This is a genomic window from Streptomyces triticisoli, from assembly GCF_003270085.1.
GTDB classification, from domain to species: domain Bacteria; phylum Actinomycetota; class Actinomycetes; order Streptomycetales; family Streptomycetaceae; genus Streptomyces; species Streptomyces triticisoli.
Map to the genome: position 1 here is coordinate 1 of NZ_QFDQ01000162.1, position 44,152 is coordinate 44,152.

The window sequence follows — 44,152 nt, forward strand, 5'->3', positions numbered from 1 at the left end:
GGACCCGGTGGCAGAACCACCGGGTCCGCGCGCCGCTGGAGTCCGGGCCGGCGGCTTCGCCACCCGGGGCGGAGTCAGACGAGGTTGTCCTCGACGGTCAGCCCGAACACACCTCGGCCGTACATGACCAGCGCCCGTTCGACGTCGTTCGCCACGTGCACGCTCCCGGCGTGGGCGTCCCGCCACGCGCGTTCGATGGGGTTGCCGCGCCGCAGCGAGTTGCCGCCCGCCGTCTTGAACAGCAGGTCGATCGCGGCGACGGCCCGCTCGGTGCCGCGCACCTGGTCCCGGCGGGTCCGCAGCCGCAGCTCCATCGGGATCTCCCGCCGCCCGGCCGCGAGGGCCGACAGCTCGCGCAGGTTGTGGTCCATCTGCAGGATCGTCGCGTCGATCTCGGAGGAGGCCCGGGCGATGGCGGCCTGGGCGAAGGGGTCCTCCGCGAACCTGCCGCCGCCCAGGCTCAGCCGGACGCGCTCCTGCATCGCGGAGGTGTAGGAGTCGTAGCCGCCCGCGACGGCGCCGACGACCGGGGCGGTGACCGCGCTGGTGAAGACCGCCGCGAACGGCAACCGGTACAGCGGCCCGGGGTTGACCTTCTGGCCCGGCCCCTTCAGCTGTGCCTGCTCGTAGTTCCGGATCACCCGGTGGGCGGGGACGTACGCCGACTCGACGAGGATGTCGTTGCTGGCGGTGCCGCGCAGTCCGACCACGTCCCAGACGTCCTCGATCCGGTAGTCGGACCGGGGCACCAGCACCGTCAGGAAGTCCACGGGACGGCCCTGCGAGCCGACGACGAGGGCCCCGAGCAGCGCCCATCGGGCGTGCTCGCAGCCGGAGGAGAAGCCCCACCGGCCGGAGAGCCGGTAGCCGCCGTCGACGGGCGTGAGCCTGCCCACCGGCGCGTAGGCCGAGGAGACCAGGGTGCCCCGGTCCTCCCCCCACACCTCGTCCTGCGCCTGCTCGGTGAAGAGCGCCAGCTGCCAGGGGTGCACCCCCAGCACCGAGGCCACCCATCCCGTGGAGCCGCAGACGGCGGAGATCGCCCGCACCACCTCGTAGAACTCCACCGCGTCGCTCTCCAGCCCGCCGTACCGCCGGGGTTGGAGCATACGGAAGACACCGGCCTCGACGAGCTCGCGGATGGTCCTCTCGGGGATCCGCCGGGACTCGTCGGTCTCGTGCGCCCGCTCGGCGATGGCCGGCAGCAGCGGGCGCACCGACTCCAGGACCTCGTTGCCCATCGTGCGGTCCTCCGTGTGCGTGAGGGTTCAGGGTGCGGGGAGCAGGCGCTGTGACGCCTCGTGGGCGCCGAGGACGAGTTCGGCGCGGGGGAAGCCGGCGCGCTTCTCGGCCGTGGCCAGGTTTCCGCCGGCGACCCACACCGGGCCGTCGGCGAGGTGCGCCAGGCCCTCCCGTGCGACGTCGTCCGGTTCGGCGACCCGGAGCCCGGGAAGGTCCATACGCAGGCCGGCCCGCTCCATCGCCGGGGTACGGGTCACGCCGAGAACGAGTTCGAGGACGTGCACGTCGTAGGGCCTGAGCTCCAGCCAGAGTCCCTCGGCGAAGATCCGGCCGAAGGCCTTGACCGCGGAGTAGACGCTGATCTGCGCCTGGCCCATGTAGCCGGCGAGCGAGCCGACCAGCATGATGCCGCCCCGGCGGCGTTCCTTCATCCGCGCGCCGAAGTGGTGGGACAGCGCGAGCTGGGCCGTGATGTTGAGGTCGATCACACCCTGGAAGCCGTCGAGGTCGCCACTGACGAACTCGTGTCCATAGCTGTTGGCGCCCGCGTTGAAGATCAGCAGCCCGACCTCCAGGCCGTCGGTCACCTCACGGATCGACGCCAGCGCGTCGGGGGCGAGCAGATCGAGCTCGATGGTGCGCACCTCGACGCCCTTGGCGCGCACCTCGTCGGCGGTCTGCCGCAGCGGACCCGGCTTGCGCGCGATGAGCACCAGGTTCAGGCCGGCGTCGGCGAGCTGATGGGCGAAGGAGGCGCCCACGCCCTCGGAGCCTCCGGCGATGACCGCCCACGGCCCGTACACGCTCTTGTCGATCATCGGATTCCTTCCTGTCCCGCCTGTCCGGTGCGCCGGATGTCACCCGAGGGCCCCCCGGGGGCAATGTGCGGCGACCATAGGTCGGCAGTCGGTGGTGCGGAGGGGGGATCCCACTGGCCGGGATGCCCGTGAACCGGGGCGGCAGAGCCTTACCCATGTCGCACTTCCCTGCGTCGGCCGCACACGGCCCGCTGCCCGCAGCAGCCGCCGCCGTACCGCCCTTCGAGCCATTCCCGGGCGGTGTCCCGTGGGAAGACGACATCCAGGCGGTTCTTCGGCCGATTTCCTCCGGTTGGGAGCAGCGGGCCGTCATCGGGTTCGGCCATCTCCGGGTGGAGTGCCTCGGAGACCTGGCGGGCGGCTGCCGCGACGAGGGGTGCCAGTCGTTCGAGATGCATCTGGGCGAGATCGCCGCAGAGGGAGATCGCGCCGGCCGGTCCGTCGGGGCCGCGGATGACGCAGGCCACCGCTCCCACGCCGGGCATTCCCTCACCACGTTCGAAGGCCAGGCCGCGCATCCGGCGAATGGCGTCGAGCTCGCAGTGGATGGAGGTGAAGCTTTCGTCCGCGGTGCTGAACAGCTCCGGGCAGTCGCGCAGCAGGCCCTGGACCTGCTCCGGGGGAAGGTACGCCAGCATCGCCTTGCCGACGCAGTTGTTCGTCACCCACCAGCGGGTCCCCACGTCCGAGGGCAGGGTCGCCGCGTAGGCACCGCCGATCTTGTCGAGGAAGACGACCTCCGGACCGTCGAGGACGCCCAGGTGGGCGACGAGCCCGGTGCGGACCTGGAGGCCGTGGAGGACGGGAGCGGCGGCCTTGCGCAGATCCTCCCAGCTGCCGGCGGAGCCGCCCACTCGCAGGGCCCGGCTGCCGAGCGTGTATCCGTAGTCGCCGCGTGCGATCCAGCCGAGTTCGATCAGCTGGTTGAGGATCCTGTGCGCGGTGGACCGCGGCAGGTGCGTGCGCCGCTCCACCTCTTCCAGGGTGAGCCTGACTCCCCGCTTGCCGAACGCATCGAGGATGAGTGTCATCCGTCCGACCATGGACGAGGTCAGAACTGGTTCCTGATCGGCTTCCGCGACGGTGACGAGAGTCATGACGTCCTCCGCTGCTTCGGTGCTGCCCTCGGGCATGCCGGCGAATCAACACAGAAATCCTCGACCAAGTGTTTGCTTGGTGGAGTGGGGCAACTGTAGACGGACCCCTGCGCCGCGTCCATAGTCGCGGCCCTCCCGCTGACCGGGAGTGCGGGGCTGAGTCCCGGTCGTCCGGGGCCGTACCCTCCCCGCACCGTCACACCACCGGAGGCCACATGACGCAGTCACCCGCAACGCAGGACAGCTCGTCGGTTCCTGACGTACTGGCTCCTGCCCGGCTCGGTCCGGTCAGCCTGCGCAACCGCACCATCAAGGCGGCGACCTCGGAAGGGCTGGCACCTCAGGGGCTGGTCACCGACGAGCTCATCGCGTTTCACCGTGCCATGGCGGCCGGCGGCGTCGGGATGTCGACGCTCGCGTACTGCGCGGTGAGCCCCGACGGCCGCAGTGCCCCCGGGCAGATCGTCATGAGGCGGGAGGCACTGGACGGTCTGCGCCGGCTCACGGACGCGGTGCACGCCGAGGGAGCGGCCGTCTCCGCCCAACTGGGACATGCGGGGCCGGTCGGCGACGTCAAGAGCAACAAGAGCCCCGCGCTCGCCCCGGGGAAGACGTTCAGCCTCATCAACCTGCGCAACAGCAGGCCGGCCACCCGGGAGGACATCGAGCGCATCACCCAGGCCCATGTGGACGCCGCGCTGCTGGCGCAGGAGGCCGGCTTCGACGCCGTGGAGCTGCACATGGGGCACAACTACTTCATCAGCTCTTTCCTGAGCCCGAAGTTCAACAAGCGGACCGACGAGTACGGAGGACCGCTGGCCCAACGCGCTCGCCTCGCACGTGATGTGGCACGCCGGGTGAGCGACGCGGTCGGCGGCCGACTGGCCGTCATCGCCAAGCTGAACATGGACGACGGGATCCCGGGCGGGATCTGGGTCGACGAGGCGCTCGAAACGGTCCGGATGCTCGATGAGGACGGGCACCTCGACGCGATCGAGCTGACGATGGGCAGCTCGGTGTACAACCAGATGTACCTGTTCCGGGGGGACGCGCCGATCCGTGAGTTCGCCGCCCTGATGCCCCAGCCGCTGAAGCTGGGCATACGGCTGTTCGGCAAGTCGGCCTTCCGCGAGTACCCGTACCGCGATCTGTTCATGCTCGAGCAGGCGCGGCAGTTCACCGGGGTGGTCAAGACGCCCCTCATTCTTCTCGGCGGGGTGACCGACCGGGCCGGAATGGACCGCGCGATGGCCGAGGGGTTCAGCTTCGTCGCGCTGGGCCGGGCACTCCTGCGGGAACCGGACCTGATCAACCAGATCGCCGAGGACGCCTCGAAGAAGTCCCTGTGCATCCACTGCAACAAGTGCATGCCCACCGTCTACACCGGGACCCGGTGCGTCCTCACCGAAGCGCCGGGAGCGTCAGGAGCACCACTGTGAAGACAGGACTCTTCTTCGACCTGCGCAACCCGCCCCGCTGGCAGCGCCCCTGGGCCGACCACTACCGCGACACCCTGGACCTCATTTGTGCGGCCGAGGAGATGGGCGCGGACGCGGTGTGGTTCACCGAGCACCACTTCCAGGAGGACGGATACCTCCCGCAGCCGCTCACGTTCGCGGCGGCCGTGGCCGCGCGGACCTCCACGGTACGGATCGGCACCGCGATCCTGCTGGCCGCACTGCGGCACCCCCGGCACACCGCCGAGGAGGCCGCCGTCGTCGACCTCGTCTCGGGCGGCCGGCTCGAACTGGGCATAGGTGCCGGATTCGTTCAGCGGGAGTACGACGCCTTCGGCGCGGACCTGCGGCGGCGGTACTCGCTGACGGACACGGCGACGGCCGAGATCCGCCGCCTCCTTGCCGAGGAGGTCACTCCGCCGCCCATTCAGAATCCCGTGCCGCTCTGGATGGGATACCAGGGGCCGCAGGGAGCCCGGCGGGCCGGACGCCTGGGCACCGGACTGCTGTCCCTGGACCCGCGTCTGCTGGAGCCCTACACCGAGGGTCTCGTGGAGGGCGGGCACGACCCGTCGGCGGCCCGTATGGGCGGCATGCTCGACATCATCGTGGCCGACGACCCGGAGGAGGCGTTCGCGCGCATCCTTCCGCACTACGTCCACCAATTGAACTCCTACCGGCGGATGCACGCCGGCGGATCGCCGTCCCCGCAGCCCTACCGCGACCTGACCGCCGAGGACGTCCTCGCGGGTGCCGCTGAGGGAAGCAGGGTTCCCGGCCTGACGGTGCTGACCGCGCAGGACGCCGTCCGGACCATCCGGGAGCGGACGGAAGGCCTTCCCGTCGAGCACGTCTATCTGTGGGCCAGTGTCGCCGGGATGCCCGAGGACCTCGTCCAGCGCCATGTCGAGCTGCTGTTCGGCAAGGTGGCGCCGGCGCTTCGCGGCCCCGAAGTCACCTGAGCTACCCTCAGGACCCTGTAGCCCAGCGGGAGTTCGACGACAGGTTCTCAAGTCCGGACGGACGGAGACGGCCCGCCAGGTCTTGTGCCTGGCGGGCCGCCTCCGTCTGCTCAGTCCTCCTGCCGCTGTGCGATGTCCTTCGCCGCCACGTAGGCGAAGACCATCGCCGATCCGATGGGCACGCCCGGGCCGGGGTAGACCAGGCCGCTCACGGACGCCATGGTGTTGCCCGCGGCGTACAGGCCCGGGACGACCTCGCCGTCGGGTGTCGTCACCCGGGCCTGGTCGTCGGTCGTCAGGCCGCCCTTGGTGCCGAGATCGCCGAGCACGAGGGGAACGGCGTGGAACGGCCCCTTCTCCAGCGGCACCAGATTGGGGTTGGGGCCCTCACCGGTCGCGAAAAAGCGGTCGTAGGGGTCCTCCCCGCGGTGGAAGTCCTCGTCCACGCCGGCCTCCGCGAACGTGTTGAACCGCTCGACCGTCGCCGTCAGTTCGTCCGCCGGGACGCCGATCTTCTCCGCGAGACCGGCCAGGGTGTCTGCCTTCTTCCACACCCCGCTGTCGAGGTACGGCTGGGCGTCGGTGGGGTTGGCGCTGACGAAGCCGGGCGGCACCCCGTCGGTCGTACCGTCGTAGATCCAGTAGCAGGGCAGGGGGACGCCGTCGGCCTCCTGGGCGAGCAGGGCGCGGCCCATCCGGTCGTACGGAAGGGACTCGTTGGCGAACCGGCGTCCTCGGGCGTTGACGAAGATGCCGCTCCTGGCGCCGAGTGTGAAGGCCGCCGTGGAGTCGTCCAGCTTGACGCTGGGGCACCACCAGGATTCGCCGAGCAGGTCGGTGCCCGCGCCGGCGGCGAGGCCCGCCCGCAGTGCGTCGCCGGTGTTGGCTCCCATCGGTCCCATGGTCCACCGGGAGTCCCGGGGAGCCTGGTACGTGCGGCGCAGCGCGTCGCTGCCCTCGAAGCCGCCGGCGGCGAGGATGACGCCCCCGCGGGCCCGGATACGCAGCGGGCGGCCGTCCCGCAGTGCCTGGACGCCCACGACGCGGCCGTTCTCCAGGACCAGCCGGTCCAGGGCGGTGCTGTGGCTCAGCCGCACCCGGGAGGTCTCCCGCAGGGCCAGCAGGAAGCGCCCGATCAGGGCCTGTCCGCCCCACAGGCGGGTCCGGGGCACGTCCGCGCCCAGGCGGTCGGCGGCCCACGAGGGGCGCAGGACCTCCAGCAGGTCGCCGAGCTCCTCGGCGTCGATCTCCTCCGGCACGACGGAACGTCCGCGGTCGAACCTGCCCGGGGCGTCGTAGTAGTCCGGGAACGCCTCGTAGCGGAAGCGCAGGCGGGGGTTCTCCTCCAGGAACGCGATCAGGCCCGCGCTGTGGTGGACGTAGGACTCCTGCAGGGACGCCCTGGTGCGCTCACCGACCGTGGCCCGCAGATAGGTGAGAGCCCGCTGCGCGCTGTCGTCGAGTCCGGACCGCTGCTGTGCCTGGTTGCCCGGCAGCCACAGCGAGGCGCCGGAGTAGGCGGTGGTGCCGCCGAACAGCGGTGTCTTCTCGATGAGCAGCGTGTCCAGTCCCAGGGCCGCGGCCGTGTAGGCCCCCGTACAGCCACCGCCCCCCGAACCGACCACGAGGACGTCGCACTCGGTGTCCCACCCCTCGGCCGGGGACGTGCTACCTGCGGCAATGGACATGGGTCTCCTCCTGGCCGGTCGTCAGCGTGCGGGCCAGCGTAGGGAGGAGTCCGGGTGCCGCGGGTACGCCCGGTCCCGCTGACCGGGAGAGAACGGGGCCCGGGCGGTCCGGGCCCCGAAGAACCGGGACGGCCGGGGCCGGCCGTCCCGGCGAGGCGCTCCCGGTCAGCGGGAGCACTGTTTCGGAGATGTGCCGGGGCTTGTCCCACGATGGCGCACCAACGCGGTGTGAAGTGCACCACGACAGCCCAGGGAGGCACACATGGGTGACATGGTCGCCGAGGACGAGGTCCGGCTCATCGAGGCGGGGAGCAACCCCACCAGGTTCGCCCGCGGCTGGCACTGCATGGGGCTGGCGGACAGCTTCCGTGACGGCCGGCCGCACGAGATCAAGGTGTTCGGTCAGACCGCGGTCGTCTTCGCGGACTCCAGCGGCAAGCTCCACATGATCGACGCGTTCTGCCGCCACATGGGGGGCAACCTCGCCAAGGGCACGATCAAGGGCGACGAGATCGCCTGCCCCTTCCACGACTGGCGGTGGAACGGCGAGGGCCGCTGCACCAACGTGCCGTACGCCCGCCGGACGCCCCTGCGCGCCCGCACCACGACCTGGCTCACGCTGGAGCGCAACGGGCTGCTCTTCGCCTGGAACGACCCGCAGGGCAACCCGCCGCCGCCCCATGTGACCATTCCCGAGATCGAGGACTACGGCACCGACCGCTGGAGCTCCTGGAGCTGGAAGTCGTACCTGGTCGAGGGCGCGCACTGCCGCGAGATCGTGGACAACGTCGTGGACATGGCGCACTTCTTCTACGTGCACTACCAGATCCCCCACTACTTCAAGAACGTCTTCGAGGGGCACGTCGCCACCCAGCACATGCGCTCCACCGGCCGTGAGGACATCAAGACGGGTGTCCAGATGGACCTCCCCGAGGCCGTCACCCGCTCGGAGGCGAGCTACTACGGCCCGTCGTTCATGCTCGACACCATCTGGACCGAGTCGGGCGGCGAGACCATCGAGGCCAAACTCGTCAACTGCCACTACCCGATCTCGCCGGACTCCTTCCTGCTGCAGTACGGCATCATCGTCGAGCGCAAGCCGGGCACCGGGGTGGAGCAGGCCGAGGAGATGGCCCGGACGTTCACCGACGGCCTCGAGGTGCAGTTCCTCCAGGACGTCGAGATCTGGAAGCACAAGTCGCGCATCGAGAACCCCCTGCTCACGGAGGAGGACGGGCCGGTCTACCAGCTCCGCCGCTGGTACCAGCAGTTCTACGTCGACGTCGAGGACGTCACCCCCGAGATGGTGCAGCGCTTCGAGTTCGAGGTCGACTGCGAGGCCGCGGTCGCCAAGTGGCAGGCCGAGTCCCGGGAGAACGCCGCCCGGGAGAACTCCGCTCAGGCCTGAGCGCAGGCGTCCCACTCCCTCCCCGAACCATGAGGATCTCCATGAGTACCGTTCGTGAACAGATGATCGCCCACGCCGACAAACTGCGGGAGCAGGACGAGGAGGCCGAGCGGCTGGGCCGGCTGCCCGACGAGACCGCGGCCCTGATGCGGTCCGCGGGGTCCATCCGCATGCTCCAGCCCACCGAGTACGGCGGCGCCGAGACGCATCTCGCGGAGTTCGCCGAGGCGGTCATGGAGACCGCCCGGCTCTCCGGGGCGGCCGGCTGGGTGCACGGGATAGTCGGCGTCCACCCGTGGCAGCTGGCCTTCGCCGACCGGCGTGTCCAGGAGGAGGTCTGGGGCGAAAACCACGACACCTGGCTCGCCTCCCCGTACATGCCGGTCGGCGTCCTCAAGCCGGTGGACGGCGGCTACCGGTTCTCGGGGCGCTGGCAGTTCTCCTCGGGGACCGACCACTGCCAGTGGATCTTCCTCGGCGGTCTGCGCGCGGACCGCGACGGAGTGCCCGTCAGCCCGCCACGGCAGGTTCACGTCATCCTCCCGCGCTCGGACTACGAGATCGTCGAGGACTCGTGGAACGTCGTGGGCCTGAAGGGGACGGGCAGCAAGGACGTCATCGTGCGCGACGCGTTCGTCCCCGAGTACCGGGTCATGGACGGCGACAAGGTCCTCGACGGCCGTGCGGTCAGGGAGTTCGGCCGGGAGGAGACGCTGTACCGGATTCCGTGGTCCTGCGCCTTCCCCGCCGGCATCAGCTCCGCGATCATCGGCATCGCCGAGGGCGCTCTGGAGACGGCCATGGGCTACCAACGCGACCGCATCAACGCGCAGGGGACCAAGGTCCGCGAGGACCCGTACACCCTCTCGGCACTGGGAGAGGCCGTCGCCGAGATCCGGGCGGCCCGCACCGAGGTCCTGGCCAACATCAACCGGATCTGGGACATCGTCGACTCGGGCCGGGACGTGCCCTTCGAGGTGCGTGCCCACGGCCGGCTGACGCAGGTGCGGGCCGCGTGGCGGGCGGTCCGCGCGGTCGACGAGATCTTCGCCCGGTCCGGCGGCAACGCCCTGCGGATGGACAAGCCGCTGCAGCGCTTCTGGCGCGACGCCCATGCCGGTCTCAACCACGCGGTGAACATCCCCGGTCCGACGTACCACGCGGCCGCTCTGACCGAGATGGGCGTGGAACCGCAGGGCGCCCTGCGCGCACTGATCTGACCTCGCGTCACCGCACTTCAGCCCCCACCTCTGTTCCCCTGCGTGGCGGCGTCCGCCGCACCGCCCTGCCGAACACCTGTGCACCCGGAAGGACCGCCATGAGCAAGATGGTGGAAGCCACACCTCCTCCAAGATCCGGCCCGCCGCCCGCGGGCGACGACACCGGCCGTCTCGAAGACGCGTCGAAGGGCCGGCTCATCACGATCCTGCTGCTGATCGTGCTGTTCTCCGAACTCGTCCCCATGCAGTACCTGCTGGTGACGCCGGCCGTGCAGAAGATCGGCCAGTCCTTCCCGGACGTCGGCGCCAACCTGAGCTGGATGATCATCATTCTCGGCCTGGTCGGCGGCGCCACGTGCCCGCTCATGGGCAAGCTCAGCGACCTGTACGGCAAGAAGCGGGTGCTCCTCGCCGGGGGCGGCGTCTTCCTCGTCGGCTCGGTCATGTGCGCGGCGACCTCGTCGTGGGCGCTGTTCCTGACCGGGCGCGGGCTGCAGGCGACCGCTCTGGGCATGGCGGCGGTCGTCCCCGGACTGATCCGGGACCTGTTGCCTCGCCGTTACGTGCCCATGGGCGTCGGCCTGATGGGCGCCGGGTTCGGTCTGTCCGCGCTGGCCTCACCGTTCCTGGCCGGAGTGCTCACCGACCACTTCGGCTGGCGCTCGATCTTCTGGTTCCTGACCATCTACACGGTCGTGACCATGCCGGTCTTCTGGGCCGTGGTGCCGGAGACGCGGCTGCGGGTCCAGCAGAAGCTGAACTGGATCGGGGCGGGGCTGCTGGGCGCGGGCGCCGCGCTGGTCCTGCTCTACCTGAGCAACGGCCAGAGCTGGGGCTGGAGCCGCCCCGACGCGCTGGTGTACCTGGGCGCCGGAGTCGTCCTGCTGATCGGCTTCTACGGCTGGGAGAAGCGGACCTCGGCTCCGATCATGGATCTGACGCTGCTGCGTGCCCCGCGGGTGGCGATTGTGCTGGTCATCAGCCTGCTCGCCAATATGATCATCGGCGCGCAGAGCTTCATAGTGCCCTATATGGCGCAGACCGACGGCGACCTCGTCCGTGAGTCCACCATCGCCGCCTTCGCCAAGGACGCCGGCGTCGCCGTCGAGGCGATGCGGGAGGGGCTGGTCTTCCAGGGGGACATCGGTTACGGGCTCGCCTTCAGCCTGCTGTCGGTCGCCATCTACCTGACCGTGTGGCAGTCCGCGCCGTCCCTGTTGCTCGGCCCGGCCAGCGGCGCGTGGGCGCGGAGGGTCGGTCTGCGGCTGCCGTACCTCATCTCGCTGGTGCTGATGACCCTCGCCATGGTGCTGTACGCGCTGTCCCACAGCTCCTGGCAGGTGCTCGCGGGCATCGGCCTGGTGTACGGCATCGGGTACGGCGTCTACAACGCCTGTGCCTACAACCTCATCGTCGAGGGTGTGCCCCAGGAACAGCAGGGCATCGGCACGGGCATGCTCGTGCTCATCGGGTCGTTCGGTTCCTCGGCGGGCATCGCGATACTCACCTCGGTCCTGTCCGCGCACCCGTACCAGGTGACCACGGCGGCGCAGGCGGGGGAGCCGGCCCGGACGATCGACATCGCCCATGTGTACACGGACGCGGGATGGACCCTGGGCTACTGGGGCCTGGCCTCCGTCGGCGTCGTGGCCGTCGTCCTCGCCTTCGTCATGAAGGCCGGCCGCACCCCGGCCACCGGCGGCTCGCTCCACTGAACCCCTCGGGACCGGACGGGCGGCACCGCCAGGCGTTCCGCCCGTCCGAGCGGGTCCCGGCGACCAGGGCCCCGCTCCCCTCCGTCTCGGCGCGTGGGGAGCGGGGCCCGGAAAGCGATCATTCATGCAGCCGATCACCTGTCACGAGTGCGGTACCCGCGTCCTCGTGGAGAAGTACAGCGAGATCCACACCAGTGTCCAGTGGCTCGAGGACGCCGAGGCGGCCTGTCCGGAGTTCGCCCGTCTCGCCGAGCAGGGCACGCACAGCGCCTTCGTGTCCACGTGCATGGCGCTCCGTCGGTCCATCGGCGCGGCGGTGCGGGAGGGACGGGTGCCCGAATCCCGGTTCAGCGAGCCGGCCCCCCTTCCCACGGAGGGACGATGACCGGCCTCGAAGCGCGCGTCCGGCGGCTGGAGGCGATCGAGGAGATCCGGCAGCTGGTCTCCCGCTACGCGCTCGCGCTCGACAGCCGGGACATCCCGGCCCTGGTGTCACTGTTCGTCGAAGACGTCCGGACACACGACGGGAGAGTGGGCCGGCAGGCTCTGGCCGAGTGGTTCGACCCCGTACTGCGGCCGTTCGGGACGACGTTCCACCTCGTCGGCAACCACGTCATCGACTTCGTGGACGAGGATCACGCCACCGGCGTCGTCCACTGTCGGCCGGAGCACGAGGTCGGGGACCTGTGGGTGGTCATGCCCATGCAGTACTGGGACCGTTACGAACGGCGTGAGGGGCACTGGTACTTCACCTCGCGCAGCCCCCATGTGTTCTACGCGGCGGACGTTCAGGAGAATCCGCTGAAGGTTCCGGGGAGGTTCCACTTCCCCGGCAACCCTTTCATCCACAAGGCGGACCTTCCCGAGCGCTGGGAGACGTGGCAGCGGTTCTGGGGCACGGACACAGAGGAAGGGACGGCATGAGCACCGGTGATCTGGAGGCCCGCATCGCGCGCCTGGAGGCCGTCGCGGAGATCCGCTCCCTGCCCGCGCGGTACGCCCAGCACTACGCCCGTTGCGACCCGGACGCCCTGGCCGACCTCTACACCGACCCCGTCACCCTGCGCACCGGCGAGCGAGGCAGCAGGAAGTCGCTGCGGCAGGTGTTCGCCGGGTCCTGCACCCCCGCCGACGGGGTGCGGATGGCGATCCTGCACGTCGGCAACCACATCGTGGACTTCACGGACGAGGACAGGGCGGTGGGCAGCGTGTACTGCCGCGCCGAGGTCCAGCGCGGCAACGGGTCCTTCTTCCACCAGGCCATCCACTACGGCGACCACTACCGCCGCCGGGACGGGGTGTGGCGGTTCGAGCGGCAGCGCGACCACGAGCTGTTCTACGGGGCGCCGGCCGGAAGCCGCCCGAACGGCCTCCCGCCCGCGAACTGGCCGGAGCGCGACGTCGGCACAGGCACCTTCCCCGGGAGCCGGCGGCGCGACACCTCCCGGCCGGGATCCTGAACACCTCGAAGGTCACCCCCCTGGCGCCTGGCCGCGTATCCTCGTCTGTCGTTCCTGGTTCCGACCGTGTTGGGGGCACCGTGCCACGAATCGCCGAGGCCAGGGCGGGGGCCGAGCCCAGTTCGCCCCGGCAGCGGGTGCGCCGTGAGCGCATCCTGAAGACCGCCGCGGAGCTCGCCGCCCAAAAGGGCCTGGACCGGGTGCAGATGCACGAGGTGGCCAGGGCCGCGGATGTGGCGATCGCCACGCTGTACCGCTATTTCCCCTCGAAGACCCATCTGTTCACGGCCGTCATGCTCGAGCAGGTCGAACGCTTCGGCGCACGGCAGCCGGAGCGCGGACCGGACGCCACAGGGCAGGAGGCCGTCTTCGAGACGCTGGTCAGCGCCACGCACAACCTGCTGCGCCGCCCGGCGCTCGCGACCGCCATGCTCCTGTCGGCGAACGCCGCCAGCGCGGCCACCGTTCCCGATGTGACGCGCGTCGACACCGGCTTCCGCGACATCCTGCTGGGCGCCTGGGGCGTCAGGGACCCCACACCGTGGCATCTGAGCCGTATCCGGCTGCTGGAGCTGCTGTGGTACGGCCTCCTGCAGTCCCAGCTCAACGAGCGGATCTCCCCCGACGACGCGGAGTCCGACCTGCGTCTGGCGTGCGAGGTGCTGCTCGCCCCCGGGCCGGGCCCCGTGGCGGAGGACAAGGGCTGACCGTGGCTGTACCTGTGACTGCGGCAGTACGAGGGGCGGGGCCCGGTGTCGGGTCCCGCCCCTCGTACTGCCGCAGGAGACGTCAGCGTGACGCGGCGGTGTTCTCGACTCCTGTGGTGTCGAGCTCGGCGACGCTGAAGGCCGCGTACGTGCGGTACGGATCGCGCCCCTCGAAGTACGGCGTGAGCTGGGAGTCGAGCTCCTCCGGGGTGAAGACTCCCCCGGCCGCGGTGAACTTCCGTTCGACGGTCGGGGCCGCCATCAGGGCCACCATGTCGCCGTAGACGACGAACACCTGTCCGTTGATCCCCTCCGCGGCGGGCGAGGCCAGATGGGCGACGAACGTCCCGACCCGCTCGGGCGCGAGGATGTCCAGCCCGCCGTCGGCGCCGGCCCCGTCGCCGAAGACATGCGCCGTCATCCCGGTGCGGGCGCGCGGGCAGATCGCGTTGGCGCGCACGCCGTACCGGGACAGGCCCTGCGCGGTCGACAGGGTCAGCGCGGTGATGCCAGCCTTGGCCGCGGAGTAGTTCGGCTGGCCCGGGGAGCCGAAGAGGAAGGCCTCGGAGGAGGTGTTGATCACGCGGCCGTAGACGGGGCCGCCGGCGGCCTTGCTGGCTGCCCGCCAGTGGACCGCCGCCGCGCGGGTGACGGCGGCGTGTCCCTTGAGGTGGACCCGGATCACGTCGTCCCAGTCGGACTCGGTGAGGTTGAACACCATCTTGTCGCGCAGCACACCCGCGTTGTTGACGAGGATGTCCAGGCTGCCGAAGCTCTCCACCGCGGTCTGCACCAGGCGGTCGCCCATGGACCAGTCCCCGACGTCGCCGACCACCGCGACGGCGTCCCCGCCCAGGGCCCTGATCTCGCCGGCGACCTCCTCGGCGGCCGGCCCCATGTCGTTCACCACGACGTTGGCGCCCCGGGCCGCCAGTGCCAGCGCCTCGCTCCGTCCCAGGCCGGCGCCGGCGCCGGTGACGACGGCGGTGCGCCCCTCCAGGCTGATCCTCGAAGTCATGTTCACTCTCTCCCGTTCCTATGCGAAGCGGACCGATACGGAGCCCAGTCCGGCGAACTCGGCCCGGAACTCGTCCCCCGGCCGTGCGTCGATCGCTCGGGTGCACGAACCCGGCAGGATCACGTGGCCCGCTTCGAGCCTGACGCCGAACGTCGCGACCTTGCGTGCCAGCCAGGCCACGGCCACCGTGGGATCGCCCAGGACCGCGCTGGTGTTGCCGCGCGTGACCTCCTCGCCGCCGCGGTACAGCACGGCCTCGATGCCGGCGAGGTCCAGCTCCCGCGGGCCGACCCGGGCCGCGCCCAGGACGACCCCGGCGGAGGAGGCGTTGTCGGCGATGGTGTCCGCCAGTCCGATCCTCCAGTCCCTGATCCGGCTGTCGATGAGCTCGATGCTCGGCACGATGTACTCGGTGGCCGCGAGGACGTCCTCCTCGGTGCAGCCCTCGCCCGGCAGGCTGTCGCCGAGCACGTATCCGATCTCGACCTCGATGCGGGGGAAGCAGTAGCGGCCGGTGTCGACGGCGGTGTCCTCGGACAGGACCATGTCCGAGAGCAGATGGCCGTAGTCGGGCTCGTCCACGCCCATCATCTGCTGCATGACCTTCGAGGAGAGGCCCACCTTGTGGCCCCGGACCGTGGCGCCGGCGTCCAGCTGCCTGCGGATGTTCAGCAGTTGGATCTCGTAGGCGTCGACCACGTCGATCCCGGGGAACGTGTCGGTCAGCGGGTCGACGGGGGTGCGGTCCCGCTGTGCTGCCCACAGCAGATCAGCGGCCGCGGCGCGCTGCGACGGCTCCAGCATCCTGGTTCTCCTCATGGTTGGTCGGGGGTCGTGTCCGCCGACCGGGCGGACCGGAAGCGGACACGGCCGCCGGACAGGGCCTTGCTCTCCTTCACCGACGCCTCGAACCGCAGGCCGGTCCCGTCGCTCCAGCCGTGGACGTCGAGCCGGTCGCCCGGGAACACCGGTGCGGCGAACCGGGCCTGAAGCTCCACCAGGTCGGCCGGATGGGCACCCTGGGCCTCGGCCATCGGCAGGGTGGCGGCGGCGAGTGTGCACAGGCCGTGCAGGAACGGCCGGGGCATCCCCGCCGCCCTGGCCGCCTCGGGGTCGATGTGCATGTGGTGCCGGTCGCCGAGCAGCCGGTAGAGCGCGGCCTGGTCGGGGCCGGTGTCCACGGTCAGGTGGTGCTCGGCGGGTGTCTGGGGCCGCTCGGGGGCGGCGGGACCCCGCTCGCCGCCGAAACCGCCGCAGCCGGGGGCGAACAGCGACCAGGTCGCCACGAAGCAGTCGCTCGCCACCTCGATGTCGAAGACGGCGGCGGAGCCCTTGTCCCACACCTCGGCGACCCGAGCCGACATCGACAGCTCACCGGCCCGCGCCAGGGGCCGCAGGACGGTCAGGCGCTGGGCTCCGTGCACGGCGGTGCGGATGTCGAAGGCTCCCAGGGAGCCGAGGGCGTCGGGGGCCCACTGCGCCAGGGTCAGCGCGAACGTCGGCAGCACCCGCAGCCGCTCCTCGAACACCAGGTCGAGGTCGCTCGCCCGGGCGCCCACCGCGAGCGCGTAGAGGATCGCGTCGCGTTCGGTGTAGGAGACGGTACGGGTGCCCAGGTCGTGGCCGCGCCACGGGGACGAGGCCATGGGCGGGGTCGTCGGTGGGGTGGTCGGTGGGGTCATCGGTCCGCTCCCAGGATGAGGCCGCTGGTCGGCACGCCGGTGCCGGCCGTGACGAGGACGTGGCCGACGTCGTCGGGTTGGTTGACCGAGGTGCCGCGGACCAGCCGGACGCCCTCGGCGATGCCGTTCATGCCGTGCAGATAGGCCTCGCCGAGCTGGCCGCCGTGGGTGTTCACCGGCAGCCGGCCGCCGATCTCCAGGTTGCCGTCCGCGATGAAGTGTCTGGCCTCGCCGGTGGCGCAGAACCCGAGCTCCTCCAGTTGCGGCAGCACCAGCGGGGTGAAGTGGTCGTACAGGATCGCGGCGCCGATGTCGTCGGGCCGCAGGCCGCTCTGCGCGTAGAGCTGCCGGCCGACCAGGCCCATCTCCGGGATGCCGGAGATCACCGGCCGGTAGTAGCTGGTCATCATGTGCTGGTCGGCGCCCAGCCCCTGGGCCGCGCCGCGGATCACCGCGGGCGGGTGGGGCAGGTCGCGGGCGCGCTCCGCCGACACGACGACCAGGGCCTGGCCGCCGTCGGTCTCCTGGCAGCAGTCCAGCAGGCGCAGCGGCTCGGCGATCCAGCGCGAGTTCTGGTGGTCCTCCAGCGTGATGGGACGCCCGTGGAACCAGGCGGCCGGGTTGTTCGCGGCGTGCTTGCGGTCCACGACGGCGACCCGGCCGAAGTCCTCGCTGGTGGCGCCGTACTCGTGCATGTACCGGCGGGCGAACATCGCCACCCACTGGGCGGGCGTGTTCAGGCCGAACGGGGTCATCCAGGCGTAGGCGGCGCGGTCGGCGGTGGTGTCCATCGGACGGTCGGCCTGCCCCAGCCCGTAGCGCTCGCCGGAGCGCTCGTTGAAGGCGCGGTAGCAGACCACCACCTCCGCGGCGCCGGTGGCAATCGCCATCGCCGCCTGCTGCACCGTGGCGCAGCCCGCTCCGCCGCCGTAGCCGATGCGGGAGAAGAACGACAGCTCCCCCATGCCGGTGTTGCGGGCCACGTGGATCTCGGAGTTGGTCTCCGCGGTGAAGGTGACCAGGCCGTCGACGTCCGAGGGCTTCAGCCCGGCGTCGGCGAGAGCGGCGAGGACGGCCTCGCAGGCCAGTTGGAGCTCGCTGCGCCCGGAGTTCTTGGAGAACTCGGTGGCGCCGATGCCCACGACGGCGGCGGTGCCCGACAGGGCGCCGGCGGTCATCGCGCCTCCACCCCCTTCGGCAGCTGCACGGCGACGGTGCCGGTGACGTGGGCGCCCAGGCTGTTCGTGCCCCGTACGGCGACCTCGACGCGGCGGTCCTCGTCGGCCTTGGCGGTCACCGTGCCGCTCAGCACCATCGTGTCGCCGGGGTGGTTGGGAGCGCCGAGGCGGATCCTGACCGCCTTGACGACCGCGGCCGGGCCGGCCCACCCGGTGATGTACCGGTCGATCAGCCCGTTGCTGGTCAGGATGTTCATGAAGATGTCCTTCGAGCCGCGCTGACGGGCCAGCTCGGGGTCGTGATGCACGTCCTGGAAGTCCCGGCTCGCGACGGCCGTGGCGACGATGAGCGTCCGGGTCAGCGGAATCGACAATTCCGGGAGCGTGTCGCCGACGGCCACCTCGTCGTACGTCCGCGTGGCGGGGGTCGTGTCCGGCGCCGTCATGAGGCCACCGTCTCGCGGGCCAGGAGCTCGCCGAGCCGGGAGAGGCCGGCGGCGGCCCCGCCCAGGGTGGTCGCGATCTGCCTGCCCCACAGGAAGTGGCGGTGCACCGGGTAGTCGGTGTCCACGCCGATGCCTCCGTGCACGTGCTGGACACGGTGGACGACGTTCCATCCGCCTTCGCCGGCCCACCACTTGGCGACCAGCACCGCCCGCTCGGCGGCTTCGCCGTCCTCCAGCGCGGTCACGGCCTGCCACAGCGTCACCCGCATCGCCTCGATGTCGATGTAGCAGTCGGCGAGCTGGTGCTGGACGGCCTGGAAGGTGGCCAGGGGGCGGCCGAACTGATGGCGCTCGCCGAGGTGGCCGGCGGCGAGTCTGAGCGCGCCCTCGGCCACCCCGAGCTGCAGGGCGGCCAGCGCGGCGGCGGCGTGCTGGACGGTCCACTCGGCGACTCCGGTGCCCGGAACGCCGACGGCCTCGGCGACGGCGCCGTCGAGGGTGAGGTGGGCGCTGAGGTCGTGGCTGGTGGTCTCCGCCTGCTCCCAGGTGAGGCCGGCGGCGTCCGCGGCGACCAGGAACAGGCCGGGGCCCGCATCGGTGGCGGCGGTGACCAGGACGTGACCGGCACCGGCCGGCGAGGGCACCACGGCCTTGGTGCCGCTGAGCCGCCAGTTCTGCCCGTCGGCCGTGGCCCTGGTCGAGGGCGCGAGCGGATCGGCGGGCCCGAACTCCTCCAGGGCCAGGGTGACCCGGGCGGTGCCGTCGGCGGCGGACGGCAGCAGAGCCGTGCGCTGCTCGGCCGAGCCGTGCGCGGCGACGGCCATCGCTCCGACGACGGCCGGCCAGACCGGGACGGGCGCCACGCACCGGCCCTGCTCCTCCAGCAGCACGCACAGGGCGGCCGGCCCGAGGCCGGCGCCGCCAACCTCTTCGGGGAGCGCGAGGCCGAGCAGACCGGCGGCGGCCAGGTCGCCCCAGAGTCTGTCGTCGATCCGTGTCCCGGACGTCTCGACGGCCCGCAGCCGCTCGGGGGTGGCGCGGTCGGTGAAGATCTCACGCGCCAGGTCCCGGACTGCTTCGAGTTCTTCTCCCAGGGAGAAATCCATCAGTTCTCCTCCAGTGCGGCGGGCCGGAACACCGGCAGCGACAGGTCGGGGTCGGCGTCGAGCCAGTCGAGGACCACGGGCATGCCGATCTCGACGTCGTCGGGATCGGTGCCGACCAGGTTGGTGATGAGCCTGGTGCCCTCCGCGAGCTCGACGACCGCGACGACGAGCGGGTACGCGAACGCGGGGTGCCGGGGGTGGTGGTTCACCACGAAGCTGTGGACGTGGCCGTGTCCCGAGGCCTCGACGGTGTCCCACTCCAGCGAGGCACACTCCGGGCAGCACGGTCCCGGCGGGTGCCGCAGGGCCCCGCAGGCCGCGCAGCGCTGGATCACCAGCCGGTGCTGCCTGGCCGCCTCGAACCAGAAGGCGTTGTCCCGGTTGATCGCGGGACGCGGGCGCAGCGCCTTCGGCTCCTCCGGCTCCTTCGCTTCCTTCGCCGGCTCCTCCTGCGGTGCCGGGGCCTGCTCTGCGGGGCGGAACCGCAGGGTGCGCCAGCGCTGGGTGGCGACGACCTCGCCGTCCTGGTCGCGGTAGGTCTTCAGGGTGGTGACGAACCGTCCGGGGCCGAGGCCGGTCCTCTTCTCCGGTGAGATCGACTCGACGACCTCCTGCTGGCTGATGTGGTCTCCCGGCACCAGTTCGCGCAGGAACTCCAGCTCCGAGTCGGTCGCCACGACCGAGGTGTAGCCGCCCTCGTCGAGCAGTTCGACCAGTTCGTCGAAGCCCCGGCGGGCGGGTGCCGGACGGACCGTGGCGGCGTAGCCGCGCATCGTCCAGGCCTGGACCATCGAGGCCGGGGCGACCACGCCCGCACGTCCGGTGGCGCGGGCCGCCTCCTCGTCGACGTACACCGGGTTGGTGTCGCCCATCGCCTCGGCCCAGTGTCGGATCATCGGCTGGTTGACCGGGTCCTGGCCGGGGGTGAGCGGATTCAGCTCGCGTCCCACGAAGGCCTGGAGCCGCTTCTCGTACTCCTCGTTCACGCGCCACGCCCCTTGCGGGGAAGGCCCAGGCCCTGGGTGGCCACCATGTCGCGGAGGATCTCGTTGACGCCGCCGCCGAAGGTGTTCACGATGCCCTGGCGCGAGAGCTGCTCGACCTGGCCGGCCAGTACCGCGCCCGGTGACTCCGGGCGGATCCGGCCCGCCGCTCCCAGGATCTGCGTCAGGGTGCGCTGGACGTCGATGTGGGTCTCGGTGCCGTACGCCTTGGCCGCGCCGGCGTCGGCTCCGGTCAGCGTTCCCTGGGCCACCGCGCTGGTCATCTTCCAGTTCATCAGGCGCATCGCCTCCAGCTTGGCGTGCGTGCGGGCGAACTCCTGGCGGACCCAGGGAAGTTCGATGGTGCCGTTGTCCTTGGCCCACTCCAGTACCCGCTCCCACAGGCCGGCCGTCCGGCCGCCGAGGGCGGCCAGGCCGATCCGCTCGTGGTTGAGCTGGGAGGTGATCAGCGGCCAGCCGCCGTTCACCTCGCCCACCACGTCGGTGGCCGGTACCCGGATGCCGCTGTAGTAGGTGGCGGTGACGGTCAGTCCGCCGACGGTCCGGATGGGGCTCCAGGAGAACCCCTCGGCGTCGGTCGGGACGATCAGGATCGAGATGCCCTTGTGCTTGGGGGCGTCCGGATCGGTGCGGGCGGCCAGCCAGATGTGGTCGGCGGTGTTGGCGCCGCTGGTGAAGATCTTGCTGCCGTCGACGACGAAGTCGTCGCCGTCGCGGACGGCCCGTGTCGTCAGCGAGGCCAGGTCCGTGCCCGCCTCGGGCTCCGTGTAGCCGATCGCGAAGACGATGTCGCCGGAGAGGATCCCGGGCAGGAAGCGCTTCTTGTGCTCGTCCGACCCGTACTCCATGAGCGTGGGACCGACGGTGTTGACGGTGACGAACGGGAACGGCAGACCGGCCCGCTGGACCTCGTCGAAGAACACGTACTGCTCCTCGACCGAGCGGCCCTGGCCGCCGTACTCGGTGGGCCAGCCGATGCCGAGCCAGCCGTCGGCGCCGAGCCGCGCCACCACCTCGCGGAACCGGTCCCCGCCGACGCCTTCCTCGCCTGCCCGGCGGCGCTCGTCCTCGGGCATCATGCCCTCGAAGTACGCCCGCAGTTCCGTGCGCAGCGCGCGGTGCGCGGCGGTCTCGCGCAGTTGCATGTGGTTCTCCTCGCGTCGTCGCAGGGGGTGCGGTGGATCAGGGCAGGAAGCGGGCGCGTCCGTTGGCGAGGAACTCCTCGCGCAGCGCCGCCTTGTCCTGGTCGGTCATCGGGGTGTAGTCGGGCCGGCCGCGTCCTGCCCAGCGGTAGACCGGGTCGTCGGTGCGCCAGCCCTCGAGCTGCATCTCCTTCTTGCGCAGCTTGCCCGAGCCGGTGGTCGGCAGGGCGTGCGAGACACGGACGAAGCGGGGTGCGCTCTTGGTGCCGAGGTCCTTCTGGCCGGCGAGGAAGTCCGGCAGCCGGAGGTCCTCGAAGCGCGTTCCCTCGGGGATCTCGACGGCCGCCATCACCTGGTCGCCGGAGCGGGGGTCGGGCACGCCGAAGACTCCGGCGGCGACGATGGCGGGGTGCCTGCGCAGGATCCGCTCGGTCAGCAGCGCGGAGGTGTTCTCCCCGTCGACGCGGATCCAGTCCCCCGAGCGGCCCGCGAAGTAGAAGTAGCCGTCCTCGTCGACGTATCCGAGGTCGCCGGTCCAGTACCAGCCGCCTCGGATGCGTTCGGCGTTCGCCGCCTCGTTGTTGTAGTAGCCCTCGAACCGGGCGGCGCCCTCGGTGTCGATGATCTCCCCGATGGCCTCCTCGGGGTTCTTCACCCGTCCGTGCTCGTCGAGGAGGGCGGGCGGGCAGGTCTGGTGCGTCTCGGGGTGGATGATCCGGACGCTGTCGCGGGCGGGTATGCCGAGCGCTCCCGCGGGGCCGTCGGGGGCCTGCCGGAGCATGCCGGCGCCCTCGCTGGAGCCGTAGCCCTCGATGAGCCGGCATCCGAAGCGGCGCAGGAAGGCGTCCCGGTCCTCGGGCGAGGCCTCGGTGCCGAAGGCGTGGGTGAGCCGGTTGTCGGCGTCGCCGGGCTGCTCCGGCCGCGCCAGGATGTAGCCGATCGCCTTGCCGACGTAGGTGAAGAAGGTGGCACCGAAGTGCTGGACGTCCGGCAGGAAGCCGGAGGCCGAGAACTTGGGGGTGAGCGCGATGGTGGCGCCGGCGGTCAGGGCCGGAGCCCACAGCGCCATCAGCGCGTTTCCGTGGAACAGCGGCATCGGGCAGTAGCAGACGTCGCCGCGGCCGATGTGGTACTTCGCGCTGTTGGACCGGCCGAGTCCGGCCAGCCGGCCCTGGGAGCAGATCGCGGCCTTGGAGGTGCCCGTCGTGCCGGAGGTGAACAGCAGCAGCATCCGGGTGTCCGCGGTGACGGCGGGGTCGCGGACGGGTTCACCGGCGTGGGCGGCCACCCGCTGCGTGTATCCCGGCTCGTCCACGATCAGGAACCGGTCGCGGTCCACGCCGATGTCCAGGCCGTCGAGCAGGGCGAGTCCGGCCCGGTCGGTGATGATCAACTGGCAGTCGGTGTGCCGCACCTCCTGTTCGAGGTAGGTGCCGCGGCGGGTGGAGTTGATGCCGACCACGGTCGCGCCGCTGAGGGCGGCGCCGCCGAGCCAGAAGACGTACTCGGGCACGTTGTCCAGCAGCACCCCGATGTGGAAGGGGCCGTCGGCACGGAGTGATGCCGCCAGTGCGGCGCGCGCCGCGCTCTCCCGGACGACCTCGTCCCAGGTCCAGCTCCGCTCTCGGGTGCGCAGGCCCACGTGGGTGTCGCCGGCGCGGGCGAGGAGGAGGTCGGCGATGGTGTGGTGTGGCAACGTCGGTCCCTCTCACCCGGTGGCCGGGGTTTCCCGTCGGTGGTGTGTGGTGTGCGGGAGCCGGCCGCGTCGTCGCGTATGTGGCCGGCCCTCGTCGTGGTCGGTGGTCGTGCGGAGGTCGCCGTGTGGGGCGGCGGCGGGGTGTTCGCGACGCTAGTCACCCGGGTTCCGTGGGGCCGGGGCGGTCCCGCTGACCGGGAGCGCCCCGGCCGTCCTCGGTGGCCGGTCAGTCGAAGTTGGCCTGGCCGCCGTCCAGGGGCACCGTCGCGCCGGTGAGGTAGCGGGCGTCGGGCCCGCAGAGCATCACCACGGCCCGTCCGATGTCCTGTTCGCTGTCGCCGACGTAGCCCAGCGGGATGGACGCGCAGAACGCCGCGGCCTCCTCGGGGTGGGCTGCCTGCCACTTCTCGTAGGCGGGCGACACGGCGTGGGGTGCCACCGCGTTGACACGGATGCCGTCGGGGCCCCACTCGTTCGCGGCGGTGCGGGTCAGGGAGCGGATGGCCGTCTTGGCGGCGGCGTACGCGCCGTAGGTGCTCGGATCCCAGCGGACCATGGCCGAGGTGACCAGGTTGACGACGACTCCGCCGCCCCGTCGCTTCATGTGGGGGTGGGCGGCCTTCATGAAGGCGAAGGTGGCGAACGGACCGCTGCGGAAGCCCTGTTGGAAGTCCGTGTCGCTCAGGGACAGCAGCGGTCCGAAGGCGCCGCTGTAGGCGTTGTTGACCAGGATGTCGATGCCGCCGAAGTGGTCGGCGATCCGTTCCACCAGGGCGGGGACACCGTCGATGTCCTCCACGTCGCAGGGGAACGGTTCGGCCTTGACACCGCGGGCGCGCAGCCGCTCGCAGGTCGTCTCCAGTTTCTGCGGTGTCCGCCCGAGTACGGCGATCGACGCCCCCTCGGTGGCGAGTGCGAGGGCGATCCCCTGGCCCACGCCTTGTCCGGCTCCGGTGACGACCGCGACCTTGCCGTCGAGACTTCCCATGGGGTCCCTTTCTCCGTCGTCTGGGGCTTCGGCCCCGCGTCGGGGCCATCCTGGGTGTGCCGTGCTCCCGGCCGGGAGCACGGCTCCCGCTGAGTGGTACCGGCCGCTCGCGGCCGGGGGACCGTGCTGTCGCCGGCCCGGTCAGCGTGGGCGCGGCAGGTGCTTGTCGATGAACAGGCCCTCCGCCGTCACGCAGTCCCGGCCACCGGCCGAGACGGTGCCGACGGTGCGGATCTTCCGGCCGTCCACGCTGATCTGACGCCCGGTGATCGTCAGCGGCTCGAACAGCGGTGTGGGGCGGTGGTAGCGCACGGTGAGTTCCGCGGTCATCCCGGACGTGCCGCTCCAGTGGTTCGCCACGCCGAGGGTGTGGTCGAGCAGCAGCGCCGAGACGCCGCCGTGCACACATCCGGGCGGCCCCTGGTACGGCAGGCCGAGCGTGACGGTGCCCTCGATGGACCCGTCGTCCTTGCCGTACAGCGCCAAGGGGGGCGCGAGGGCGTTCTCGGGGCCGGTGACCGGGTCGTGCCGGGTGATGCCCTCACCGCGCCACATGGCGACCATGCGTTCCTCGCGGGCGGGGGCGTGCGCCTCCAACTGGTCGGCGATCGCGTGGAGTTGCTTGGCGACGCCGGTCATGTCGGCGTCCGTGTGGTCGCCGGCGAGGAGCAGGGCGGCGATCAGCCGGCGGGCCGCGGCGGCTGCCGCGTCGACCCCGTCGTCGTGGGCCGTGGCCGCCAGCCGCGCCGGTCGTACGGCGTTTCGGGGCGCCTCGTGGGTCTCGTGGGTCTCGTGGTCCTTGTGGCGTTCGGTGTTCATGGGGCGACCGCCGCGGTGGCGTGGGTGAGCACCGGGGCTCCGTCGCGTTCGGGGCAGGTGGCGCGCAGCAGCAGCCGTTCCGCGTCGCGCCACACTTCCGTCCGGATGGTCTCCCCCGGGAGCAGGGGGCCCGCGAACCGCACGGACAGCTGGTTCAGCCGTGTCACGTCGCCGTCGAGGAGGCCGTCGACGAGCGCCTTGCAGACCAGGCCGTACGACGCCAGCCCGTGCAGGATCGGCCGGTCGAAGCCTGCCGCGCGGGCGAACTCGGGGTCGGCGTGGAGCGGGTTGAGGTCGCCGTTGAGCCGGTAGAGCAGCGCCTGCCGGGGGGTGGTGGGCGTGTCCAGGACGGTGTCGGCCGGGCGGTCCGGTGCCGACCAGGGTGTCTCCGGGCCCGGGTCTCCTCCGAATCCGCCCTCTCCCCGGGCCCAGATCTGCATCGTGGTGGTCCACAGGGCTTCGCCCTGCGGGTCGGCCGCGGCCGACTCGAGCACGATCACCGCGGCCTTCCCCTTGTCCCACACCTCGGCGATCCGGGAGCTGACGGTGGCCGAGCCCGAGGCCGGCAGGGGCCGGTGGACGGTGAGCTCCTGTCCGGCGTGGAGGATTCTGCCGAGGTCGATGTCGATGCCCGGCAGGTCCATGGACATCACCGAGGTCTCGCCGGCCGAGATTCCGGAGCCGGCGACCACGGCGAAGGTGGGCAGCACCGTGAGGTCGCGTTCGAAGGTGAGGTGCAGTTCCGGGTCGGTGGCGGGGTCGGAGCCGGCTCCGAGGCTGAGGTGGTACAGGAGCACGTCGCGGGTGGTCCAGCTGATCTCGCGCACGGACGGGGGCGCGCTCAGCGCCTTGTCGCGGTCGATGGCCATGGTCGGTGGTCGGCCTTCCTGTTCAGCGGTGCTTCGGGGCGGGGACGGGGGCGGGGTCGCGCTCCAGGCCCAGCAGGCGTTCGCCGATGATGTTGAGCTGGACTTCCGTCGTACCGCCGGCGATCGACAGGCAGCGGGAGTTGAGGAACATCCAGGTGGCGTCGTGCCTCGGGCCCTCGCCGGTCAGTGTGGCGCTGCCGCGCCAGTCCATGGCGGTCTCCCAGACCTGTTGCTGGTGCTCGACGCCGATCAGCTTGGCGATGCTCGCCTCCGCGCCCGGCTGCTGTCCCGCGACCGAGCGCAGCGTCGTCCGCAGTGCGAGCAGGCCGCCGGACTGCGCGTCGCAGAGGATGGAGCCGAGGGTGGTGAGCCGTTCGTCGTCCATGTCCTGCGGGGCGGTCGCGGCGATCTCGAGCAGGGTCTCGCCGCCGGATCCCAGGGACGAGTCGTGGGAGAGGGCGACGCGTTCGTTGGCCAGGGTGGTGCGGGCGAGCTTCCAGCCGTCGCCCGGCTCGCCGACCAGCAGGGCGTCGGGGACGAACACCTCGTCGAGGAAGACCTCGTTGAACTCGGCCTCGCCGGTGATCTGCCGCAGCGGGCGGATGTCTATGCCCGGCGCGGTCATGTCGAGCAGGAAGTACGACAGTCCCCGGTGCTTGGGGGCGTCGGCGTCGGTGCGGGCCAGCAGGATGCCCCAGTGTGCGTCGCGGGCCATGGAGGTCCACACCTTCTGCCCGGTGATCCTCCAGCCGCCGTCGGTCTTCTCGGCACGGGTGCTCAGGCCGGCCAGGTCGGATCCGGCGCCGGGTTCGCTGAACAGCTGGCACCAGACGATCTCCCCGCGCAGTGTCGGCCCGAGGAACCGCTCCTGCTGTGCGGTGTCGCCGTGTGCGATCAGGGTCGGCACCACCCAGCCGCCGATGATCATGTCGACGGCGGTCAGTCCGGCCGTACGCATCTCCTCGGCGATGACCAGCTGGGCGACCGCGTCGGCGCCCTTGCCCCAGGGGGCGGGCAGATGCGGTGCGGTGTAGCCGTGGTCGGCGAGGTGGGCGAGTCGTTCCCTGCCCTCCAGGGCGCTCGCGGCCCGGAGTTCGGCGCGGACCTCGGCGCGTACGGTCTCGGCCTCCGGCGGCAGTTCGACCCCCAGGTGGCGGCGGGCGCCGTCCAGGGTGAGCCGGGAGACCCGGCGGTGCCACCGGGCGGTCGGCCCGAGGGCGATGCGCAGGGTCTGGGCCCGGCGCAGGTAGAGGTGCGCGTCGTGCTCCCAGGTGAAGCCGATGCCGCCGAGGACCTGGATGCAGTCCTTGGCGGTGGCGAAGGCCGCCTCCACGCCGGTCGCGCCGGCGACGGCGGCGGCGAGCGAGGCCTCCCGGGGGTCGGCGACGGCGTCCGGGTCGCCCGCGCGGGCGGCGTCCCAGGCACAGGCACGGGCCTGCTCGGCGCGGGCGAGCATGCGTGCGCAGCGGTGTTTGACGCCCTGGAACTGGCCGATGAGGCGGCCGAACTGCTCACGCACCCGGGCGTATTCGGCGGCGACGGCGACGGTCCGGTCGGCGATGCCGGAGGCCTCCGCCGCGAACAGGGTGGCGGCCAGGTCGAGCGGGAGCCGCGGGTCGACGGCCAGCACGTCACCGGCGGGGATCAGCGCCTCCCGGGGGCGCACGCGGGACGAGCGGCGGGTCGGGTCGTGGCTGAGTACGTCGGTGGTCTCCACCGAGGCGCGCGGCAGCACGACCCACGCCGTGCCGTCGCCGTCGCGTACCGGCAGGACGAAGACGTCGGCGACGTGCCCGCCGATGACGAGTTCGGACTCGCCGGAGACGGACACCCCGCCGTCGCCGGTGCGCGACAGGGTCAGGCTGCCGGGGGCCAGGCCCACCGCGCCGATGGTGGTGCCGTCGGCGAGGCCGGCCAGGTGGGTCCCGTGCCCCGCCCGGTGCAGCACCGCCGCGGCCAGGGTCGTGGGCAGGAACGGGCCGGGGGTCAGGGCCCGGCCCAGCTCCTCGGTGACGACGGCGAGTTCGACGAGCCCGTAACCGGCGCCGCCGGCCTCCTCGGGCAGGTGCAGGCCGAGGAGGCCCTGTCCGGCGAGGGCCGGCCAGTACGGCGGAAGGGTCTCCTCCTTGGCGTCCACCGCCCTGCGGACGGCCTCCGGGGTGATGTGCCGGGTGGTGAACGTCCGTACGGCGTCGCGCAGATCGCGGTGTTCCTCGGTCAGCCCGATGGTCATGGTGCCCCTCAGATCCGTTCGATGATCGTGGCCGTGGAGTGCGCGCCGCCCGCGCACATGGTGATCAGTGCGGTGGACTTGTCGCCGCGCTCCAGCTCGTGGAGCGCCTGGGTGATCAGCCGGGCACCGGTCGAGCCCACGGCGTGGCCGAGGGCGATCGCGCCGCCGTTGACGTTCACCTTGTCCATGTCGGCCCGGTGGACCTGCGCCCACGACAGCACGACGGAGGCGAACGCCTCGTTGATCTCGACGAGGTCGATGTCGTCCAGCGTCATGCCGGCCTTGCGCAGCACGTGGCTGGTCGCCTCGACGGGGCCGTCGAGGTGGTAGTAGGGGTCGGCGCCGACCATGCCTGAGGCGACGATCCGGGCGCGGGGACGCAGTCCCAGCCGGTCGGCCGCCTCCCGGCTCGTCAGGAGCACGGCGGCGGCGCCGTCGCTGATCTGCGAGGAGTTGCCCGCGGTGTGGATGCCGTCGGGGAGCACCGGCTTCAGCGCGGCAAGGCCCTCCGCGGTGGTCTCGCGCAGACCCTGGTCGCGGGAGACGACGGTGGTTTCGCCGGTCGGGCCCTCGGGGCCGACCGCGGGCGCCTCGACGTCGAGGACCTGGCCGTCGAAGCGCCCTTCGGCCCAGGCCCGGGCGGCCTTGTGCTGGGAGGCCAGGCCGAGGGCGTCCGCGTCGGCGCGGGTGATGCCCCGCTTGCGCGCGATGCGTTCGGCGGCGGTGAACTGGTCCGGCATGTCCAGGGACCAGTCCTGCGGCACCGGCGTTCCGGTGCCGGGGGTCTGCGCCGCTCCCAGGAAGACCCGGCTCATCGACTCGACTCCGCAGCCGATGCCGACCTCGACCGCGCCGGAGGCGATCAGTCCGGCGATCAGGTGCACGGCCTGCTGCGAGGAACCGCAGGCGCAGTCGACCGAGGTGCACGCGGTGGAGTACGGCAGCCCGGCGTACAGCCAGGCGCTGCGGGTGACGTTGTTGGACTGCTCCCCGGCCTGGGTGACGCAGCCTCCGACGACCTGGTCGACCGCTTCGGGAGCGATGCCCGCGCGGTCCAGCAGGCCTTTCTGTGCCCGGCCCAGCAGCGCGGCCGGGTGCAGACCCGACAGCGCGCCGCGGCGCCGGCCGACCGGCGTACGCGCGGCTTCGACGATGACGGCCTCGGCCATGGCTCTCCGTAAGGTGTGAGGCGGCCCGTGTCGGGCCGGTCGGGTGTCTTCCGGCCCGGTTGCCCGGCGCTCCTGTCCGGGCACGGCGGCATGGACGAGAAACTAGAATTCATTCTCTTCCCGGGCAATGCCCAGTCCCACTGAGTGACCGCGCGCTTCCTCCCGGGCCCGGTCTCCACGGCTCCGGGACGCTCCTCGCTCCGGCGATCCCGCGGCCCCGGTTCCGATCCCGCGGCCCCGGTTCCGTTCCGGTTCCGGTCAGTGGGACTGCCCCGGTGGCCGCCGCCCCGGCGAATCTACGGTCCAGGCTCGGAGACCATGTGGCCGTGAAGGGATGGGAGCAACGTGACCGCAGTCGAGTCTGAGCACGACGCCGTCCGTGCCATCGAGGCGGAGGCGGCACCGACGCGCTTCGCCCGTGGATGGCACTGCCTGGGGTTGTCGGAGAAGTTCAAGGACGGCAAGCCGCACTCCGTCCAGGCCTTCGGCCAGAAGCTCGTGGTGTTCCAGAGCAGCGACGGGAAGCTGAACGTCCTGGACGCCTACTGCCGCCACATGGGCGGCGACCTCTCCCAGGGCACCGTCAAGGGCGACGAGGTCGCCTGCCCGTTCCACGACTGGCGCTGGGGCGGCGACGGCCGCTGCAAGCAGATCCCCTACTCCCGCCGGGTCCCGCTGCGGGCCCGCACCGCCGCCTGGCCCGCGCTGGACCAGGACGGGATGCTCTTCGTCTGGAACGACCCCGAGGGCAATCCCCCGCCGGCCGACGTCGCCATCCCCCGCATCGAGGGCGCGACCAGCGAGGAGTGGACCGACTGGGTGTGGTACGAGACCACCGTGGACGCCAACTGCCGCGAGGTCGTCGACAACGTCGTGGACATGGCGCACTTCTTCTATGTGCACTACTCCTTCCCGACCTTCTTCAAGAACGTCTTCGAGGGGCACACCGCCACGCAGTACATGCGGGGCGCGGGCCGCCCGGACGCGCGCCCGCAGGAGGGCGACGGCAAGAAGACCACGGGCAGCGACTCGGTCGCGACGTACCACGGCCCCTCGTTCATGATCGACGAGTTGGCCTACCAGTACGACACCGGACCCGTGCGCTGCGTCCTGATCAACTGTCACTACCCGGTGAGCGCCGACCGCTTCGTGCTGCAGTACGGCATCATCGTCAAGCGCACGGACCTGCCCGAGGGCGACAACGCCGACGAACTGGCCGCGGGCATGGCCGAGTTCATCAAGCTCGGCTTCGAGCAGGACATCGCGATCTGGAAGAACAAGGCCCGTATCGACAACCCGCTGCTCTGCGAGGAGGACGGCCCGGTCTACCAACTGCGCCGTTGGTACGAGCAGTTCTACGTCGACGTGGCCGACGTCAAGCCGGAGATGGTCGAACGCTTCGAGTACGAGCTCGACACCACCCGCCCCGTCGAGGCGTGGCAGAAGGAGGTCGAGGAGAACCTCGCCCGCAAGGCCGCCGCGGCGGCCGGAAGCCGGCCTGCCTGATGGCGCGGCAGGACAACCGTCTGACCGACGGTGCGCCGATGCAGCCCCTGGGGTGTCCGCGGTGCGGCAACCAGGTGCTGGTCCGCAAGAGCAGCTGGCACCAGACGAGTGTGCAGTGGACCACCGCGGCCATGGAGGGCTGCCCGGAGCGGCAGGCGTCCGCTTCGGGCGGCGGAAACGGTGGCGGTTTCACCGGCTGCGAGGCGCTGCGCGCCGCTATCCGGGACGCCGCGGTCACCGGCGCCCTCCACGTGCCGGAGGACTGAGCGTCCGGACCGTGCGGTCGTGACAGGCGTCAGCACCACAGCACGAAGAACAGCGGCCGCCCCGGACGGGGCGGCCGCTGTCGTGCGTACGGACCGGTGGTCAGCCGCGAGCGGCGGCCTTTCCGGCCCTGCGGCCGAAGAACGTACCGTCGCCCAGTGACGTACCGCTGATGTATCCCTCGCCGTGGATGCCCGAGCTCGCCCGGCCGGCCGCGAACAGCCCGGGAACGGGCCGGCCGGAGAGGTCCAGCACCGCTCCGTCCACGGTGGTGTGCAGGCCGCCCAGGGTGAAGCCGGCGATGCCCGTCCCCCCGTTCGCGCTCCCCCCTTCCCCGGGGTCGAAGCCCTGCCGCGGGTCGATCGCCGCGAAGGGTCCCTTCAGCGGCCGCAGCCACCGGGCGTCCTTGCGGAAGTACGGGTCCTCGCCCTTCTCCGCGTACGCGTTGTACGTGCCGACCGTCGACTCCAGCGCGCCCGCGGGCATGCCGAGCTCCGCCTCCAGCTCGGCGAGGGTCTCCGCGGCGAACCGCGGGAACACGCCCCACCGCTCCGCCTCGGGGACGGCCTCGTAACCCTCCTCGTCGACGATCACCCAGTACGGCCCCGGCTGGGTCCTGACCGCCGCCACGCTGAACAGGCCCGGATAGACGTCCTCGTTGACGAAGCGCTGCCCGTGCCCGTTGACCAGCATGCCGCGCACGGCCAGGGCCGGGACGGCGGTGAGCGCGATCTGCGTCACCGACATCCGCCGGGTGGCGGCGCCGAGGGCGGCGGCCATTCGGATGCCGCTGCCGTCGTCCAGCCCGTCGCTGATCCTGCCGTGGCCGAGCAGGTGCGGCGCGTGGTCGGCCAGCATCTCCTCGTTGTCGACGAAGCCCCCGGTGGTGAGCACCACGGCCTTGCGGGCTCGGTAGGTCAGCTCCTCGCCGTACTTGCGTGCGGTGACGCCGGCCACCCGTCCGTCGTTGTCCACGATCAGCGCGGTGACCAGGGTGTCGGTGTGGGTGACCGCCCCCGCTTCCTGCGCCGCCTCGATCAGCTTCTCCATGATCTTCCAGCCGCCGAAGGACTCGGTGGCGCAGCGGTGACCGCGGGGTGCGGGGCGGGCGAGCGTGGTGTACGGCCAGGCGTTCTCCCCCAGCCACATCAGGCCGTCCCTCGACGGCGGCATCCAGGTCGGAGCGTCCCACAGGCTCGGCTCGAAGGTGAGACCGCGGTCGACGAACCACTGGAAGTGCTCGGTGCTCTCCTCGCAGTAGGCCCGCAGCTTCTCCTCGTCGGCGTGCGGTCCGAGGGCCGCCTTGAGGTACGCGAACATGTCGTCCGGGGTGTCCTCGAAGCCGCACGCCGTCTGCACCGGCGTGCCGCCGCCGAGGTAGAGCTCGCCGCCGGAGAGCGCCGAGGAGCCGCCCGGCCCCGCGGCACGCTCCAGGACGAGTACGTCGGCACCGGCCGAGGCCGCTTCGAAGGCCGCGGCCGCGCCCGCGCAGCCGAAGCCGACGACCAGGACGTCGGCTTCGGCGTCGTACCGGGTCACCGACGCCGCCCGGACGGGCGGCACCGGGCGCGAACCGGTCATTGGCCGTCCCCCTCGGGGGGCGCGAACGCCGCGAGCGGCTCGGAGCCGGACCAGTCGTGGCCCCAGTAGCTGTCCGCGGTGATCTCCTCGGCGGTGTAGTACGTCTCGTCGACGAGCATGCCGTCGGTGCCGTACTCGATGTCCCAGCCGCCCGGCGCGCGCACGTAGAAGGAGACCATCTTGTCGTTGGTGTGGCGGCCCAGGGTGGAGGAGAGGGAGAAGCCGAGCCGTCCCACGTTGTCCAGCGCGCGGCCCACCGCGTCCAGGCTGTCCACCTCCACCATGAGGTGGACCAGGCCCGGGTCCTCCCCGTGCGGGGCGGGGCAGACGGCCAGGCTGTGGTGGCGCTGGTTGATGCCCATGAAGCGCACCCGCTGCGGCGGGGCGTCCGGGTCCTGGCCGCTGAGGCGGAACGCCCCGCGCGGCAGGAAGCCCAGGACCTCGGTGTAGAAGGAGATGGTCTCCTCCATGCAGGTCGTGGGGAGGACGACATGGCCCATGCCCTGGTCGCCGGTCACGAAGTTCTGTCCGAGGCCGGTCAGTACGGGGCTGTGGTCCAGGATCGGGGCGAAGAAGACCTCGACGGGAACGCCGGCGGGGTCGTCGAAGGTGATGGCCTGCTCCACCCCCCGTTCGTCGGCCTCCTTCTGGGACAGCACCTTCACCGCCGTGCCGGACGCCTCGACCGCGCGGCCGACCGCGGCCAGGGCGAACTGGTCGCGCACCTCCCAGCCGACGGCGAGCACCCGGTCGGTGTCCCCCGGCAGGACGATCAGCCGGGCCCGGCGCTCGTCCATCCGCAGGTACAGGCCGTCCGGATCGGGTCCGGAGCCCTCGGCGAACCCCAGGGCGTCGACGGTGAGTTCGCGCCAGCGGGCGATGTCGCGCGTCTGGACCCGGAGATAGCCGAGTCCTCGGATCTGCGTCATGTGCGTTCCTTCCCTCTCGTCTGACGTTGCTCGACTGCCGTATCCGGCCCGGAGGTCCGCCGTTCCGCGGCCCGGGCCGGCCGGCGGTCTAGATCATGGAGCGCATCGGACCGGGCGGCGGTTCGATGCCCAGCTCGGTGAGTGCGGAGGCGTGGAAGACCGAACCGGTCACGTGGATGGCGTGGGCCAGGCCGGTGTGGACGTCGCGCCAGAACCGCTGGATGGGGTTGTCCATGCGCATGGCGTTGCCGCCGGAGCGTGCGACGATCTCGTCGACCGCGCGGACCGCGCGCCAGGCGGCCTGGACCTGGGTGCGCCGGCCCACGGCCCGCCGGTGGAAGGTGACCTCCTTGCCGGCCGCCACCAGGTCGTGGACCCGGCAGATGTTGTCCAGCAGGGCCGACCGGGAGGCCGCGATCTCCGCCGCCGCCTCGCTGAGCGCGTACAGCGCGTGGGGGTCGTCCTTGACCGCCGCACCGGTGACCTGGACGCGGTTGCGCTGGTACGCCAGGTGGTGCGCCAGGGCCCCCTCGCAGGCGCCGATGACGGCCGCGGTGATCCCCAGCGGGAACGCCTGGGAGAAGGGCAGGTGGTAGAGCGGGTTGGTGAGTCCGGCATCCTTGGCCTGGGTGCCGTCCACGACCTTGTCGTAGGCGATGACCCGGTAGTCGGGGACGAAGGCGTCCTTGACGATGATGTCCTTGCTGCCCGTCCCCCGCAGTCCGACGACGTCCCAGGAGTCCTCGACGATCTCGTAGTCCGAGCGGGGCAGGATCGCGTGCAGCATCGTCGGCGGCATGACCGCCTTGCCCTCGCGGTCGCCCAGCATGGCGCCGAGGAAGATCCAGTCGCAGTGGTCGGTGCCGGAGGAGAACTGCCAGCGGCCGTTGAAGACATAGCCGCCGTCGACCGGCCGGAGCACGCCCATCGGCGCGTACGGGGAGGCGATCCAGGTGTCGGGGTCCTCGCCCCAGACCTCCTCCTGCACCCGGGGGTCGGCCATCGCCATCTCCCAGGGGTGGACGCCGACGACACCGGAGACCCAGCCGGTCGCCCCGTCGCAGGCCGCGACCTTCATGACGGCCTCGGCGAACTCCCGCGGGTGCAGCTCGAGTCCGCCGTGCGCCGCGGGCTGGAGCATCCGGATCACTCCGGTCTCCCGCAGCGCCTTGGCCGCCTGGTCGTCGAGTCTGCCGAGCGATTCGCTCGACGGGCCCAGCGCGTGCAGCTCCTCGGCGCGCTCGGCGATTGCGTCAAGTACCTGATGAGCCATGGCCGGCCTCACTTCTTCGCGGCGAGCGCGACGGCGATTTCGATGAGCTGGTCCTCCTGGCCGCCGACGAGCTTGCGTCGCCCGGCCTCCAGGAGGATCTCGGCGCCGGAGACGCCGTACTTGGCGGCCTGGCGGCCGGCGTGCTTGAGGAAGCTGGAGTAGACCCCGGCGTAGCCCATGGTCAGCGACAGCTGGTCGAGCAGGCACTCGCCGTCCATGACCGGGCGTACGACGTTCTCGGCGGCCTCGATGATCTTCAGGGTGTCGATGCCGGTGCGGATGCCGAGCTTCTCGGCGACCGCGACGAAGGCCTCGACCGGGGTGTTGCCGGCGCCCGCGCCGAACCGGCGCGTCGAGCCGTCGATCTGCTGCGCGCCGGCGCGTACCGCGAGGACGGAGTTGGCGACGCCGAGCCCCAGGTTCTCGTGTCCGTGGAAGCCGACCTGCGCGTCGTCGCCCAGCTCCGCGACGAGCGCCGCGATCCGGTCGCTGGTCTGCTCCATGACGAGGGCGCCCGCGGAGTCGACGACGTACACGCACTGGCAGCCGGCGTCGGCCATGATGCGCGCCTGCTTCGCCAGCACCTCCGGGGGCCGGCTGTGCGCCATCATCAGGAACCCGACCGTCTCCAGGCCCAGGTCGCGGGCGAGTCCGAAGTGCTGGACCGCGATGTCGGCCTCGGTGCAGTGGGTGGCGATCCGGCAGACGGAGGCACCGTTGCCGGCGGCCTCGCGGATGTCGTCCTGGACTCCGAGGCCGGGCAGCATGAGGAAGGCGATTTTCGCCCGCTGCGCGGTCTGCACCGCCGCCTTGATCAGTTCCTGCTCGGGGGTGTGGCTGAAGCCGTAGTTGAACGAGGATCCGCCGAGGCCGTCGCCGTGGGTCACCTCGATGACGGGGACTCCGGCGTCGTCGAGCGCGCCCACGATCGACCGGACGTGTTCGACGGTGAACTGGTGCTGCTTGGCGTGCGAGCCGTCCCGCAGGGACGAGTCGGTGACGCGGATGTCGAGGTCGGTGCTGTAGGGCATGGCAGGAGAACTCCTTGGGTGGTCAGGACGCGGCGCGCTGGGAGGCGATCCGCTGGGCGAAGCCCTCACCGACCTTGGTGGCCGCGGCGGTCATGATGTCGAGGTTCCCGGAGTACGGCGGCAGGAAGTCCCCCGCTCCCTCCACCTCCAGGAACACCGCGACACGGGCGAGGCCTCCGTTCACCGCGGACGGGTCGTCGAACTGCGGCTCGGCGCGCAGGCGGTAGCCCGGGACGTAGGAGGCGACCTGGCCGACCACCTCGTGGATCGAGGCGGCGATCGCCTCCCGGTCGGCGTCGGCCGGGATGGAGCAGAAGACGGTGTCCTGCATGAGCATCGGCGGCTCGGCCGGGTTGAGGATGATGATGGCCTTGCCCCTGGCCGCACCGCCGATGGTCTCGATGCCCCGGCTGGTGGTGATCGTGAACTCGTCGATGTTGGCCCGGGTCCCGGGGCCGGCGGACGGCGAGGCGACGCTGGCCACGATCTCCGCGTAGGCCACCTCGGTCACCCGGGAGACGGCGTGCACCACGGGGATGGTGGCCTGTCCGCCGCAGGTGATCAGGGAGACGTTGGGCGCGTCCAGGTGCTCGCCCAGGTTGACGGCCGGGACGACGGCGGGGCCGAGCGCGGCCGGTGTCAGGTCGACGGCCTGGATGCCCAGTTCTGCGTACTTCGGGGCGTTCGCCTTGTGGACGGACGCCGAGGTCGCCTCGAAGACCAGGTCCGGGCGTTCGTCCTGGGCCAGAAGCTCGTCCACGCCCTCGGCGCCGGCGTGCAGGCCCTCCTCGGCCGCCCGCTTGAGACCCGGGCTCTCCGGGTCGATTCCGATCATCCACCGGGGTTCGATGCCGTCGGAGCGGAGCAGCTTGTACATCAGGTCGGTTCCGATGTTGCCGGAGCCGACGATCGCGGCGGTCGCCTTGGTCACTGTTCGAACCTCATCCGAGTCGAGGGGCCGGGGCCCCAAGGTGTCAGCGCGGTCGGTCCACCGCCCTGGATCTCCCGCTGAGCGGGAGCGCGGCCCCGTCGCGGCGGAGCGGGAGGCGGTTCACCCGTCGTAGGTGACCTTGAGCCGTTCACTGACCGGGAGCGCCTGGCAGGCGAGGATGAGCCCGTCGGCGAGGTCCTGGCTGTCGAGGACCTCGTTGCGCTCCATGGTCACCTCGCCCTCGCGGAGCACGCAGGCGCAGGCGCTGCAGGCGCCCTCCCGGCAGGAGAACGGGGCGTCCAGGCCGGCTTCGAGGAGGGCGTCGAGCAGCTTCCTGCCGGCGGGCCAGTCCACGGTCCTGGTCTTCCCGTCGAGTTCGACCTCGACGGTGCTCTTCGGACCCGACGGCGCGGCTGTTGTCTCCGGCGCGGCGAACGGGTCGGTCGTCAGCGACGTGAACCGCTCGACGTGCACCCGCTCCGGCGGTGTGCCGAGGCCCGTCAGCGTCGTGGTCGCCAGCTCCATGAACGGCCCCGGGCCGCAGATGAACGCCTGGCGGCCGGTGTACGGCGCGGCCAGCGCGCGCAGACCGGACGGTGTGGGCAGGCCCTGCACGGTCTCCAGCCAGTGGACGACCGTGAGCCGGTCGCCGTACTCCTGGGCCAGCGTGACGAGTTCGTCGCGGAAGATGACGGAGTTCTCGTCGCGGTTGGCGTAGAGCAGGGTGACGGATCCGGTGCCGCCGTACAGGCAGGACTTGAGGATGGACATCACCGGGGTGATGCCGCTGCCCGCCGCCAGCAGCAGGAAGTCCTCGTCGAGCGTGGCGGGCGTGAACGTGCCTGCCGGGCGCAGTACTTCGAGGGTGTCGCCTTCGACGACGTTGTCGCAGATCCAGTTCGAGCCGTATCCGTTCACCGTGCGCTTGACGGTGACCTTCAGCTTCTCGTCGCGCAGCGGGGAGCTGCACAGCGAGTAGCAGCGGGCGGCGCCGCCCTCGCGGTCGGACGGCACCCGGATGGTCAGGAACTGGCCCGGCCTGTAGCCGAACTTCTCGTGCGTCCCGTCGGCCGGTTCGAGGACCAACGAGTGCGCGTCGGCCGTCTCGCGGATGACTTCGACGACGCGCACCGTGAGCGATGGGGGTTGCGCCACGGGGGTTCTCCTCAGCTGTTTCTTCCGGACGGTCAGGCCGGCTTCGCGGTCTGGCCCTGCCCGTTGTCACGGCGGGTGGCGGCGTGCCGGGCGGCGATGTAACCGAAGGTGATGGACGGGCCGATGGTGGCGCCGGGGCCGGCGTACTCGCCTCCCATCACCGGCGCGGACGTGTTGCCGGTCGCGTAGAGGCCGTCGACGACCGCCCCGTCCTCGCGCAGGACCCTGCTGTGCTCGTCGCAGACCAGGCCGCCCTTGGTGCCGAGGTCGCCGACCTCGATGCGCACCGCGTAGAAGGGGGCCTTGACGATCTCGTCCAGGTTGGGGTTCTTCAGTGTCGGGTCGCCGTAGTAGCGGTCGTACGCGCTGTCGCCGCGGCCGAAGTCGGTGTCCTTGCCGGTGCGGGCGAAGCCGTTGAACCGTTCGACCGTCGCGGTCAGTTCGTCGGCCGGTACGCCGATCGCGGCGGCCAGTTCCGCGATGCTGTCCGCCCGGTGCGCCAGGCCCTTGTCGTAGAACTCCCGGGGGAACGGCATTCCGGGCAGGATCTGCGCGAACGGGTAGCGGGCGCGGGCCTTCGCGTCCATCACGAACCAGGCCGGGACGTGCTTGCCCTCGAGCTGGTCGTGGACGAAGTTGACGTACGGCGCGGACTCGTTGGTGAAGCGCCTGCCGTGGGAGGAGACAATCAGCGACGGCGGGATGCACCGTTCGGACACCAGGGGGATCACCGCGCCGGAGGGGTGGCGCACCGACGGCATCCACCACGCGTCGTCCATGAAGTCGAGCGCGGCCCCGAGCTTCAGCCCGGCGCTGATGCCGTCGCCGGTGTTCTCCCGCGCGCCGGCGCTGTAGTTCTCCCGGCCGCCTTCCGGCAGGTAGGCGGAGCGCATGTCCGTGTTGTGGTCGAAGCCGCCGGTGGCGAGCAGCACCCCGTGCCGGGCTCCGATGCGTTCGGCCTTGCCGTCGCGTTCCACGACGATGCCGGTCACCCGGCCGCTGTCGTCGGTGACGAGCTCGGTCATCGGGGTGCGCAGCCACAGCGGGACGCCTGCGTCCTTGAGGGCCATCCGCAGCCGGGCCACCAGGGCGCGCCCGCCGGTCGACATGTGGCGGCGGCGGACCAGGTTGGAGGAGACGCGCCAGGCGGCGACGACGGAGGCCCACCGGCCGCGCCAGGTCCGCTTCACCATGGCCAGGTGGCGGTAGTCCTTGGCGGTGATCCACAGGCCCAGGGGGCCCTTGAGGTTGTTGGGCCGCTGGTACTTCTCGTCCTCGCCGAGCCTGCGGGTGTCGAACGGCAGGGCCTCGACGGAGCGGCCCGTCGGGCGGCCGCCCTCGTACTCCGGGTGGTAGTCGGCGTAGCCCTTGACCCAGAAGAAGCGCATCCACGGGCTCTTGCCGAGCAGTTCCATGGCGGCCGGGCCCTGCTCGATGTACGCGTCGAGCCGGGCGCCGGGGACCCGGCCCTCGGTGAGGCGGTCGAGGTAGCGGCGGATCGACTCGTGGCTGTCGTCGTGGCCTTCGGCGCGCAGGGTGGGGTTGTTGGGGATCCAGATGCCGCCGCCGGAGATGCCGGTGGTGCCGCCGTACATCGTCCCCTTCTCGACGACGACGGTGGACAGGCCGCTGTCCGCGGCCGTCAGCGCGGCCGTCATGCCGCCGCCGCCGCTGCCGACGACGACGAAGTCGAACTCGTGGTCCCAGGAGGTGCCGCTGCCGGTGCTCATGCCGTGTCCTTACGGGTCAGGAAGGCCAGCACGGCGCTCTCCCAGGCGGTCTTCTGTTCGATCATCACCCAGTGCCCGCAGTCGGGGAACACGTGCAGTTCGACGTCGGGGATGGTCCGCATCGGCAGGATCGCCATGTCGACCGGGCTGACCCGGTCGTCCCGGCCCCAGGTGATCAGGGTCTTGGCCCTGAGCTTGTGCAGCATCGCCCAGAGCGGCGGTTCGTCGGAGGCCGCCGTGGCGGCGGCCTGGGCGGCGAAGGCGGCACTGCCGTACATCCTGCGGGCGCTCGCGAGCGTCTCCGGGTCGGTGGCCTGCGTCCACCGTTCCTCGATCAGCTCCTCGGTGACCATGGCCGGGTCGTACACCATGGAGTGCAGCCACCGGATCAGCCCCTCGCGGGTGGGGTTGTCGGTGAACTCCGTGAGCAGCTTGATGCCTTCACCCGGGAACGGGCTGAAGATGTTCCGGCCCATGCCGCCGATGGTGACCAGCCGGCGTACGCGCTCGGGGTTGTCCAGGGCGAACCGGGTGCCGACGAAGCCGCCCATGGAGTTGCCGATCACGTCGACCCGGTGCAGGCCGAGGCCGTCGAGGAAGCGGCCGACGGCGGCCGAGGCGGTGGCCATGGGGTGCCCGTCGACCGGGTCGCTGACGCCGAATCCGGGGAACTCCAGGACCAGGCAGCGGAAGTGCTCGGAGAACGTGGCGAGGTTGCCGCGGAAGTTGCGCCACCCCGTGACCCCGGGACCGGAGCCGTGCAGCATCACCAGCGGGGGGCCGTCGCCGGCTTCGTGGTAGCGCAGCACTCCCTGATCGGTCGTGAGTTCGCGCGAGGTGGACTCGTGGCTCAGCTCCGTCATCATCCCTGTCCTCGGTAGTCCGGTGCCGACGCTCCGGACCGTAGCCAGCGGCATCGGCGCCACGCCTTCGACGTCTCGGTCAGCGGGATGCGCGGGTCCAGGGGGGCGGAATCGGCGTGCGCCGGTCCGGCGCCGTGCCGGGTTCCACTCATCGGAACGGGCCGTCCGGCACCGCGGGCCGCTGCCCTACGGTCGGCCCGTGTCCGATCAGGAGCACGCCAACAGTGCCGGCCCCGTCGAGGTGAACCTCATGACAGCACAGTCCTTGACCACCCCCGAGACGCTTGAGAGCGCCGCACCCACGCCCCTTCGGATGCGACGTGCCATGGGGGCGTTCGCGACGGGGGTCACCGTCGTCACCGGGATGGGCGTCGGCGGCGAACCGGTCGGGTTCGCGTGCCAGTCCTTCGCCTCCGTCTCCCTGGAACCGCCCCTCGTCCTCTTCTGCGCCGATCACAAGGGCCGGTCATGGCCGGCGATCAGGGACTCGGGGCGGTTCTGCGTCAATGTGCTGGCCGAGGACCAGGCCGACCTGTGCGCCCGCTTCGGTTCGAGCAGGGGACGGAAGTACGACGGTCTGGACTGGGATCTCTCGCACTGGGGGACCCCGTCTCTGCGCGATGTGCTGATGCGGGTCCATGCCGAGGTGTACGACGTGCACGCCGCCGGTGACCACGACGTGGTGATCGGCCGGGTCCTCGGGCTGGAGACGGTCACCGAGGAACGGCCGATGCTGTTCTTCCGCGGGCGGTTCGGCATCGAGGCGGAACCGCCCGCCGTACCCTCCCTGGAGGTTCCCGGCCCGTGGGGCTGGGGCGACTACTGGGGCTGAGCTCGCCGGCGGCTGCGGTGTCCTGGGTCAGGACACCGCAGGACGCTACAGCCAGTCGCCGTGCCGGCCGGTGGCGAGCAGCCGGTCCATGGTCTGCGGTGACCAGGTCTGCTCGGGGACCGTGGCCGTACGGTGTGCCCGGCCCTGCGTCCTCGGGGCCGGGAACAGTTCCAGCGAGACCTGGCGCGCGGCGTCGACCACCAGGGGGGCGACCTTCTCCAGGGGGGCCTGGGGGTCGCCGACCAGCGATATGGCGGCCACGGGTCCTTCGGGGCCCCGGATCGCCGCCGCGACGCAGGCGATGCCCGGGAAGCATTCGCCGTGCTCGAACGCCAGCCCGCGGCGCTGCCGGATGCGGTGGAGCTCCTGGTGCAGGGTGTCCATGGTCGCGATCGTCCGCTGGGTCAGCCGGCTGATCGTGCCCTCCACCCTCGCCTCCACCTCCTCCGGTTCGAGCCAGGCCAGCATCGCCTTGCCCAGGGCCGTCGAGTGGGTCGGGGCGCGGCCGCCGACCCGTGAGGGCACCGATGCGGCGAAGCGTCCGCCGACCTTGTCGAGGTACTGGACCTCCGCGCCGTCGAGCACCGCCAGGTGGACGACCAGCCCGGTCCGGATCTGGAGCTGGTGGAGCCGGGGCGCGGCGGCCTCCCGGATCTGGCCGTGGGCGCCGTCGCCGCCGCCGAGGCCGAGTGCGCGCCGGCCGAGGCCGTAGCCCGAAGCGGTGTGCTCCAGCCACCTCAGCCGCACCAGCTGGTCGAGGATGCGGTGGGCCGTGGAGCGCGGGAGGTGGGTGCGGCGGGCCACGTCCTCCAGGGACAGCCGGGTGGTGCGGGTGTCGAACGCGTCCATGATCAGTGTCATGCGCTCGACCATCGACGGCGGCAGCTCCCTGCGAACGGGAGCCACCTCGGCGGGAACAACTTCAGCAGGAACAACCTCGACAGCTGTCACTGGAGCCTCCAGCCCGAGCAAACTGAAATGAATTCTTGTTTTGCAATGTAACAGCCCCCCGACAGGTGTGGAAGTGAACTGACGGAGTGTTCGGCGACGGCGGCCGGACCCGGCCCGGGAGGGAGCCTCAGGCTCCGTAGACGGGCTCGGGCGGCGCGGCGTCGGCGAGCAGCTTCCTGACCGCCGGGCCCACTTCGGACGGCTCCCAGCGCCGGCCGATGTCGGCCGCCGGCCCGTGCCGCCAGCCCTCCTCGACACAGATCCTGCCGCCCTCGACCTCGAGCACCCGGCCGGTGACGTCGGCGGAGTCCGCACTGGCGAGCCAGGCGACGACCGGTGAGACGTTGGCGGGGTCCATCGTGTCGAAACCCGACTCCGGGGCGGCCATCGCCTCGGCGAAGGGCCCCTCGGTCATCCGGGTGCGCGCGGCGGGCGCGAGCGCGTTCACGGTGACGCCGTAGCGGCCGAGCTCCTGGGCCGCGACGAGGGTGAGCCCGGCGATGCCCGCCTTCGCCGCGCTGTAGGCGGCCTGGCCGACGCTGCCCTGCAGGCCCGCCCCGGAGCTGGTGTTGATCACCCGGGCCTGGCGCCGGCGGCCGGCCTTAGCCTCGGAGCGCCAGTAGGCGCCCGCGTGGCGCAGGGTGGCGAAGTGGCCCTTGAGGTGGACGCGGATGACCGCGTCCCACTCGTCCTCGGCGGCGTTGACGAGCATGCGGTCGCGCACGAAGCCGGCGTTGTTGACCAGGATGTCGAGACCCCCGAAGGTGTCAATGGCCTGGCGCACCATACGGCCGGCGCCCTCGAAGTCCGCGACGTCGTCGCCGTTGGCGACGGCCTCGCCGCCCATCTCCCTGATCAGCGCCACGACCTCGTCCGCCGGACCGGCGGACACGCCCGCGCCGTCGGCCGTCACGCCGAGGTCGTTGACGACGACCTTGGCGCCCTGCCGTGCCAGTTCGAGGGCATGCTCCCGGCCCAGACCACGGCCGGCACCGGTCACCAGGGCGACACGCCCCTCACACATCCTCATTTGCTCTCCCTGTCGTCGCGAGTGCCCCGGGTACGGGGGTCACCCCTTCTCCCCGAACCAAGCAAGCGTTAGGCTAACAAGCAATTGCTCGGTCAGGGAAGGGACGACATGGGGATCAACTCGACGAGGCACAGCAACGGCGTTCGCGTCGTGACCATGGACTACCCCCCGGTGAACGCCCTTCCGGTCGCCGGGTGGTTCGGTATCGCCGAGGCCATGCGGGAGGCCGGCCAGGACGAGCGGACCCGTGTGGTGGTGCTGCGGGCCGAGGGCCGCGGGTTCAACGCGGGCGTCGACATCAAGGAGATGCAGCACACCACCGGCTTCGAGGCGCTGCTCGGCGCAAACCGCGGCTGCCACGCCGCCTTCAAGGCGGTCTACGAGTGCGCCGTCCCGGTCGTCGCGGCCGTGGGCGGCTTCTGCCTCGGCGGCGGCGTCGGCCTCGTCGGCAACTGCGACACGGTCGTGGCGAGCGACGACGCGTACTTCGGCGTACCGGAGGTGGACCGCGGCGCTCTGGGGGCGGCCACCCATCTCGCCCGGCTGGTGCCGCAGCATCTGATGCGGACCCTGTACTACACCAGCCGCACCATCACCGCGGAGCAGCTCGTCACCCACGGCTCGGTGCTGGAGGTCGTGCCCCGTGCGGAGCTCGACGAGGCCGCGCTGAGGGTCGCCGGGGAGATCGCGGCCAAGGACCCGCGGGTCATCCGTGCCGCGAAGGAGGCCCTCAACGGCATCGACCCGGTCGACGTCAACCGCAGCTACCGCTTCGAACAGGGCTTCACCTTCGAGCTCAACCTCGGCGGGGTCGCGGACGAGCACCGCGACGAGTTCGTCGCCACCGGAAAGCCGCTCAGGAGCTGACACGGCGGCCGCGTCCCGCGATACCGGGGCTCGCCGACGGCGCGGGTGCCGTGTGCCGGGACCCTCGGCGGTCCCGGCACACGGC

General features: G+C 71.6%; 41 protein-coding genes. 13 read left to right on the forward strand and 28 right to left on the reverse strand.

Going from position 1 to position 44,152, the window contains the following annotated elements; translation table 11 throughout:
* Positions 1 to 74: 74 nt before the first annotated feature.
* From hsaA to DEP02_RS21725, 3 genes are all read right to left on the reverse strand, one after another.
* Entirely contained in the window at positions 75 to 1,241 is a 1,167-nt protein-coding gene (gene hsaA / locus DEP02_RS21715; protein WP_112469361.1) for a 3-hydroxy-9,10-secoandrosta-1,3,5(10)-triene-9,17-dione monooxygenase oxygenase subunit, read from the reverse strand.
* A 27-nt stretch (positions 1,242 to 1,268) separates the two neighbouring features.
* Complete coding sequence (locus DEP02_RS21720; protein WP_112469362.1) at positions 1,269 to 2,060, reverse strand: SDR family NAD(P)-dependent oxidoreductase; 792 nt, start codon at positions 2,058 to 2,060, stop codon at positions 1,269 to 1,271.
* 149 nt (positions 2,061 to 2,209) lie between these two features.
* Entirely contained in the window at positions 2,210 to 3,157 is a 948-nt protein-coding gene (locus DEP02_RS21725; RefSeq protein WP_198668526.1) for an IclR family transcriptional regulator, read from the reverse strand.
* A 215-nt stretch (positions 3,158 to 3,372) separates the two neighbouring features.
* Here DEP02_RS21725 and DEP02_RS21730 point away from each other — a divergent pair, with 215 nt between their 5' ends.
* Positions 3,373 to 4,596, forward strand: a complete 1,224-nt coding sequence (locus DEP02_RS21730; RefSeq protein WP_112469364.1) for an NADH:flavin oxidoreductase — start codon at positions 3,373 to 3,375, stop codon at positions 4,594 to 4,596.
* Positions 4,593 to 5,576 (forward strand): LLM class flavin-dependent oxidoreductase, encoded by a 984-nt coding sequence (locus DEP02_RS21735; RefSeq protein WP_112469365.1) that lies wholly within the window; start codon positions 4,593 to 4,595, stop codon positions 5,574 to 5,576. The genes DEP02_RS21730 and DEP02_RS21735 overlap by 4 nt, the downstream gene beginning before the upstream one ends.
* 110 nt (positions 5,577 to 5,686) lie before the next feature.
* Here the strand turns inward: DEP02_RS21735 and DEP02_RS21740 are convergent, their stop codons facing one another.
* Entirely contained in the window at positions 5,687 to 7,264 is a 1,578-nt protein-coding gene (locus DEP02_RS21740) for an FAD-dependent oxidoreductase (protein ID WP_112469366.1), read from the reverse strand.
* 262 nt (positions 7,265 to 7,526) lie between these two features.
* Between DEP02_RS21740 and DEP02_RS21745 the strand changes: the two genes are divergently transcribed.
* From DEP02_RS21745 to DEP02_RS21775, 7 genes are all read left to right on the forward strand, one after another.
* A complete protein-coding gene (locus tag DEP02_RS21745) occupies positions 7,527 to 8,672 on the forward strand; it encodes a 3-ketosteroid-9-alpha-monooxygenase, oxygenase component (RefSeq protein ID WP_112469367.1) in 1,146 nt (381 codons plus the stop codon).
* Positions 8,673 to 8,713: 41 nt separating this feature from the next.
* Positions 8,714 to 9,892: an acyl-CoA dehydrogenase family protein gene (locus DEP02_RS21750; protein ID WP_112469368.1), complete on the forward strand. Its 1,179-nt coding sequence runs from the start codon at positions 8,714 to 8,716 to the stop codon at positions 9,890 to 9,892.
* Positions 9,893 to 9,990: 98 nt separating this feature from the next.
* Entirely contained in the window at positions 9,991 to 11,607 is a 1,617-nt protein-coding gene (locus DEP02_RS21755) for an MFS transporter (RefSeq protein WP_112469369.1), read from the forward strand.
* A 124-nt stretch (positions 11,608 to 11,731) separates the two neighbouring features.
* Positions 11,732 to 11,992, forward strand: a complete 261-nt coding sequence (locus DEP02_RS21760) for a hypothetical protein (protein ID WP_112469370.1) — start codon at positions 11,732 to 11,734, stop codon at positions 11,990 to 11,992.
* Positions 11,989 to 12,531: a nuclear transport factor 2 family protein gene (locus tag DEP02_RS21765; RefSeq protein ID WP_112469371.1), complete on the forward strand. Its 543-nt coding sequence runs from the start codon at positions 11,989 to 11,991 to the stop codon at positions 12,529 to 12,531. The genes DEP02_RS21760 and DEP02_RS21765 overlap by 4 nt, the downstream gene beginning before the upstream one ends.
* Positions 12,528 to 13,067 carry a nuclear transport factor 2 family protein gene (locus tag DEP02_RS21770; protein WP_112469372.1) on the forward strand — a complete coding sequence of 180 codons (540 nt, stop codon included), beginning with the start codon at positions 12,528 to 12,530 and terminating at the stop codon, positions 13,065 to 13,067. The genes DEP02_RS21765 and DEP02_RS21770 overlap by 4 nt, the downstream gene beginning before the upstream one ends.
* A gap of 80 nt (positions 13,068 to 13,147) precedes the next feature.
* The gene (locus DEP02_RS21775) at positions 13,148 to 13,774 is read left to right on the forward strand and encodes a TetR/AcrR family transcriptional regulator (RefSeq protein ID WP_112469373.1); all 627 of its coding nucleotides are present in this window, start codon (positions 13,148 to 13,150) and stop codon (positions 13,772 to 13,774) included.
* Positions 13,775 to 13,856: 82 nt separating this feature from the next.
* Here the strand turns inward: DEP02_RS21775 and DEP02_RS21780 are convergent, their stop codons facing one another.
* From DEP02_RS21780 to DEP02_RS21845, 14 genes are all read right to left on the reverse strand, one after another.
* On the reverse strand, positions 13,857 to 14,792 hold the full coding sequence (locus DEP02_RS21780) for a 3-oxoacyl-ACP reductase (protein WP_112469374.1): 936 nt from the start codon (positions 14,790 to 14,792) through the stop codon (positions 13,857 to 13,859).
* An 18-nt stretch (positions 14,793 to 14,810) separates the two neighbouring features.
* A complete protein-coding gene (locus tag DEP02_RS21785; RefSeq protein WP_112469375.1) occupies positions 14,811 to 15,596 on the reverse strand; it encodes a 2-keto-4-pentenoate hydratase in 786 nt (261 codons plus the stop codon).
* A gap of 11 nt (positions 15,597 to 15,607) precedes the next feature.
* Positions 15,608 to 16,474, reverse strand: coding sequence for a MaoC/PaaZ C-terminal domain-containing protein (locus DEP02_RS21790; protein WP_232839225.1), 867 nt, complete (start codon positions 16,472 to 16,474; stop codon positions 15,608 to 15,610).
* Positions 16,471 to 17,652, reverse strand: coding sequence for a lipid-transfer protein (locus DEP02_RS21795; RefSeq protein WP_112469377.1), 1,182 nt, complete (start codon positions 17,650 to 17,652; stop codon positions 16,471 to 16,473). The genes DEP02_RS21790 and DEP02_RS21795 overlap by 4 nt, the downstream gene beginning before the upstream one ends.
* The gene (locus DEP02_RS21800) at positions 17,649 to 18,098 is read right to left on the reverse strand and encodes a MaoC family dehydratase (protein ID WP_112469378.1); all 450 of its coding nucleotides are present in this window, start codon (positions 18,096 to 18,098) and stop codon (positions 17,649 to 17,651) included. Before DEP02_RS21800 ends, DEP02_RS21795 begins: the two co-directional genes overlap by 4 nt.
* Positions 18,095 to 19,204 (reverse strand): acyl-CoA dehydrogenase family protein, encoded by a 1,110-nt coding sequence (locus DEP02_RS21805; RefSeq protein ID WP_112469379.1) that lies wholly within the window; start codon positions 19,202 to 19,204, stop codon positions 18,095 to 18,097. The genes DEP02_RS21800 and DEP02_RS21805 overlap by 4 nt, the downstream gene beginning before the upstream one ends.
* On the reverse strand, positions 19,204 to 20,190 hold the full coding sequence (locus tag DEP02_RS21810) for a bifunctional MaoC family dehydratase N-terminal/OB-fold nucleic acid binding domain-containing protein (protein WP_112469380.1): 987 nt from the start codon (positions 20,188 to 20,190) through the stop codon (positions 19,204 to 19,206). The genes DEP02_RS21805 and DEP02_RS21810 overlap by 1 nt, the downstream gene beginning before the upstream one ends.
* Positions 20,187 to 21,353: an acyl-CoA dehydrogenase family protein gene (locus tag DEP02_RS21815; protein ID WP_112469381.1), complete on the reverse strand. Its 1,167-nt coding sequence runs from the start codon at positions 21,351 to 21,353 to the stop codon at positions 20,187 to 20,189. The genes DEP02_RS21810 and DEP02_RS21815 overlap by 4 nt, the downstream gene beginning before the upstream one ends.
* Before the next feature lie 37 nt (positions 21,354 to 21,390).
* Complete coding sequence (gene casI / locus DEP02_RS21820) at positions 21,391 to 23,046, reverse strand: steroid-22-oyl-CoA synthetase (RefSeq protein ID WP_112469382.1); 1,656 nt, start codon at positions 23,044 to 23,046, stop codon at positions 21,391 to 21,393.
* Between the two features lie 226 nt (positions 23,047 to 23,272).
* Complete coding sequence (locus DEP02_RS21825; protein WP_112469383.1) at positions 23,273 to 24,034, reverse strand: SDR family NAD(P)-dependent oxidoreductase; 762 nt, start codon at positions 24,032 to 24,034, stop codon at positions 23,273 to 23,275.
* 141 nt (positions 24,035 to 24,175) lie between these two features.
* Positions 24,176 to 24,853, reverse strand: coding sequence for a PaaI family thioesterase (locus DEP02_RS21830; protein ID WP_112469384.1), 678 nt, complete (start codon positions 24,851 to 24,853; stop codon positions 24,176 to 24,178).
* Entirely contained in the window at positions 24,850 to 25,722 is an 873-nt protein-coding gene (locus tag DEP02_RS21835; RefSeq protein ID WP_112469385.1) for a MaoC/PaaZ C-terminal domain-containing protein, read from the reverse strand. Before DEP02_RS21835 ends, DEP02_RS21830 begins: the two co-directional genes overlap by 4 nt.
* Positions 25,723 to 25,744: 22 nt before the next feature.
* Complete coding sequence (locus tag DEP02_RS21840; protein WP_112469386.1) at positions 25,745 to 27,955, reverse strand: acyl-CoA dehydrogenase family protein; 2,211 nt, start codon at positions 27,953 to 27,955, stop codon at positions 25,745 to 25,747.
* 8 nt (positions 27,956 to 27,963) lie between these two features.
* Positions 27,964 to 29,124 (reverse strand): steroid 3-ketoacyl-CoA thiolase, encoded by a 1,161-nt coding sequence (locus DEP02_RS21845; RefSeq protein ID WP_112469387.1) that lies wholly within the window; start codon positions 29,122 to 29,124, stop codon positions 27,964 to 27,966.
* Between the two features lie 345 nt (positions 29,125 to 29,469).
* Between DEP02_RS21845 and DEP02_RS21850 the strand changes: the two genes are divergently transcribed.
* Together DEP02_RS21850 and DEP02_RS21855 are read left to right on the forward strand one after the other, a co-directional pair.
* Positions 29,470 to 30,630 (forward strand): 3-ketosteroid-9-alpha-monooxygenase, oxygenase component, encoded by a 1,161-nt coding sequence (locus tag DEP02_RS21850; RefSeq protein ID WP_112469388.1) that lies wholly within the window; start codon positions 29,470 to 29,472, stop codon positions 30,628 to 30,630.
* Positions 30,630 to 30,896, forward strand: coding sequence for a ferredoxin (locus DEP02_RS21855; RefSeq protein ID WP_112469389.1), 267 nt, complete (start codon positions 30,630 to 30,632; stop codon positions 30,894 to 30,896). The genes DEP02_RS21850 and DEP02_RS21855 overlap by 1 nt, the downstream gene beginning before the upstream one ends.
* Before the next feature lie 100 nt (positions 30,897 to 30,996).
* On the opposite strand, the gene DEP02_RS21860 is transcribed toward DEP02_RS21855, so the two are convergent.
* The 8 genes from DEP02_RS21860 to DEP02_RS21895 all read right to left on the reverse strand — a co-directional run bounded on the left by DEP02_RS21860 (position 30,997) and on the right by DEP02_RS21895 (position 40,387).
* Positions 30,997 to 32,475 (reverse strand): FAD-dependent oxidoreductase, encoded by a 1,479-nt coding sequence (locus tag DEP02_RS21860; protein WP_112469390.1) that lies wholly within the window; start codon positions 32,473 to 32,475, stop codon positions 30,997 to 30,999.
* Complete coding sequence (locus tag DEP02_RS21865; RefSeq protein ID WP_112469391.1) at positions 32,472 to 33,404, reverse strand: VOC family protein; 933 nt, start codon at positions 33,402 to 33,404, stop codon at positions 32,472 to 32,474. The genes DEP02_RS21860 and DEP02_RS21865 overlap by 4 nt, the downstream gene beginning before the upstream one ends.
* 88 nt (positions 33,405 to 33,492) lie before the next feature.
* Positions 33,493 to 34,677 (reverse strand): acyl-CoA dehydrogenase family protein, encoded by a 1,185-nt coding sequence (locus DEP02_RS21870; protein ID WP_112469392.1) that lies wholly within the window; start codon positions 34,675 to 34,677, stop codon positions 33,493 to 33,495.
* 8 nt (positions 34,678 to 34,685) lie between these two features.
* Complete coding sequence (dmpG, locus tag DEP02_RS21875; RefSeq protein ID WP_112469393.1) at positions 34,686 to 35,708, reverse strand: 4-hydroxy-2-oxovalerate aldolase; 1,023 nt, start codon at positions 35,706 to 35,708, stop codon at positions 34,686 to 34,688.
* 22 nt (positions 35,709 to 35,730) lie between these two features.
* Positions 35,731 to 36,639 carry an acetaldehyde dehydrogenase (acetylating) gene (locus DEP02_RS21880; RefSeq protein WP_112469394.1) on the reverse strand — a complete coding sequence of 303 codons (909 nt, stop codon included), beginning with the start codon at positions 36,637 to 36,639 and terminating at the stop codon, positions 35,731 to 35,733.
* Positions 36,640 to 36,759: 120 nt separating this feature from the next.
* Positions 36,760 to 37,794 (reverse strand): ferredoxin--NADP reductase, encoded by a 1,035-nt coding sequence (locus tag DEP02_RS21885; RefSeq protein WP_112469395.1) that lies wholly within the window; start codon positions 37,792 to 37,794, stop codon positions 36,760 to 36,762.
* Positions 37,795 to 37,826: 32 nt separating this feature from the next.
* Positions 37,827 to 39,524 (reverse strand): FAD-binding protein, encoded by a 1,698-nt coding sequence (locus DEP02_RS21890; protein ID WP_112469396.1) that lies wholly within the window; start codon positions 39,522 to 39,524, stop codon positions 37,827 to 37,829.
* The gene (locus tag DEP02_RS21895; RefSeq protein WP_112469400.1) at positions 39,521 to 40,387 is read right to left on the reverse strand and encodes an alpha/beta fold hydrolase; all 867 of its coding nucleotides are present in this window, start codon (positions 40,385 to 40,387) and stop codon (positions 39,521 to 39,523) included. Before DEP02_RS21895 ends, DEP02_RS21890 begins: the two co-directional genes overlap by 4 nt.
* Positions 40,388 to 40,586: 199 nt before the next feature.
* On the opposite strand from DEP02_RS21895, the gene DEP02_RS21900 reads away from it, so the two are divergent.
* The gene (locus DEP02_RS21900) at positions 40,587 to 41,219 is read left to right on the forward strand and encodes a flavin reductase family protein (protein WP_232839226.1); all 633 of its coding nucleotides are present in this window, start codon (positions 40,587 to 40,589) and stop codon (positions 41,217 to 41,219) included.
* 45 nt (positions 41,220 to 41,264) lie between these two features.
* Here the strand turns inward: DEP02_RS21900 and DEP02_RS21905 are convergent, their stop codons facing one another.
* Together DEP02_RS21905 and DEP02_RS21910 are read right to left on the reverse strand one after the other, a co-directional pair.
* Positions 41,265 to 42,092 (reverse strand): IclR family transcriptional regulator, encoded by an 828-nt coding sequence (locus DEP02_RS21905; RefSeq protein ID WP_112469397.1) that lies wholly within the window; start codon positions 42,090 to 42,092, stop codon positions 41,265 to 41,267.
* Between the two features lie 205 nt (positions 42,093 to 42,297).
* On the reverse strand, positions 42,298 to 43,200 hold the full coding sequence (locus DEP02_RS21910; RefSeq protein WP_112469398.1) for an SDR family oxidoreductase: 903 nt from the start codon (positions 43,198 to 43,200) through the stop codon (positions 42,298 to 42,300).
* A 108-nt stretch (positions 43,201 to 43,308) separates the two neighbouring features.
* On the opposite strand from DEP02_RS21910, the gene DEP02_RS21915 reads away from it, so the two are divergent.
* Entirely contained in the window at positions 43,309 to 44,067 is a 759-nt protein-coding gene (locus tag DEP02_RS21915; RefSeq protein WP_112469399.1) for an enoyl-CoA hydratase family protein, read from the forward strand.
* Positions 44,068 to 44,152 lie beyond the last annotated feature (85 nt).

What these genes read in the sequence shown, in the direction of transcription:
- hsaA (WP_112469361.1), bottom strand. Translation starts at nt 1,241, where the DNA reads ATGGGCAACGAGGTCCTGGAGTCGGTGCGCCCGCTGCTGCCGGCCATC.
- DEP02_RS21720 (WP_112469362.1), bottom strand. Translation starts at nt 2,060, where the DNA reads ATGATCGACAAGAGCGTGTACGGGCCGTGGGCGGTCATCGCCGGAGGC.
- DEP02_RS21725 (WP_198668526.1), bottom strand. Translation starts at nt 3,157, where the DNA reads ATGACTCTCGTCACCGTCGCGGAAGCCGATCAGGAACCAGTTCTGACC.
- DEP02_RS21730 (WP_112469364.1), top strand. Translation starts at nt 3,373, where the DNA reads ATGACGCAGTCACCCGCAACGCAGGACAGCTCGTCGGTTCCTGACGTA.
- DEP02_RS21740 (WP_112469366.1), bottom strand. Translation starts at nt 7,264, where the DNA reads ATGTCCATTGCCGCAGGTAGCACGTCCCCGGCCGAGGGGTGGGACACC.
- DEP02_RS21745 (WP_112469367.1), top strand. Translation starts at nt 7,527, where the DNA reads ATGGGTGACATGGTCGCCGAGGACGAGGTCCGGCTCATCGAGGCGGGG.
- DEP02_RS21750 (WP_112469368.1), top strand. Translation starts at nt 8,714, where the DNA reads ATGAGTACCGTTCGTGAACAGATGATCGCCCACGCCGACAAACTGCGG.
- DEP02_RS21755 (WP_112469369.1), top strand. Translation starts at nt 9,991, where the DNA reads ATGAGCAAGATGGTGGAAGCCACACCTCCTCCAAGATCCGGCCCGCCG.
- DEP02_RS21760 (WP_112469370.1), top strand. Translation starts at nt 11,732, where the DNA reads ATGCAGCCGATCACCTGTCACGAGTGCGGTACCCGCGTCCTCGTGGAG.
- DEP02_RS21765 (WP_112469371.1), top strand. Translation starts at nt 11,989, where the DNA reads ATGACCGGCCTCGAAGCGCGCGTCCGGCGGCTGGAGGCGATCGAGGAG.
- DEP02_RS21770 (WP_112469372.1), top strand. Translation starts at nt 12,528, where the DNA reads ATGAGCACCGGTGATCTGGAGGCCCGCATCGCGCGCCTGGAGGCCGTC.
- DEP02_RS21780 (WP_112469374.1), bottom strand. Translation starts at nt 14,792, where the DNA reads ATGACTTCGAGGATCAGCCTGGAGGGGCGCACCGCCGTCGTCACCGGC.
- DEP02_RS21785 (WP_112469375.1), bottom strand. Translation starts at nt 15,596, where the DNA reads ATGCTGGAGCCGTCGCAGCGCGCCGCGGCCGCTGATCTGCTGTGGGCA.
- DEP02_RS21790 (WP_232839225.1), bottom strand. Translation starts at nt 16,474, where the DNA reads ATGACCCCACCGACCACCCCACCGACGACCCCGCCCATGGCCTCGTCC.
- DEP02_RS21795 (WP_112469377.1), bottom strand. Translation starts at nt 17,652, where the DNA reads ATGACCGCCGGCGCCCTGTCGGGCACCGCCGCCGTCGTGGGCATCGGC.
- DEP02_RS21800 (WP_112469378.1), bottom strand. Translation starts at nt 18,098, where the DNA reads ATGACGGCGCCGGACACGACCCCCGCCACGCGGACGTACGACGAGGTG.
- DEP02_RS21805 (WP_112469379.1), bottom strand. Translation starts at nt 19,204, where the DNA reads ATGGATTTCTCCCTGGGAGAAGAACTCGAAGCAGTCCGGGACCTGGCG.
- DEP02_RS21815 (WP_112469381.1), bottom strand. Translation starts at nt 21,353, where the DNA reads ATGCAACTGCGCGAGACCGCCGCGCACCGCGCGCTGCGCACGGAACTG.
- DEP02_RS21825 (WP_112469383.1), bottom strand. Translation starts at nt 24,034, where the DNA reads ATGGGAAGTCTCGACGGCAAGGTCGCGGTCGTCACCGGAGCCGGACAA.
- DEP02_RS21830 (WP_112469384.1), bottom strand. Translation starts at nt 24,853, where the DNA reads ATGAACACCGAACGCCACAAGGACCACGAGACCCACGAGACCCACGAG.
- DEP02_RS21835 (WP_112469385.1), bottom strand. Translation starts at nt 25,722, where the DNA reads ATGGCCATCGACCGCGACAAGGCGCTGAGCGCGCCCCCGTCCGTGCGC.
- DEP02_RS21840 (WP_112469386.1), bottom strand. Translation starts at nt 27,955, where the DNA reads ATGACCATCGGGCTGACCGAGGAACACCGCGATCTGCGCGACGCCGTA.
- DEP02_RS21845 (WP_112469387.1), bottom strand. Translation starts at nt 29,124, where the DNA reads ATGGCCGAGGCCGTCATCGTCGAAGCCGCGCGTACGCCGGTCGGCCGG.
- DEP02_RS21855 (WP_112469389.1), top strand. Translation starts at nt 30,630, where the DNA reads ATGGCGCGGCAGGACAACCGTCTGACCGACGGTGCGCCGATGCAGCCC.
- DEP02_RS21860 (WP_112469390.1), bottom strand. Translation starts at nt 32,475, where the DNA reads ATGACCGGTTCGCGCCCGGTGCCGCCCGTCCGGGCGGCGTCGGTGACC.
- DEP02_RS21865 (WP_112469391.1), bottom strand. Translation starts at nt 33,404, where the DNA reads ATGACGCAGATCCGAGGACTCGGCTATCTCCGGGTCCAGACGCGCGAC.
- DEP02_RS21870 (WP_112469392.1), bottom strand. Translation starts at nt 34,677, where the DNA reads ATGGCTCATCAGGTACTTGACGCAATCGCCGAGCGCGCCGAGGAGCTG.
- dmpG (WP_112469393.1), bottom strand. Translation starts at nt 35,708, where the DNA reads ATGCCCTACAGCACCGACCTCGACATCCGCGTCACCGACTCGTCCCTG.
- DEP02_RS21890 (WP_112469396.1), bottom strand. Translation starts at nt 39,524, where the DNA reads ATGAGCACCGGCAGCGGCACCTCCTGGGACCACGAGTTCGACTTCGTC.
- DEP02_RS21895 (WP_112469400.1), bottom strand. Translation starts at nt 40,387, where the DNA reads ATGACGGAGCTGAGCCACGAGTCCACCTCGCGCGAACTCACGACCGAT.
- DEP02_RS21905 (WP_112469397.1), bottom strand. Translation starts at nt 42,092, where the DNA reads ATGGTCGAGCGCATGACACTGATCATGGACGCGTTCGACACCCGCACC.
- DEP02_RS21910 (WP_112469398.1), bottom strand. Translation starts at nt 43,200, where the DNA reads ATGAGGATGTGTGAGGGGCGTGTCGCCCTGGTGACCGGTGCCGGCCGT.
- DEP02_RS21915 (WP_112469399.1), top strand. Translation starts at nt 43,309, where the DNA reads ATGGGGATCAACTCGACGAGGCACAGCAACGGCGTTCGCGTCGTGACC.